Annotated in this window: 57 protein-coding genes and 3 tRNA genes (2 of these 60 running past the window's edge); 23 read left to right on the top strand and 37 right to left on the bottom strand. The window is 65.5% G+C overall.

The window, feature by feature from the left end; genetic code table 11:
* A protein-coding gene (gene acs / locus AO716_RS09210; RefSeq protein WP_055240604.1) for an acetate--CoA ligase crosses the window boundary here: on the top strand, positions 1–959 show its end. The gene continues 1,021 nt to the left of window position 1, outside the view; 959 of the gene's 1,980 nt are visible here — the last part of the coding sequence; the start codon falls outside the window, past its left edge; its stop codon occupies positions 957–959.
* Here the strand turns inward: acs and AO716_RS09205 are convergent.
* Entirely contained in the window at positions 956–1,273 is a 318-nt protein-coding gene (locus AO716_RS09205) for a hypothetical protein (protein WP_055240603.1), read from the bottom strand. The two genes, acs and AO716_RS09205, sit on opposite strands and share 4 nt — an antisense overlap.
* 64 nt (positions 1,274–1,337) lie before the next feature.
* Here AO716_RS09205 and AO716_RS09200 point away from each other — a divergent pair, with 64 nt between their 5' ends.
* Entirely contained in the window at positions 1,338–2,699 is a 1,362-nt protein-coding gene (locus AO716_RS09200) for an O-acetylhomoserine aminocarboxypropyltransferase/cysteine synthase family protein (protein ID WP_055240602.1), read from the top strand.
* Positions 2,692–3,183: a CoA-binding protein gene (locus tag AO716_RS09195; RefSeq protein WP_055240601.1), complete on the top strand. Its 492-nt coding sequence runs from the start codon at positions 2,692–2,694 to the stop codon at positions 3,181–3,183. The genes AO716_RS09200 and AO716_RS09195 overlap by 8 nt, the downstream gene beginning before the upstream one ends.
* A gap of 91 nt (positions 3,184–3,274) precedes the next feature.
* Here the strand turns inward: AO716_RS09195 and AO716_RS09190 are convergent, their stop codons facing one another.
* Positions 3,275–4,084 carry a hypothetical protein gene (locus tag AO716_RS09190; RefSeq protein ID WP_055240600.1) on the bottom strand — a complete coding sequence of 270 codons (810 nt, stop codon included), beginning with the start codon at positions 4,082–4,084 and terminating at the stop codon, positions 3,275–3,277.
* Entirely contained in the window at positions 4,056–4,631 is a 576-nt protein-coding gene (locus AO716_RS09185; protein WP_055240599.1) for an RNA polymerase sigma factor, read from the bottom strand. Before AO716_RS09185 ends, AO716_RS09190 begins: the two co-directional genes overlap by 29 nt.
* A 372-nt stretch (positions 4,632–5,003) precedes the next feature.
* Here AO716_RS09185 and AO716_RS09180 point away from each other — a divergent pair, with 372 nt between their 5' ends.
* A complete protein-coding gene (locus AO716_RS09180; protein ID WP_055240598.1) occupies positions 5,004–6,410 on the top strand; it encodes an amino acid permease in 1,407 nt (468 codons plus the stop codon).
* Positions 6,411–6,768: 358 nt separating this feature from the next.
* On the opposite strand, the gene AO716_RS09175 is transcribed toward AO716_RS09180, so the two are convergent.
* The 3 genes from AO716_RS09175 to AO716_RS09165 all read right to left on the bottom strand — a co-directional run bounded on the left by AO716_RS09175 (position 6,769) and on the right by AO716_RS09165 (position 9,288).
* The gene (locus tag AO716_RS09175) at positions 6,769–7,575 is read right to left on the bottom strand and encodes a carbon-nitrogen hydrolase family protein (RefSeq protein ID WP_055240597.1); all 807 of its coding nucleotides are present in this window, start codon (positions 7,573–7,575) and stop codon (positions 6,769–6,771) included.
* A gap of 42 nt (positions 7,576–7,617) precedes the next feature.
* Entirely contained in the window at positions 7,618–8,736 is a 1,119-nt protein-coding gene (locus AO716_RS09170; RefSeq protein ID WP_055240596.1) for an NAD(P)-dependent alcohol dehydrogenase, read from the bottom strand.
* Between the two features lie 102 nt (positions 8,737–8,838).
* Positions 8,839–9,288 (bottom strand): Hsp20/alpha crystallin family protein, encoded by a 450-nt coding sequence (locus tag AO716_RS09165; protein WP_055242081.1) that lies wholly within the window; start codon positions 9,286–9,288, stop codon positions 8,839–8,841.
* A 189-nt stretch (positions 9,289–9,477) separates the two neighbouring features.
* Between AO716_RS09165 and AO716_RS09160 the strand changes: the two genes are divergently transcribed.
* The 3 genes from AO716_RS09160 to AO716_RS09145 all read left to right on the top strand — a co-directional run bounded on the left by AO716_RS09160 (position 9,478) and on the right by AO716_RS09145 (position 11,893).
* Positions 9,478–10,086, top strand: a complete 609-nt coding sequence (locus tag AO716_RS09160; RefSeq protein ID WP_055240595.1) for a hypothetical protein — start codon at positions 9,478–9,480, stop codon at positions 10,084–10,086.
* A gap of 11 nt (positions 10,087–10,097) precedes the next feature.
* Positions 10,098–11,090 carry a DUF2804 domain-containing protein gene (locus AO716_RS09155; protein ID WP_055240594.1) on the top strand — a complete coding sequence of 331 codons (993 nt, stop codon included), beginning with the start codon at positions 10,098–10,100 and terminating at the stop codon, positions 11,088–11,090.
* Positions 11,091–11,530: 440 nt separating this feature from the next.
* On the top strand, positions 11,531–11,893 hold the full coding sequence (locus AO716_RS09145) for a VOC family protein (protein WP_055240592.1): 363 nt from the start codon (positions 11,531–11,533) through the stop codon (positions 11,891–11,893).
* 61 nt (positions 11,894–11,954) lie between these two features.
* On the opposite strand, the gene AO716_RS09140 is transcribed toward AO716_RS09145, so the two are convergent.
* Positions 11,955–13,244 carry an adenylosuccinate synthase gene (locus AO716_RS09140; protein WP_055240591.1) on the bottom strand — a complete coding sequence of 430 codons (1,290 nt, stop codon included), beginning with the start codon at positions 13,242–13,244 and terminating at the stop codon, positions 11,955–11,957.
* A 196-nt stretch (positions 13,245–13,440) separates the two neighbouring features.
* On the opposite strand from AO716_RS09140, the gene AO716_RS09135 reads away from it, so the two are divergent.
* Both AO716_RS09135 and AO716_RS09130 read left to right on the top strand, forming a co-directional pair.
* Positions 13,441–14,163 carry a hypothetical protein gene (locus tag AO716_RS09135; RefSeq protein WP_321164366.1) on the top strand — a complete coding sequence of 241 codons (723 nt, stop codon included), beginning with the start codon at positions 13,441–13,443 and terminating at the stop codon, positions 14,161–14,163.
* The gene (locus tag AO716_RS09130; protein ID WP_055240590.1) at positions 14,055–14,540 is read left to right on the top strand and encodes a DUF427 domain-containing protein; all 486 of its coding nucleotides are present in this window, start codon (positions 14,055–14,057) and stop codon (positions 14,538–14,540) included. Before AO716_RS09135 ends, AO716_RS09130 begins: the two co-directional genes overlap by 109 nt.
* A 68-nt stretch (positions 14,541–14,608) precedes the next feature.
* Here AO716_RS09130 and AO716_RS09125 read toward each other — a convergent pair whose 3' ends face one another.
* The 8 genes from AO716_RS09125 to AO716_RS09090 form a co-directional block, all read right to left on the bottom strand.
* The gene (locus AO716_RS09125; protein ID WP_055240589.1) at positions 14,609–15,028 is read right to left on the bottom strand and encodes a DUF3151 domain-containing protein; all 420 of its coding nucleotides are present in this window, start codon (positions 15,026–15,028) and stop codon (positions 14,609–14,611) included.
* Complete coding sequence (gene fbaA, locus AO716_RS09120) at positions 15,028–16,047, bottom strand: class II fructose-bisphosphate aldolase (RefSeq protein WP_055240588.1); 1,020 nt, start codon at positions 16,045–16,047, stop codon at positions 15,028–15,030. The genes AO716_RS09125 and fbaA overlap by 1 nt, the downstream gene beginning before the upstream one ends.
* A 167-nt stretch (positions 16,048–16,214) precedes the next feature.
* The gene (locus tag AO716_RS09115) at positions 16,215–17,372 is read right to left on the bottom strand and encodes an ABC transporter ATP-binding protein (protein ID WP_055240587.1); all 1,158 of its coding nucleotides are present in this window, start codon (positions 17,370–17,372) and stop codon (positions 16,215–16,217) included.
* 51 nt (positions 17,373–17,423) lie between these two features.
* Entirely contained in the window at positions 17,424–19,166 is a 1,743-nt protein-coding gene (locus AO716_RS09110) for an ABC transporter permease (protein WP_235472043.1), read from the bottom strand.
* 71 nt (positions 19,167–19,237) lie between these two features.
* Positions 19,238–20,293 (bottom strand): ABC transporter substrate-binding protein, encoded by a 1,056-nt coding sequence (locus AO716_RS09105; RefSeq protein ID WP_055240586.1) that lies wholly within the window; start codon positions 20,291–20,293, stop codon positions 19,238–19,240.
* A 159-nt stretch (positions 20,294–20,452) separates the two neighbouring features.
* Positions 20,453–21,136, bottom strand: coding sequence for a response regulator (locus AO716_RS09100; protein ID WP_055240585.1), 684 nt, complete (start codon positions 21,134–21,136; stop codon positions 20,453–20,455).
* Entirely contained in the window at positions 21,133–22,110 is a 978-nt protein-coding gene (locus AO716_RS09095) for a sensor histidine kinase (RefSeq protein WP_055240584.1), read from the bottom strand. The genes AO716_RS09100 and AO716_RS09095 overlap by 4 nt, the downstream gene beginning before the upstream one ends.
* A 30-nt stretch (positions 22,111–22,140) precedes the next feature.
* Positions 22,141–22,800 (bottom strand): TrmH family RNA methyltransferase, encoded by a 660-nt coding sequence (locus tag AO716_RS09090; RefSeq protein ID WP_055240583.1) that lies wholly within the window; start codon positions 22,798–22,800, stop codon positions 22,141–22,143.
* Between the two features lie 151 nt (positions 22,801–22,951).
* On the opposite strand from AO716_RS09090, the gene AO716_RS09085 reads away from it, so the two are divergent.
* Positions 22,952–23,704, top strand: coding sequence for an HAD-IIA family hydrolase (locus tag AO716_RS09085; RefSeq protein WP_082413451.1), 753 nt, complete (start codon positions 22,952–22,954; stop codon positions 23,702–23,704).
* Positions 23,705–23,718: 14 nt separating this feature from the next.
* On the opposite strand, the gene AO716_RS09080 is transcribed toward AO716_RS09085, so the two are convergent.
* Positions 23,719–24,726 (bottom strand): alpha/beta hydrolase, encoded by a 1,008-nt coding sequence (locus tag AO716_RS09080; RefSeq protein WP_055240581.1) that lies wholly within the window; start codon positions 24,724–24,726, stop codon positions 23,719–23,721.
* 26 nt (positions 24,727–24,752) lie between these two features.
* A complete protein-coding gene (gene pyrE / locus AO716_RS09075) occupies positions 24,753–25,322 on the bottom strand; it encodes an orotate phosphoribosyltransferase (protein ID WP_055240580.1) in 570 nt (189 codons plus the stop codon).
* 113 nt (positions 25,323–25,435) lie between these two features.
* On the opposite strand from pyrE, the gene nadE reads away from it, so the two are divergent.
* The 3 genes from nadE (at position 25,436) to AO716_RS09060 (ending at position 29,118) form a co-directional block, all read left to right on the top strand.
* The gene (nadE, locus tag AO716_RS09070) at positions 25,436–26,257 is read left to right on the top strand and encodes an ammonia-dependent NAD(+) synthetase (protein WP_055240579.1); all 822 of its coding nucleotides are present in this window, start codon (positions 25,436–25,438) and stop codon (positions 26,255–26,257) included.
* A gap of 1,200 nt (positions 26,258–27,457) precedes the next feature.
* Positions 27,458–28,261 carry an exodeoxyribonuclease III gene (locus AO716_RS09065; protein ID WP_055240578.1) on the top strand — a complete coding sequence of 268 codons (804 nt, stop codon included), beginning with the start codon at positions 27,458–27,460 and terminating at the stop codon, positions 28,259–28,261.
* Positions 28,262–28,263: 2 nt separating this feature from the next.
* The gene (locus tag AO716_RS09060) at positions 28,264–29,118 is read left to right on the top strand and encodes a hypothetical protein (RefSeq protein WP_055240577.1); all 855 of its coding nucleotides are present in this window, start codon (positions 28,264–28,266) and stop codon (positions 29,116–29,118) included.
* Positions 29,119–29,256: 138 nt separating this feature from the next.
* Here AO716_RS09060 and AO716_RS09055 read toward each other — a convergent pair whose 3' ends face one another.
* The 9 genes from AO716_RS09055 to AO716_RS09015 form a co-directional block, all read right to left on the bottom strand.
* Positions 29,257–29,868: a hypothetical protein gene (locus AO716_RS09055; protein ID WP_152969926.1), complete on the bottom strand. Its 612-nt coding sequence runs from the start codon at positions 29,866–29,868 to the stop codon at positions 29,257–29,259.
* Positions 29,865–30,467: a DUF6286 domain-containing protein gene (locus tag AO716_RS09050; RefSeq protein WP_055240575.1), complete on the bottom strand. Its 603-nt coding sequence runs from the start codon at positions 30,465–30,467 to the stop codon at positions 29,865–29,867. Before AO716_RS09050 ends, AO716_RS09055 begins: the two co-directional genes overlap by 4 nt.
* The gene (locus tag AO716_RS09045) at positions 30,464–30,853 is read right to left on the bottom strand and encodes a hypothetical protein (protein WP_055240574.1); all 390 of its coding nucleotides are present in this window, start codon (positions 30,851–30,853) and stop codon (positions 30,464–30,466) included. Before AO716_RS09045 ends, AO716_RS09050 begins: the two co-directional genes overlap by 4 nt.
* Entirely contained in the window at positions 30,850–31,041 is a 192-nt protein-coding gene (locus tag AO716_RS09040; protein WP_055242076.1) for a DUF2273 domain-containing protein, read from the bottom strand. The genes AO716_RS09045 and AO716_RS09040 overlap by 4 nt, the downstream gene beginning before the upstream one ends.
* A gap of 70 nt (positions 31,042–31,111) precedes the next feature.
* Positions 31,112–31,582, bottom strand: coding sequence for an Asp23/Gls24 family envelope stress response protein (locus AO716_RS09035; RefSeq protein ID WP_055242074.1), 471 nt, complete (start codon positions 31,580–31,582; stop codon positions 31,112–31,114).
* A gap of 205 nt (positions 31,583–31,787) precedes the next feature.
* Positions 31,788–32,231: a pyridoxamine 5'-phosphate oxidase family protein gene (locus AO716_RS09030; protein WP_055240573.1), complete on the bottom strand. Its 444-nt coding sequence runs from the start codon at positions 32,229–32,231 to the stop codon at positions 31,788–31,790.
* A 143-nt stretch (positions 32,232–32,374) separates the two neighbouring features.
* Positions 32,375–32,450 (bottom strand) — tRNA-Phe (locus AO716_RS09025).
* Between the two features lie 57 nt (positions 32,451–32,507).
* Positions 32,508–32,581: transfer RNA gene (locus tag AO716_RS09020), tRNA-Asp, on the bottom strand.
* Between the two features lie 61 nt (positions 32,582–32,642).
* A tRNA-Glu gene (locus tag AO716_RS09015) sits at positions 32,643–32,715 on the bottom strand.
* A 156-nt stretch (positions 32,716–32,871) separates the two neighbouring features.
* On the opposite strand from AO716_RS09015, the gene AO716_RS09010 reads away from it, so the two are divergent.
* Positions 32,872–33,231 (top strand): metallopeptidase family protein, encoded by a 360-nt coding sequence (locus AO716_RS09010; RefSeq protein WP_055240572.1) that lies wholly within the window; start codon positions 32,872–32,874, stop codon positions 33,229–33,231.
* 3 nt (positions 33,232–33,234) lie between these two features.
* Complete coding sequence (locus AO716_RS09005; protein ID WP_055240571.1) at positions 33,235–34,164, top strand: cation diffusion facilitator family transporter; 930 nt, start codon at positions 33,235–33,237, stop codon at positions 34,162–34,164.
* Positions 34,165–34,173: 9 nt separating this feature from the next.
* Here AO716_RS09005 and AO716_RS09000 read toward each other — a convergent pair whose 3' ends face one another.
* A complete protein-coding gene (locus AO716_RS09000) occupies positions 34,174–35,169 on the bottom strand; it encodes a universal stress protein (RefSeq protein ID WP_055240570.1) in 996 nt (331 codons plus the stop codon).
* Between the two features lie 194 nt (positions 35,170–35,363).
* Here AO716_RS09000 and AO716_RS08995 point away from each other — a divergent pair, with 194 nt between their 5' ends.
* The gene (locus AO716_RS08995; protein ID WP_055240569.1) at positions 35,364–36,794 is read left to right on the top strand and encodes an NCS2 family permease; all 1,431 of its coding nucleotides are present in this window, start codon (positions 35,364–35,366) and stop codon (positions 36,792–36,794) included.
* Between the two features lie 82 nt (positions 36,795–36,876).
* Here the strand turns inward: AO716_RS08995 and AO716_RS08990 are convergent, their stop codons facing one another.
* The 4 genes from AO716_RS08990 to AO716_RS08975 all read right to left on the bottom strand — a co-directional run bounded on the left by AO716_RS08990 (position 36,877) and on the right by AO716_RS08975 (position 40,550).
* A complete protein-coding gene (locus AO716_RS08990; RefSeq protein WP_055240568.1) occupies positions 36,877–37,755 on the bottom strand; it encodes a spermidine synthase in 879 nt (292 codons plus the stop codon).
* Between the two features lie 114 nt (positions 37,756–37,869).
* On the bottom strand, positions 37,870–38,526 hold the full coding sequence (locus AO716_RS08985) for an O-methyltransferase (protein ID WP_055242072.1): 657 nt from the start codon (positions 38,524–38,526) through the stop codon (positions 37,870–37,872).
* A gap of 61 nt (positions 38,527–38,587) precedes the next feature.
* Positions 38,588–38,938 (bottom strand): MTH1187 family thiamine-binding protein, encoded by a 351-nt coding sequence (locus tag AO716_RS08980; protein ID WP_055240567.1) that lies wholly within the window; start codon positions 38,936–38,938, stop codon positions 38,588–38,590.
* 67 nt (positions 38,939–39,005) lie between these two features.
* Entirely contained in the window at positions 39,006–40,550 is a 1,545-nt protein-coding gene (locus AO716_RS08975; protein ID WP_055240566.1) for an amino acid permease, read from the bottom strand.
* A gap of 153 nt (positions 40,551–40,703) precedes the next feature.
* Here AO716_RS08975 and pta point away from each other — a divergent pair, with 153 nt between their 5' ends.
* The 4 genes from pta to AO716_RS08955 all read left to right on the top strand — a co-directional run bounded on the left by pta (position 40,704) and on the right by AO716_RS08955 (position 45,871).
* Complete coding sequence (gene pta, locus AO716_RS08970) at positions 40,704–42,776, top strand: phosphate acetyltransferase (protein ID WP_055240565.1); 2,073 nt, start codon at positions 40,704–40,706, stop codon at positions 42,774–42,776.
* Positions 42,776–43,912: an acetate/propionate family kinase gene (locus AO716_RS08965; RefSeq protein ID WP_055240564.1), complete on the top strand. Its 1,137-nt coding sequence runs from the start codon at positions 42,776–42,778 to the stop codon at positions 43,910–43,912. Before pta ends, AO716_RS08965 begins: the two co-directional genes overlap by 1 nt.
* Before the next feature lie 155 nt (positions 43,913–44,067).
* Positions 44,068–44,457: a hypothetical protein gene (locus AO716_RS08960; protein ID WP_055240563.1), complete on the top strand. Its 390-nt coding sequence runs from the start codon at positions 44,068–44,070 to the stop codon at positions 44,455–44,457.
* A 220-nt stretch (positions 44,458–44,677) separates the two neighbouring features.
* The gene (locus AO716_RS08955; protein WP_055240562.1) at positions 44,678–45,871 is read left to right on the top strand and encodes a zinc-dependent alcohol dehydrogenase; all 1,194 of its coding nucleotides are present in this window, start codon (positions 44,678–44,680) and stop codon (positions 45,869–45,871) included.
* A 51-nt stretch (positions 45,872–45,922) separates the two neighbouring features.
* Here AO716_RS08955 and AO716_RS08950 read toward each other — a convergent pair whose 3' ends face one another.
* The 3 genes from AO716_RS08950 to AO716_RS08940 are packed head-to-tail and all read right to left on the bottom strand — an operon-like array spanning position 45,923 to position 49,079.
* A complete protein-coding gene (locus tag AO716_RS08950; protein ID WP_055240561.1) occupies positions 45,923–46,321 on the bottom strand; it encodes a hypothetical protein in 399 nt (132 codons plus the stop codon).
* A complete protein-coding gene (locus AO716_RS08945; protein WP_268753573.1) occupies positions 46,318–48,171 on the bottom strand; it encodes a glycoside hydrolase family 15 protein in 1,854 nt (617 codons plus the stop codon). The genes AO716_RS08950 and AO716_RS08945 overlap by 4 nt, the downstream gene beginning before the upstream one ends.
* Before the next feature lie 14 nt (positions 48,172–48,185).
* On the bottom strand, positions 48,186–49,079 hold the full coding sequence (locus tag AO716_RS08940; RefSeq protein ID WP_055240559.1) for a glycerophosphodiester phosphodiesterase: 894 nt from the start codon (positions 49,077–49,079) through the stop codon (positions 48,186–48,188).
* 237 nt (positions 49,080–49,316) lie between these two features.
* On the opposite strand from AO716_RS08940, the gene AO716_RS08935 reads away from it, so the two are divergent.
* Complete coding sequence (locus AO716_RS08935; protein WP_082413596.1) at positions 49,317–50,522, top strand: DUF445 domain-containing protein; 1,206 nt, start codon at positions 49,317–49,319, stop codon at positions 50,520–50,522.
* Here the strand turns inward: AO716_RS08935 and AO716_RS08930 are convergent.
* From AO716_RS08930 to AO716_RS08920, 3 genes are all read right to left on the bottom strand, one after another.
* On the bottom strand, positions 50,519–51,265 hold the full coding sequence (locus AO716_RS08930) for a hypothetical protein (RefSeq protein ID WP_055240557.1): 747 nt from the start codon (positions 51,263–51,265) through the stop codon (positions 50,519–50,521). The two genes, AO716_RS08935 and AO716_RS08930, sit on opposite strands and share 4 nt — an antisense overlap.
* A gap of 148 nt (positions 51,266–51,413) precedes the next feature.
* Positions 51,414–51,680: a GlsB/YeaQ/YmgE family stress response membrane protein gene (locus AO716_RS08925; protein ID WP_055240556.1), complete on the bottom strand. Its 267-nt coding sequence runs from the start codon at positions 51,678–51,680 to the stop codon at positions 51,414–51,416.
* Between the two features lie 139 nt (positions 51,681–51,819).
* Positions 51,820–52,479 (bottom strand): alpha/beta hydrolase, encoded by a 660-nt coding sequence (locus tag AO716_RS08920; protein ID WP_055240555.1) that lies wholly within the window; start codon positions 52,477–52,479, stop codon positions 51,820–51,822.
* A 147-nt stretch (positions 52,480–52,626) separates the two neighbouring features.
* On the opposite strand from AO716_RS08920, the gene AO716_RS08915 reads away from it, so the two are divergent.
* Together AO716_RS08915 and AO716_RS08910 are read left to right on the top strand one after the other, a co-directional pair.
* Positions 52,627–53,688: a 1-phosphofructokinase family hexose kinase gene (locus tag AO716_RS08915; protein WP_082413448.1), complete on the top strand. Its 1,062-nt coding sequence runs from the start codon at positions 52,627–52,629 to the stop codon at positions 53,686–53,688.
* Positions 53,688–54,975, top strand: the 5' portion of a protein-coding gene (locus tag AO716_RS08910) for a fructose-specific PTS transporter subunit EIIC (protein ID WP_055240554.1). The gene runs 896 nt beyond the window's last position; only the first 1,288 of its 2,184 coding nucleotides appear in the window; its start codon is at positions 53,688–53,690; the stop codon falls past the right edge of the window. Before AO716_RS08915 ends, AO716_RS08910 begins: the two co-directional genes overlap by 1 nt.

Below are 54,975 nucleotides of genomic sequence, written 5' to 3'. Positions count from 1 at the left end.
ACCCCGGCCGGCACTTCGAGATCATCGAGCGGTACAAGGTCACCAGCTACTACACCGCCCCCACCCTGGTCCGGTCCCTCATGGGCTGGTTCCCGGACGGCGTCCCGGACACCTGGGATCTCTCCTCCATCCGGCTGCTCGGGACCGTCGGCGAAGCCGTGAATCCTGAGGCTTGGCGCTGGATGCGGGAGAACATCGGCCGCGGTGAGGTTCCCGTGATCGACACCTGGTGGCAGTCCGAAACCGGCGCCACCATCCTTTCCCCGCGCCAGACCGACACAGCGTTCAAGCCCGGCTGCGCTTCCCGCGCACTGCCGGGCGTCTCCACCCGGATCGTCGACGAACACGGCGCCAACGTCCCGCCGAACGTGCAGGGTTTCATTGTGGTGGACCGGATCGGCCCGTCCATGGCGCGCACCTGCTGGGGCGACCCGCAGCGCTACCTCTCCTCCTACTGGCGGCAGTACGCGCAGCAGGGCTGGTTCCTGGCCGGCGACGGCGCCCGGTATGACGACGACGGAGACACCTGGATCCTGGGACGAGTGGACGATGTGCTGAACGTTTCCGGCCACCGGCTCTCCACCATCGAGATCGAATCTGCCCTGGTCTCCCACCCCTGGGTGGTTGAAGCCGGGGTTTGCCCGGTGGCCGACCCAAAGACCGGCCACGCCATCGCCGCGTTTGTGGTCCTGACCGACGCTGCGTCGAAGGACGCGGAGACGGTCACGGTAGAACTGCGCGCCCACGTGGCAAAGGAAATCGGGCCGATCGCCAAGCCCGCCGCCGTCGTCGTGGTTCCGGATGTTCCCAAGACCCGCTCGGGGAAGATCATGCGCCGGCTGCTGACCCAGCTCTTCGAAGGCACCACGCTCGGGGATACCACCAGCCTGCAGAATGAACCCTGCATTCCGGCGATCGATGCCGCCTGCCGGGCGCGGCGTGCGCGGAGCGCGGCCTAATGAACCCTGGCCAGCGTCACCCGATCCAGCTCCACCGCTCCGCCCATGGCGCGGTGCAGGCGCAGGAACTCCACGGGCGAGACCTCAAGGAACGAGGTGTCATTCTTCTCCGGGAGCAGTTCGGGATGCCCGCCGTCCATCATTTCGGTGAACATCCGCTCCGCGGCAAGGCGGGTCATCGGTTCGGTGGGGGTGATCTTGTGGTTCGCGGACGCAAGTTTGTACCCGGTTTCAACCACGATCACGTACTCGTCCATGCCCGCTCCCAGGATTGCCTCTGCGCAACTGTCCTCAACATTGTTGGTATCCAGCACCCAATAAAGCAACCATTGGCGAACCGCTTACCCGCGGTTCCCCCAAGGAAGGAGCACTCAGTCCATGAGTGACCGCCAGTTCGGATTCCGTACCCGCGCCCTGCACGCCGGCGGAACGCCCGACGCCATCCACGGTGCCCGTGCCGTTCCCATCTACCAGTCGACGTCGTTCGTTTTCAAGGACACCGCCGACGCCGCGAACCTGTTTTCGCTGCAGAAGTACGGCAACATCTACTCCCGGATCGGCAACCCCACAGTCGCCGCGTTCGAGGAGCGCATCGCCTCACTGGAGGGCGGCATCGGTGCGGTAGCGACGGCGTCGGGCATGTCCGCGGAGTTCGTCACCTTCGCGGCAATCTGCTCAGCCGGGGACCACATTGTGGCCGCTTCCCAGCTCTACGGCGGGACGGTCACGCAGCTGGATGTCACGCTGCGCCGCTTCGGCATCGAGACCACTTTTGTGCCGGGCACGGATCCGGCGGACTACGCCGCCGCAATCCAGGAAAACACCAAGGCCGTTTACGCGGAGGTCGTAGCGAACCCGAGCGGTGAAGTCACGGACATCGAGGGCCTGGCGAAGGTAGCGCACGACGCCGGTGTGCCGCTGATTCTCGACGCCACCCTGAGCACGCCTTACCTGGTGCAGCCGTTCAAGCACGGCGCGGATATTGTGATCCACTCCGCCACCAAGTTCATCGGCGGGCACGGCACCACGCTGGGCGGCGTCGTCGTTGAATCCGGCACGTTCAACTGGGGCAACGGCAAATTCCCGGCCATGACCGAACCGGTGCCCTCCTACGGGAACATCTCCTGGTGGGGGAACTTCGGCGAGTACGGTTTCCTGACCAAGCTGCGCTCCGAGCAGCTGCGCGACATTGGGCCCACACTCTCTGCCCAGTCCGCGTTCCAGCTGCTGCAGGGTGTTGAAACCCTCGCCCAGCGGGTGGACGAGCACCTGCGCAATGCCCAGGCCGTGGCCGAATGGCTGGAAGCGGATGAGCGCGTGGCCTGGGTGTCCTACGCCGGCCTCGAGTCCCACCCCCACCACGAACGAGCCAAAAAGTACCTGCCCAAGGGCCCGGGTTCCGTCTTCAGCTTCGGCGTCAAGGGCGGCCGTTCTGCCGGACAGACATTCATCGAATCGCTGCAGCTTGCCTCACATCTGGCCAACGTGGGCGACTCCCGCACCCTGGTGATCCACCCGGCGTCGACCACCCACCAGCAGCTCTCCCCCGAACAGCTGGCTGCCGGCGGCGTGCCGGAGGACCTGGTCCGTATTTCCGTGGGCCTGGAGGACCTGGAGGATATTCTCTGGGACCTGGATCAGGCACTGACCGCTGCTGCAGCAGGTGCGGCACCCGCCGCCGCCGAACCCGCTGCGGCCTGCAGCATTCCGCTTGAAACCGAGGAGTCAGCCAATGTCTGAGAACCGCACCTGGGCGGGGCCCAGCGCCCCCGAACGGCTGGCCCTGCTGCGGTCGGCAAAATCGATCGCGATTGTGGGTGCCTCGGACAAGCCTTCGCGGGCCTCCTACTTCGTGGCGACCTACCTGCTCTCCTCCTCGCCGTACAAGGTGTACTTCGTGAACCCTGTGGCGAAGGAGATCCTGGGCCAGCCGGTGTACGCCTCGCTGGCGGACCTGCCGGAAACCCCGGACATCGTGGACGTGTTCCGGCGGCACGATGACCTGCCGACTGTTCTGGAGGAAGCGAAGGCCGTGGGCGCCAAGACGCTCTGGCTGCAGCTGGGCTCCTGGCATGAGGACGTGGCCCGTGACGCTGAGGCGGCCGGCATGAACGTGGTGATGGACCGCTGCGTCAAGATTGAGCACGCCCGGTTCCACGGCGGACTGAACCTGGCAGGGTTCAACACCGGAGTGATTTCCTCCAAGCGGCAGCTCACCGCTTAGCCCGCACCTCCCGCCGAGAGGCCAGTTCCTGCTGATTCACGCTCCAGCAGGAACTGGCCTCTCGTTGTGTCTGGGGGTGTACTGGAACGGGTTAGTCAGAGCCGTGGCCGCGGCCGCCAGGCTGCCCCGAACCGCCGCGGTTGCCGTCCTTGCCGGCATCCTGCCCGCCACGGTCGTCCTTGCGGTCCCGGTTTCCGCCTTGGCCACGGTCCTTGTTTTCGGCAGCCTGGCCCGGCCAGTCCTGGGTTTTCTGCCACCCGTAAGTCTTCTCGCTGTGCTGGTCGTCTTTCCGGCCCGGATTGTTATCCGAATCCCGGCCGTTGTTCCAGCTCTGGCCTGGGTTCCCACTCTGGCCTGGCCCCTGGTGCTGCCATTTCCCGGGAGTATCGGGATCCTGCTCCAGGCCGGTCTGCATCTCCCCCTGGACAGGCTGGTCTCCTGCCGGGTCCGGCGTTTCATCAGCCGGTGGCGCATCCGGTTCGACCGGGACGGCGGACGGCACAGCGGCCGGGTCCGGTGCAGCTGGATTCTGAGCCTCGGGACTTGGCGACGGCGCGGGGACCTGCTCATAGTCGAACGGCGCGGGGACCTCGGGTGAATCTTCGGCCGTGACCCACAGGCCGCCGCTGGTGGCCGCAACGCCGGTTGTGCCGGCTGCCATGGCAGCGATGATGGCTCCGCCAAGCAGGTATCCGCGGCGGCGGGACGGCCTGCGCAGCGGCGTCACGCCTGCAGTAAAGAAGGCCTCGAGCTGCGGGCTGGCGGCCGGAACAGCTGTGTGTCCTTCCGCGCGGAGGCCCATAAGGGCTTCACCGAGCTCCGGAGTCTCAGGGACACCTGACTCCGCCAAGAGGCGCCGGACCGCTTCCCGGTCACTGGGGTTGCTGGACGTGCTGTTCATGTTTATCCGCTGCCTCCGTCCCTGCCATCCGTTCCTTGAGCGCCAGGAGCGCCCGCCTTTGAAGCTGTTTGACGGAGTTGACCGTCTTCCCCATGGTTGCTGCGGTCTCTTCGAGCGAGAGGTCGGCAACTACCCGCAGCAGCAGGACTTCGCGCTGGGGCTCACTGAGCCCGTCCAGCAGTTCTGCCGCCGCCAGCGGAGAGTGCACAACAGCGTCCTCTGCAGATTCCGTGGTCCGCTGATCCAGCTGCGGATCGTACGGGGCAGTTGCCGGCTGGCGCTCACGGCGGCGGTAGTCGTCCACCATCCGCGCGTGCGCCACGGAAAAAACGAAGGTACGCAGACCTGCGGGACCGCCGGAGACCGTGGAAATCCTGGAGAAAACCGCCAGAAATACATCCTGTGTCAGAGCCTCGGGGTCTTCACAACCCTTGGACTTCAGGTAGCCAAGAACTGAGGGGGCCAGAGACTCGTAGACAGCCCGCAATGCCGCGGGGGTGTTGGCACGCGCTTCAGAGACGATTGTCTCTGTAAGCGGATCAGCCAAGGCGGGGTCCTTCGGTCTGGGTCGTTGGGGCGAACCAAATCGTACCCCGCCCAAGCTGATCCTGCAGGAGATGGCCGCGCCGGTACTCGTTGGGGGGATGAGCACCGACGCGGCCATTCAAAGTGGTAATCGTGCCGGGTACGCAAAAGGTTACGCACCTGCCAAAGTTTTTTCCGCAGCGCCCCCCGCGGTGAACGCATCCTCCGCCCATCACGCAGCGGCGGCAGCAGGAGCACGGCGCCTGATGTGGAAGACTTGATTGGGTCCGTCCTTCAAGCGGCGGGCACAGCGCGGACGGCCCGAGGCGAATACTCCTGCCAGCCCGTACCGAACCAGCAACACCGCGGCCATCCGGCCCGGTCCAGGAAGACAATGCCGAGCACTACACCCCACCACACTGATTTGAAGCGCGGCCTCACCCTGCGGCACATCCGGTTCATCGCACTGGGTTCCGCCATTGGAACCGGACTGTTCTACGGCTCCTCGGAAACCATCCAGGCTGCCGGACCTGCAGTGCTGATCGCCTACATTATTGCCGGGTGCGCCGTGTTCCTGGTCATGCGGGCCTTGGGCGAAATGGCCGTCCGGCACCCGGTTGCAGGCTCTTTTGCCCAGTACGCCGGACGTTACCTGGGACCGCGGATGGGGTTCCTCACCGGCTGGACCTTCGCCTTCGAGATGATCATCGTTGCCATTGCGGACATGACAGCGGTCAGCATGTACATGGGGCTGTGGTTTCCGGACACACCCGGGTGGATCTGGATGATCGCGGCAATGCTGCTGATCGGGGGTCTCAATCTTCTGCGCGTGGGCGTCTTCGGCGAACTGGAGTTCTGGTTCACCCTCATTAAGGTATCCACCATTGTGGCGATGATTGCCGGCGGTCTCTACCTGATCGTCTTCGGCGTCAGCACCGGCGGATACCAGCCGGGGGTCAACAACCTGGTGGACCACGGCGGCTTCGCGCCCTTCGGTGTCTGGGGCATTGTGATGAGCCTCGGCATCGTCGTCTTTTCCTTCGGCGGCGTTGAAACGCTGGGTGTAACTGCAGGAGAAGCAGGCGACCCGCAGCGCGCAATCCCCAAGGCCGTGAACACTGTTCCGGTCAGGATCCTGCTTTTCTACGTTCTCTCACTGGGCGTCATGCTCTGCCTTCTGCCGTGGGACCGGATAGGTTCCGAGGGCAGCCCGTTTGTTCAGGTTTTCGCAGGACTGGGCATTCCGTTCGCTGAGCACCTGATTAACGCCGTGGTGCTCACGGCGGCACTCTCCGCCATGAACTCGATCTTCTACGCGGCCTCACGGACCATGTACGGGCTGGCCGAACAGGGACATGCGCCGCAGGCATTCACCTGGGTCTCGCGTTTTGGGATCCCGGTGTGGCCGGTGGCAATCATCATGGCCTGCCTCATCGCGGGCCTGGGTCTGTTCCTGTGGATTCCTGAGCAGCTGTTCCTGGTTGTCGCCTCCATCGCCACCTTCGCGACCCTCTTCACCTGGTCGTCGATCCTGCTCAGCCACCACCGGATGCGGCTGCAGATGCGGCGGGAGGCTACGCCGTCGGCCGGTTTTGCCTTCCCGGGCTGGCCGGTACTGAACTACATCACGCTGGGTTTCATGGCGCTGGTCACCGTCATCCTGGCGTTTACCGGTCCCGGACGCACGGCGTTGGCTGTGGGAGCGGTCTGGCTGCTGCTGATGCTTGCGGCCTACCAGTTCCTGGTCAAGGACGAGGGCCGGAAGCCGATCGAGCTGCCGGAGCCTGCGCGCGAAGCCTGACACCGGGGCGGGAGCCGATCGAGCTGCCGGAGCCTGGCCTCGTGGCGCAAACCTAGCTGCGTTCCGGATCGATGCATTCCGCCCAACCCGGTTTTCCTCCGTTTTGAGACATCCCTGCCGCAATGGGACAGGCTGCGGAGTGTTTTCCCTGCGGTTTGAGACATCCCTGCCAGTTGGGGACTTTCCTGCGCGGCTCCGCGGCAGGAAAGTCCCAAGGCGTACGGTTTGTCCCAAAACGGAGCGAAACGGCCGGGGGCGACCCTGAACAGGCTCCCGCGCCCGGCTGCTTAGCGGCCCCGGCGGGCGCCTGCGGCCAGCCGTCCCAGTCTGCGGGTAAGGCTCCGGCCGCATCCCGAAACTAGCTGGTCTCGACGACGACCTCGCCGGGCGCAAAGCGCCGGTTGGCCAGCACCGGAAGATACTCCCGGACCTCTTCGATCCGGTTCCTGTTCACGTCCGCAGTGGCAACCGCTTCCGGGTCATCACCAAGGAAGACCTGCGGAACACCCATCGGATCCAGGATGGCGGAGTGGCCGATCGTGTGGCCGCTCGAAGTTCCCGCGGCTGCCACCCAGACGGTGTTTTCGATGGCGCGGGCCTTGAGCAGGGTCTCCCAGTGGTCGATCTTGTGCTCGCCCTTGAACCAAGCGGCGGGAACCGCAAGCAGATCCGCTTCCTGCACAGCCAGGGCACGGGCGAGTTCGGGGAACCGCAGGTCGTAGCAGGTCATGAGGCCCACCCGCAGGCCGCCGAGCTCCACGACCTGGATTCCGCGGTCCCCTGCCTTGATCCGGGTGGATTCGGAGTAGCTGAAGGCGTCGTAAAGGTGCAGCTTCCGGTAAGTCGCTGCGATCCGCCCGCCGGCTTCGATCGCCACGAGTGTGTTGTAGGGCCGTTCCTCCCCCGAGGATTCGTACCCGCCGGCAACGACGGCGATGCCCAGCTCCGCGGCGGTCAGGGACAGCCGCTGCACAAAGGTGCTCCAGCCGGCATCGACCGCTGCGGTCAGCGGGCCTTCGACCTTGCCGATGCTGAACATCGACTCTTCCGGGAAGACAATCAGTTCCGATCCCTCGGCCCTGGCCTTTTCCGCCAGCGAGCGCATCACTGCAAGGTTCGCTTCGACGTCGCCGCTGGGGCTGAACTGACCTACGCTGACCAACATTTGGGGAACCGCCTTGCCTTCGGGACCAGGATTGTTCCCAGCCTAGTGCAGGTCCCCAAAGTGCAGCACGGGTTTCAGGACCGCTCCTGATTTCGCGGCGGCGGCCGCGTCATTGATGTTCTGGAAACCGTAGCGGGTAATGAGCTTCTCCAGCGGGAACCGGCCCTGCTGCACCAGTTCCACCAGTGCGGGCAGGAACAGCTGCGGGGTGGAGTCACCTTCGGTAATACCGATGACCTGGCGGCCGTTCAGCATGAAGTTCACGTCCAGTTCCACGGTGGAGCCGGGGGCGGGGGCACCGATGAGCCCCAGTTTGCCCAGCGGCGCCAATGCGTCCGCCGCGGTTGCGGCAACCCGGGTGCTGCCGGTGGTTTCCAGGGCATGGGTCACGCCGGCGCCGTCCGTCATTTCAAACAGGGCCTGCAGAGCATCGGTACTGCCGGAATTGACGACGTCGGTGGCTCCCAGTTCACGGGCCAGCTCCAGTCTCGAATCCACCAGGTCCATGACCACAATGCGGGTGGATCCGCTTAGCGCCGCCGCCATGACCGCGGAAAGCCCGACAGGACCTGCCCCGAACACGGCGAGAATGGAGCCCGGTTCGGGCCGGAGAACGTTCATGACCGCGCCGGCGCCGGTCTGGATGCCGCAGCCAAGCGGGGCGAGGAGCGAAAGATCGGCGTCGGGATCCACCTTGGTGACGCCGCGCTCATCCGCCAGCACCAGGTCGGAGAAGGAGGACTGCGCGAAGAAGTGCCCATGGACACCCTTCCCGTCCTTGCTGATGGTGGCGCTGCCGTCCATCCGCTGCCCGCCCACCAGGTTCAGTTCCAGGAAGTACGTGCAGTAGGCAGGGTGGCCGCTGCGGCAGTTCCGGCACACTCCGCAGCTGGTGAAGCTGAGCAGTACATGGTCACCCGGAACCACTGAGGTCACAGCGGAACCCACTTCTTCCACCACACCGGCGCCCTCGTGTCCCAGGACTCCGGGCAGCGGGAAGGGGATGTGGCCGGCCTGGACGCCCAGGTCCGTGCCGCAGACACCGGCGGCCTGCACCCGGACCAGGACCTCGTCCGGACGGGGGTCGTCCAGGACCACGTCGGTGATTTCGAAAGGTTCATTGATGCCGCGCAGGATCGCGGCGCGCGCCTGGGTAGTCATAGCGCCCACGCTACGCGGATGGGCGCCCGCGCGTCAGGGTCCGGACGCGGATCGGGGCGGCAGGCGGAAACTCCGCCGGCCGCCCCCTCAGCAATAGTGCCCTTATGCGCTGACTGCCTCAGTTTCCTGGTGGTCTTCTGCGGCACCAAGCGAAGCGCTGGAACCGGACTGCACCTCGATGCGGCGCGGCCGGGCCTTCTCGCTGACCGGGATAATCACGTTCAGCACGCCGTTTTCATAGTGTGCGGTGATGCCGTCGGTATCGATGCCCTGGCCCAGGCTGAGCTGGCGCAGGAAGGACCCGCCTTCGCGTTCACGGGTGAGCCACTGAACGCCGTCCGTGCCCCGCAGCGTTCGCTCGGCGCGGATGGTCAGCAGCTGGCCGTCGACGTCGATGTCCACGGACCCCGGGTCAATGCCGGGAAGGTCAACGCTCAGGACATACCGGTCATCCTGCCGGTACAGGTCCATGGGCATGCCGCGCAGGGACTCGCTGCGGACTGCCTGGGCAAAACGGTCGAGTTCGCGGAACGGATCAAAGCGTGTTGCGATCACAAATCAACTCCTTCACTCCGCTGCAAGCAGCGGGCTGATCTGCCATTTGAATCAAAGTTGAGTTGGTATCGCTCAACTTTGGGCAGTAGATTAGCACTTGCAACCCGAGAGTGCTAACCCGAGGTTGCAGCGGAGATTTCCGCACCGCCATCTTTCATTCGAACCATGTCTGGAAGGTAGGGAGCAGTGTCCCAACACCCTGGAACAGCCCACCGCGCCGAACGCGTTGAGAAACTCTTCACGCTTCCCAGCCGGATGTCCGGCTCGGCGCCCTCCCCCATACTCGATGCGGCCGCCTGGATCAGCGGACTGTGGGTAGTCGCCGCCGTGCTGGGCGTCGGCATTTTCTCCGGAGGAACAACTTCCCTGGTGCTGGCGCTCGTGCTGCTCTACGGCACCGGCGCCGCCCTGTCGGTACTGGGCTGGCTGACCTGGCGCGGCCTGCGCGTGCGCGCCGCCCGCCGTCTTGCCGCGGAACCCGGCGCATCCGCAGCCCGTGATTTCCTGGCTGCAACCGCTGCCGCCCAGGCCGAGTTCCGTGCAGCCGTTTTCCCCGAGGGCGCCACCGGAACACCCGAGGTCCGGCGCGCCCTCGCCTCCTCCCGAGCCGCCGCTGAGGGTGCACCCAGCAGCGTCCTGCCGGCCAGGCCCACAACGGGCAGCGCGGTGCGGACCGTCCCGCGTTCCGGCAAATCTCCTATCCGCAAGAACGCCGTCTGCAAGTCTGCCGCCCGCCGCCGCGGCACAAATCCGCCGGCACCGCCGGTGCAGGATGATTTCGCCCCCGCCGCCTAGACTGAGGCGCCATGGAAGAAATCAAGGAACCCGTCCAGCTGGCCCTGGGAGACGGGAAGCTGAACCCGGCTGCGGCGGGCTTTTCCCGCGCCCCGCTGCACGCATTCGCGGATCTTCTCCAGGGGCTTCGGCATGGCTGGCGGACCAAACGGTGGGAATACTGGGGCGTACTGACCCCGGACCTGGTGCTTGGCATGACCATTGCCCACCTGGACTATGCCGCCACCCTGCAGCTGTACGTGTACGAACGCACAACCGGCAAGGTAATCAGCCTGGCGCCGCTGGCCCTCCCGCCCGGCTCCAGTGCCGTCCTTCCGGACACGCTCCCGCCGCTCACCGCCGTCGGCACCACCGGCGGGCTGCATCTTCGTTTCCATGACGACGACGGCGGAACGCACCTGCGCGCTGAGTCGCCGCGTGTCGGCGTCGAGCTTTATGCACCAGCAGAAGGCGACGTCCTCGGCGTCGTGGTTCCGTGGTCGGATGCCCGTTACCAGTACACCCTCAAGGACGTCGCGCGGCGGGTCAGCGGCACCATCACGGTCGACGGGCGGGAGTATCCCGTGGGGGATGGCGCGTTTGCCGTCCTGGACCGCGGACGCGGACGCTGGCCCTATTCCCGGCGCTGGAACTGGGCGGCCGGCTACGGGACAACTGAAGGTACCCGGCTTGGACTGCAGCTTGGCGGCATGTGGACGGCCGGAACACCGGCAACGGAGAACGCGCTGATCGTGGACGGGGTACTCCACCATTACGACGGCGAGCTCGAGTTCAGCTACGACCTTACGGACCCGCAGGCGCCCTGGCATGTCCGCGGGGACTGGCTCGAGGCGACCCTCACCCCCTTCCACCGGCGGCTGGCTGCCACCAACGCCGTCCTCGTCGCATCGAAGACCTGGCAGGCTTTTGGTGCGTGGTCCGGCTGGGCCGCGGCTCCGGACGGTACGCGCTACGATCTGGAAGGCGTGCACGGCTGGATCGAAGAAGCCCGGAACCGCTGGTAGTTGGGGTTTGGCTGCCCCCGGCGTTGGCTTGCTGTCCGCGGCGCAGATTCCCACTCATCGTGACAGATGTGAACCAACGGGACCTCACCAGTCCCATCAGTAACGACGAGTGTGAAACTGTGCAACCCAAGCCCCCGACACGGCATCCCGGAGCGCACACTGGAACCATGAAGCCAGTGGCCTTCCTGGGGATTTTACTGATGTTCGCCGGATTGATCGGGTGCGGATTGTGCTTCGTGTTTTGGGCCGGGACACCGTCCTTGCAGCCACCGCCCGGGGTTGCTTTCCTCTACGTCGCGCTCTCCGTCCTTTCGGTCGCCTGCATAGCGGCGTCGCTCTTCATCCGGCGCCGCTACCAATCCGGTCCCCGCTAGGGGTTTTCCAACACTGAGCACGCTGCTAGGTTCGGAGCCACTAGCCCCGACCCGAAGGAGCCCCAAGTGGCCAACAGGTTTGCCTCCCTTGCCCTGGATGCCGTCAATGCGGAAAGCCAGGCCAACTTCTGGACCGAAGCACTGGGTTACCGGGTGGCCGAACTGTTCGACGGCGGCATCTCCCTGGCTCCGGCCGAGGGCGTGGCTGGACCTCCGATCGACATCATCCCCGTCCCGGATGCCAAGACTGCGAAGCTCCGGCTGCACATCGACCTGGTTCCCGACGGATGCACCCAGCAGGAGGAAGTGGACCGGCTGCTTGCCCTCGGCGCTGTCCGGGCCGATGTCGGGCAGGGCCCGGATGTCTCCTGGGTTGTGCTGGCCGATCCCGAAGGCAACGAGTTCTGCGTCCTGTCCGCACGGGATTAGCAGAGCACACAGCAATAAGCCCCGCAGCCAAAAACGGCTGCGGGGCTTATGTATAGGCGGATTATTCGCTGATCAGGTCGCGGATCACGATCGTCTGGTCGCGGTCCGGGCCGACGCCGATCGCGGAGAACCGGGTGCCGGACATCTTCTCCAGCGCCAGCACGTAGTTCCGGGCGTTCTCCGGCAGGTCCTCGAGGGTCTTGGCGCCGGTGATGTCCTCGGTCCAGCCGTCAAAGTACTCGAAGATCGGCTTGGCGTGGTGGAAGTCGGTCTGCGTCATGGGCATTTCATCGAAACGCACGCCGTCGACGTCGTAGGCCACGCACACCGGGATCTTCTCGATGCCGGTCAGCACATCCAGCTTGGTGACGAAGTAGTCCGTGAAACCGTTGACGCGGGAAGCGTGGCGCGCCAGCACGGCGTCGTACCAGCCGCAGCGGCGCGGGCGGCCGGTGTTTACGCCGAACTCGCCGCCGGTCTTCTGCAGGTACAGGCCCATGTCATCGAAGAGTTCGGTGGGGAACGGTCCGGCACCAACGCGGGTGGTGTAGGCCTTGATGATGCCCACGGCGCGGTTGATGCGGGTGGGGCCAATGCCTGAGCCCACCGAAGCGCCGCCGGCCGTCGGGTTGGAGGAGGTCACAAACGGGTAGGTGCCGTGGTCCACGTCCAGGAACGTAGCCTGGCCGCCTTCCATCAGGATCACCTTGCCCTCGTCCAGTGCACGGTTGAGCTCGAAGGTGGAATCGATGACCATCGGGCGCAGGCGGTCGGCGTAGGAGAGGAAGTACTCCACCATCTCTTCGGTGTCCACGTCGCGGCGGTTGTAGACCTTCAGCAGCAGCTGGTTCTTCTGCCGCAGCGAACCCTCAACCTTCTGGCGCAGGATCGACTCGTCGAAGATGTCCTGCACGCGGATGCCGAGCCGCGCCACCTTGTCCATGTAGGCCGGGCCGATTCCGCGGCCGGTGGTGCCGATGGCACGCTTGCCCAGGAAACGTTCGGTGACTTTGTCCATCACCTGGTGGAACGGGGCAACAAGGTGCGCATTGGCGGAGATCCGCAGCTTGGAGGTGTCCGCGCCGCGCGCTTCCAGCCCGTCGATTTCGGTGAAGAGGGCCTCGAGGTTCACCACGCAGCCGTTGCCGATCACCGGGATGGCGTTGGGGCTCAGGATGCCGGCGGGGAGCAGCTTCAGTTCGTACTTTTCACCGCCGACGACGACGGTGTGGCCTGCGTTGTTTCCCCCGTTGGGCTTGACGACGTAGTCGACGCGGCCGCCAAGCAGGTCGGTGGCCTTACCTTTACCTTCGTCGCCCCACTGGGCGCCGACGATGACAATTGCGGGCATGGGATCCTCCCCCATTAGTTACGTTAGGGAGCCGCGCCAGGCGCTGAACCGCTACCGTGCATGAGAACGCCCCTGCACCGTGAGACACAGGACACAGGTGTACAGGCTCAGGGCTGCGGGGCTCTTACCTGTCAAGTTTAGCCGATCCGCGGCCTGACCCGTTTGGATGCACAGGCGGGAGGCGTACGGTTTAGGCATGGAGCGCTTCCGCGGCTATATTGCCGGGCTGGGCACTGCCTCGGGAACCCGCCTGGTTGTAGGGCACTGGCCGGACTCACCGTTCGGTCCTTTCACCGATGTAATGGTTGAAAACCGGTTTGGTGCCCGGCTGCTGCTGGCCCCGAGTGAGGCCGTAGCCCGCTATGTCTCCTCCACGTATACATTCGACGCAATCGACGTGGTTCCCGTCAGCGCTTTCCTGTCCGGGGACAGGCTGACGGTCGACGGCGGTGCGCTGCGGCTAAGCGCCAGGCTGGGCCAGGTGACCCTGCTGGGCAGGCTGCTGGAATCCGTGCCGGCACCGCTGGCCGTCCACCCGCTGTGGCTGCAGGCGGTCAATCCGCTGGCCCGCCTGATTGTCCGCGGTGTCCGTACGGCAGGAACCACCGGGGACCGGCTGGAGTTCTACGGAGTACGCTCCATCCGCCGGCTGGTGTCAGCACAGTGCTCATGGCGCGGCGAGGATCTTGGCCCCCTGGCTCCGGTAAGTCCGCCGGTCCGCTTCGGTTTTTCATCCGTCCCGGCCCGCCCCCAGATTCTGGCTGTCACCACCACAATCACCGCCCGGGTCCAGGGAGAAGGAATCCGCTCATGGAAAACCGCTTTCACCCGCATGCCGAGTCCGTCTGGTCTTACCCCCGCCCGCCCCGCGTCGAGCCAAGCGGGGAACATGTCCAGGTCTGGCTCGCCGGAACGCTGATCGCGGACACAATCCACGCACTGCGTGTCCTGGAAACGAGCCATCCGCCCGTCTACTACCTGCCCTTGGATGTCTTCGCCCCCGGAGTCCTGCAGCCTGTTCCCGGAACCACGCACTGCGAATTCAAGGGCGCTGCCGCCTATTTCGACGTCGTGTCCGGGCCGCAGCGCGCGGCCCGCGCGGCATGGACCTATCCGCATCCGTTTCCCGGCTACGAGGAACTCGTCCACACGGCTGCCCTGTATCCGGGGCTGATGGACACGGTGCTGGTGGACGGCGAAGAAGTGCAGCCGCAGGAAGGGGACTTCTACGGCGGCTGGATCACCAGCCGGGTAACCGGCCCTTTTAAAGGCGCGCCGGGCACCTGGGGCTGGTAAGGCCGGAGCCCGGGCACAGCAAGGGCGCCTCCCGCACGGGAGGCGCCCTTGCTCAGGCTTGGGTGGTACTAGCCCTCGATGGCAGCCTTGGCCGACGGGTCGGAAGCGTCCAGGAACTTCTCGATCCGGTCCACTTCCTCACTCTCGCCGATCGCCGCTGCGGCACGACCCAGGGCGTACAGCGCACGGAGGAAGCCGCGGTTGGGTTCGTGCTCCCACGGGATGGGGCCGGTGCCGCGCCAGCCGGCCCGCCGCAGCGCGTCCAGGCCGCGGTGGTAACCCACCCGGGCGTAGGCGTAGGACTCCACCGGGCGGCCGTCGTTGAACGCCTCGTCGGCGAGGATGGCCCAGACCTGCGAGGAGGTGGGGAACTTGGCTGCCAGGTCCACTGCCTCGTCACCTGCGGCGAGGCGCGCGACGACGTCGGTCTCCTCGGGCAGGTACGTGGGCTCGGGGCCGAGCAGGTTCTTGCGGAATTCGTCTGACATTAGAGGTGCTTTCCTGCCGATCCGAGGGACTGGGCGGCCTCGACCACGCGGGCGGCCATGCCCTTTTCAGCCGAGGCGCCCCAGACGCGGGGGTCGTACTGCTTCTTGTTGCCGACTTCGCCGTCCACCTTGAGCACGCCGTCGTAGTAGCGGAACATGTGGTCTGCCACCGGACGGGTGTAGGCGTACTGGGTGTCGGTGTCGATGTTCATCTTCACCACGCCGTAGGACACGGCGTCGGCGATTTCCTGGGCAGAGGAGCCGGAACCGCCGTGGAAGACCAGGTCGAACGGGCGCTCCTTGCCGATTGAACCGCCAACGGCGGCCTGGATCTCGTCAAGGATTTCCGGGCGCAGCTTCACGCCGCCGGGCTTGTACACGCCGTGCACGTTGCCGAAGGTCAGCGCGGTGAGGTAGCGGCCCTTGCTGCCGTCGCCCAGCGCCTCAATGGTTGCCATGCCGTCGGCAACGGTGGTGTAGAGCTTCTCGTTGATCTCGTTCTCGACGCCGTCTTCCTCGCCGCCCACGGTGCCGATTTCGACTTCGAGGATGATCTTGGCAGCTGCCGTGCGGGCCAGCAGGTCCTGGGCGATCTTCAGGTTTTCCTCGAGGGTCTCGGCGGAGCCGTCCCACATGTGGGAGTTGAAGATGGGATCCTCGCCGCGCTTGACGCGCTCTTCGGAGGCGGCCAGGAGGGGCAGGACAAAGTCGTCCAGCTTGTCCTTGGGGCAGTGGTCGGTGTGCAGGGCAATGTTCACGTCATAGCTCTTGGCCACTTCGCGGGCGTACGCGGCGAAGGCCAGGGAACCGGTAACCATGTTCTTGACGGAGGCACCGGACCAGTACGCGGCACCGCCGGTGGAGACCTGGACAATGCCGTCCGAGCCGGCCTCAGCAAAACCGGCGAGGGCCGCGTTGAGGGTCTGGGAGGAGGTGACGTTGACGGCCGGGTATGCGAATCCCCCTGCTTTGGCCCGGTCGATCATCTCTGCATAGATCTCGGGGGTTGCAATAGGCATGCTGACTCCTTAGCGACGTTAAAAATGCGGCAGGGCCGGGCCCTCTTTGGCTCCCCCCATCCTAGCCACAAGTGCCCTGTGATCATCAGGCGCACACGGCATTACGCGGCCAAAAGGGCTCAGGCCCGGCACAGCGGTGCTGCGCCGGGCCTGGGCGAAGGCCGGGGCTAGTCCTGGGCCGGCATCAGCCAGCAGCGTTCCTGCCGGATCCGGACCTCAACGCAGGTACCGGAGTCCATGATGTCTTCGGGGGCCGGGTCGCTCACAACTGAAGTGATGTTTCCGTCCTGCGTCTCTACCTCGTACTCAATCCAGGAACCGTAGAACACGGAGTTCAGGATCCGGCCAACGTTGCCGGCAATCTGGACTTCGGCGTGGTTTACCGCGTCGATCCGTGTCACGGAGACGGATTCCGGACGGACCAGCAGCGTAGCCGGCTGGGCGTCGCTGACGCCGTCGTGCGCGGGCACCTGGTGCATCCCGCCCAGGACCGAGACGGTGGCCTGGCGGGCTTCTCCGTCCCCGGTGACCCGGTGGTTCTGCACTTCAAGGAAGTTGGCCCGGCCAATGAAGTCGGCAACAAACACGGATGCCGGACGGCGGTAGACCTCAGTGGGCGGTGCGACCTGTTCGATCCGGCCCTGCCGCATCACGACGATCCGGTCGGAGAGGGTCATTGCCTCGTCCTGGTCATGCGTGACGTAGACGCTGGTGATGCCCAGTTTGTGCTGGAGGCTGCGGATTTCCGTACGCATCTGCACGCGCAGCTTCGCGTCCAGGTTGGAGAGCGGCTCGTCGAAGAGCAGGACCTTCGGCTTCATGACCATGGCGCGTGCCAGTGCCACACGCTGCTGCTGGCCGCCGGAGAGCTGGTTGGGAGCCCGGTCCGCGTACTGGGTCAGGCTCATGGAAGCCAGCGCAAAGTTGACCTCCTGTTCCAGGGTCTTCGCCGGCGTCTTCTTCAGGCGCAGGCCGTAGGCCACGTTGTCGAAGACGCTCATGTGGGGGAACAGTGCGTAGGACTGGAAGACCATGGACATGGGCCGCTTGTCCGGCGTCAGCCCCAGGATGTCTTCCCCGTCCAGGGTCAGCTTTCCGTCACTGGGCTGCTCAAAGCCGGCGATCATGCGCAGCGTGGTGGTCTTGCCGCAGCCGGAGGGACCCAGCAGGGTGATGAACTCGCCCGGGCGGATGGCGAGGTTGATGCCGTCGACGGCGGCCGGAGCGTCCGGTGCGCCGAAGTGCTTGTACAAATGGTCCAGGTGGAGCTCGCCGGTCTCTGAGGCAAGGCTCTGGGCGGGGGCCTGGGCTGCTGTTTGTGCCATGGTTTCCTCTTGGTGGTAAGTCAGAAAGTTGATGGGGTCAGGCCGGTGCGGCTAGCGCGAGCGGGTCTTGACCTTGGGGTCGCGGATCAGGAGGTTCATCAGGCCGATGACCGCCAGCACAATCACGATCAGGATGGTGCAGTAGGCAAACGCATTGCCGAACCGTCCGGCGTCCACTTCGGAGAGGATCTGCGAGGTCATGATCTTGGTCTTCGGCGTGGTGATGAAGATGATCGGCGAAAGCGTTGTCATGGCCCGGGCGAACGCGTAGGTAAGCCCGGAGAGCAGCGCGGGCCGGATCAGCGGAAGGGTGATGGTCCGGAACGTTGTCAGCGAGGAGGCGCCCAGGGAGGTGGAGGCCTCGTCGATCGCCGGATCGATCTGCTGCAGTGCCGCAACGCCGGAACGCTGGCCCGACGGCATGGAGCGGATCACGTAGACCATCACGATCGCCAGGGCTCCGCCAAAGATGCCGGCGCCGCCGGCGAGGGCCGGAAGCAGCTGGATGTTGCCGATGATGAACGGCTTGTTGAAGGCGACGGCGTAGCCGATGCCCAGCACGGTGCCGGGAACGGCAAGGCCAAGCATGCCGAAGAAGTCCAGGAGCCCTCGGCCGCGCCGGACCTTCCGGACGATCAGCCAGGCCATGATCATGCCCAGGACGCCGGCGATCGGCGTTGCAATAAGCGCCAGGATGGTGGTGGTGAACATGGCGTCGGATCCGATGCCGGACAGGACGTAGCGGTAGTTCGCCAGCGTGAAGGTGTTGTTCACGCCGAGGATCTTGGTGAAGGCACCGATGATTACCGTCGCGTAGATGGTCACGATCAGCGCGGCGATCAGTCCGACGACCGTCAGCAGCGGGATGCGGCCTGCGGCGGAGCGAATCAGGCGTACGCTGCCGGCGGGCTTGCCGGAGACCGAGACGACGCTGCGGCGCTCGGCCCAGTAGCGCTGCACCAGGAAGACGAGCAGGCCCGGAAGCAGCAGCACCAGGGAGTAGGCGGCGCCGGCCGCGACGTCGTACTCGCCGGTAATGGCGATGTAGGCCCGGGAGGAAAGCACCGTGAAGTCGCCGCCGATCACCAGCGGGTTGGCGAGGTCGGCGATTGCTTCAACAAAGAGGAGCAGGAAGCAGCTGGCGAAGCCCGGGATCAGCATGGGCAGGGTGACGCTGCGGAAGATCTTCCACTTGTTTGCGCCCAGGATGGAAGCGGCTTCGTCCATGGCCGGGTCCAGGCTGCGCAGCATGCCCAGCAGGTTCATGTAGGCGACCGGGAAGAAGGAAAGGGACAGCACGAGAGTGAGGCCCGTCAGCCCGTAGATGTTGTATTCCAGGCCCAGGAGCTTGTTGGTGATGAGCCCGCCGCGGCCGAAGAGCGTGATGACTGCCGTGGCCACTGCGAAGGGCGGCGAGACAATGGGCAGCAGCGCAATCAGGTGCAGCAGCTTCTTGCCCTTGAACTCCAGCCGTGCCTGCGCGTAGGCGAAGGCGAAGCCAATCAGTGTTCCAAACGCACCAACCAGCAGGCCCAGCACCACGGTGTTCGTGATGATGGTGCGGTTGGTGGACGAGGTGAACATTTCAGCCAGGGTTTCCCGGCCGCTCTCGCTGAAGGACTGCGTGAGGATCCGGACCAGCGGGTAGGCGATCAGAAGCACCAGGATTGCCATGACAATCCCAATGACGATCTTGGTCAGCGGGTCCAGGCGGCGACCGGCCGCCTTCTTCCCGGTCTTCTTCGCGGGCGGCGGCGCGGGGGCCGCTACCGGCTGCAGGGTTTCGAGGCTCAACAAAGGCTCCTGGTGTGCACGGCCCGCCGCAGCGGGCCGTGCACGTAGTACTGGATGGTGGAGAAGGGACGCTACTCGCGCGGCTGGGCGGCGATTTCAGCGTCGAAACGCTGGGTCAGGCCCTTCTTCGCGCTGGCTGCTTCGCTGAAGTCGTAGTCGACCAGCTGGACGTCGTCCAGCTTGACCATGCGCTCGTCGATGGCGGCTTCCGGGTTGGTGGGCACCTGGTAGGAACCGACACCGGCGCCCAGTTCCTGCGCCTCCGCGGTGAGTGCAAAGTCGATGTAGGCCTGGGCTGCAGTGAGGTTCCTGGTGCCCTTGACGGCGCCTACGCCGCCGATTTCGTAGCCGGTTCCCTCCTTGGGGAAGGAGACCACAAGGTCATCCATGCCGGCTTCCTTGTACTTCACGCAGTCGTGCGAGAACACGAGGCCGACGGCGACTTCGCCGCGTCCTGCGGTCTGGCCCGGAGCAGTGCCGCTCTTGGAGTACTGCAGGATGTTGTTGTGCAGGCTGCGCGCGTAGCCCAGTGCGGCGTCCTGGTCTCCGTCGTTTAGGACAACCTGGGTCCAGAGCGTGGTGAAGGCGGTACCGGAAGTGGAGGGGTGCGCTGCGGAGACCTGGCCCTTGAGCTTCGGATCCAGCAGGTCTTCCCAGGACTCGGGGACGTCGACGCCGAGCTTGTCCAGCACGGCCTGGTTGGAGCAGAAGCCCAGGGTGCCGACGTAGACGCCGGTCCAGTATCCGTCTGCGTCCTTGTACTTGTCCGGGATGTCCGCTGCGTTGGGGGAGGAGTAGGACTCCAGGAGACCGGCTGCGCTGGCCGTGCCGTAGCCGTCGGCCGGGCCGCCGTGCCAGACATCGAATTCAGGGGATTCCTTGGCGGATTCGAGGCGGGCGACTGTTTCACCCGAGGAGAGCCGGACGAAGCTCGTCTGTACGCCGGTCTTTTCCTGGAACGCAGAGGTCATGGCCTGGCACCAGTCCTCCATGGCACCGCAGGCTACGGTGAGGCTTCCGCCAAGTTCACCGTCCTGGGCGGCGGTCGAATCGTCCACCACACAACCACTCAGGCCCAGCATTGCTGTGGCTCCAATGGCGAATGCGAGCGCGGCTTTGCGCTTCATCAGCGTCCCTTTCGTTGAAGGGGCCACACTGCCCCTTGCCATGTATCCGGTGTCGTCCTCGAACCGGCCCATTCAAATCTAGGGAGGGGGAACCATGCCGCTGCGGCGTTTGCGGTCACAGATGGTCACAGTCCTGTGACCGTTGCGGCCGCTGTTTCCTCATTTGATGCCCAGCCGGTATCCGGTCCCCCGGACGGCCTCGACGGCGTGGGGGTAGCCGTGTTCGGAGAGCTGCCTGCGCAGCCGGTACAGGGCCGTCTTGAGCATCTGCCGGCCGCCCGGGCCTTCATCCACCTGCCATCCGGCGAGCAGCAGGTCCCGGAAACTCACCGGTTTGCCTTCTTCCGCCGCCAGCCGAGTCAGCAGCCGCAGCTCCGTGGGGGTCAGCGTCAGGATGTGCCCGGCGAGGACGGCGGATCCTTCCGCAATCTTCAGCGGCCCGCACACCACTTCGGCCCGGAGGCCGGCGGCGCCCCTGGTCCGCCGCACGATCGCTTCGGCACGCAGCGCCAGCTCGCGGGGGTGGAACGGCTTCGTCACGTAGTCATCTGCACCGGCTTCCAGACCGGCGACGCGGTCCTTGGCTTCGCCGCGAGCGGTGAGCAGCAGGATGGGGACCGTGCTGGTCTGCCGGATCCTGCGGCACAGGCTCAGGCCGGAGGACTGCGGCAGCATTACGTCCAGCACCAGCAGGTCCAGCTCCCTTGATTTAAAGATCTGCCAGGCCTTCTCTGCGTCCCGGGCAGAGAGTGTGGTGAAGCCCTGGGTTTCCAGGGCGAAGCTGACGATGTCGATCATCTGCGGTTCATCATCGACTACCAGGGCCAGCGGCTTGGTGCTCATCGGAGCAGTCCCTGTTCGGCTTCGACGCTGTGTGAGCTGTCTTTGGGAAGGGTGAAGAGCATGGTTGTTCCTCTGTTGGGAGTGCTGTCTACGAACACGTCGCCGCCGTGCATCTGAATGATGGCCCGCGTGATGACCAGCCCCAGGCCTGTGCCGTCGCGGAGCGGCTTGCCGCTCTGGAAGCGCTCGAAGAGCCGGCGGCGCTCGTCGTCCCGGATCCCCTCGCCGTCATCGGAAACAGACACCAGGATCTGGGCGTCGGCGTTGACCACCCGCACGGTGATCAGTTCCGCGTTCCGGGCATGGGCCACTGCATTGTTGATCAGGTTCGTCAGGGCCTGCCGCATCAGCATCGGATCCGCCCACAGCCGCGGCGGCGCCCCGGGGCAGTCCAGGGCGATCGGCAGGGGGTGCAGGTGCCGCAGTTCAGAGATGACGGACATGGTCAGTGCCCTCAGGTTGACCCGCTGCGGGTGCAGCTCAAACATGCCGGCGTCGATCCTGGCCTGCGTCAGCAGGTCTTCGGAAAGAGTGATGACACTGTGGCAGTTGGAGCTGATGGTCTGCACGAACCGGGTCTGGCTGTCAGTCAGCGGCCCGGGCGAGCCTTCGGCGAGCAGGTCCGCGGCGCCTTTCATCAGGGACAGCGGAGTCCGGATTTCATGGCTCACCACGGAGATCTGGTCCGCATTTCGCTGCGCGATTCCGCGCAGCCGGTGGGCCTCCGCCCGGTCCGACGCCCAGCGCCGCAGCACCAGGAGCAGGACAGCGAGCATTCCTGCCAGAAGGGCGACCAGGAGCCCTTCAACCGTCAGCGGGGAATCCACGAACCGCCCGATTGCGAGCACCACTGCGGAGGCGGCCAGGATCAGTCCGGCAAGCCACGCCCGGGCCACCCGAGGCAGGCTTGAGTGCCGCAGCGGCAGGAAACCAGCCAAAGGGGCCAGTGCCAGGAGATACCAGAGCCAGTTCATGCTGCTCCAGCCGGGACCAGCGGCTTCGTCTCAGCTCACCTTCTGTCCGAACACGTGCCGGCGGACCCAGCCGTGCATGGCGATCGCGGCAGCGGCCGAGGCGTTCATTGAACGGGTGGAACCAAACTGCGCGATCGACAGGGTCGCTTCGGCAGCTTGGTGGACTTCCGGGGTGAGGCCCGGGCCTTCCTGTCCGAAGACCAGCACGCAGTTGCGCGGAAGGTCGTAGGTTTCAAGCGGAACCGAGTCCGGGAAGTTGTCGATTCCGATGATGACCAGGCCTTCCGACCTTGCCCAGGCGGTGAATTCTTCCACCGTGGGGTGGTGGCGGACGTGCTGGTAGCGGTCGGTGACCATGGCACCGCGGCGGTTCCAGCGGCGTCGCCCGATGATGTGCACTTCCTTGGCGAGGAACGCATTGGCGGTGCGCACCACGGAGCCGATGTTGAGGTCGTGCTGCCAGTTTTCGATAGCGACATGGAATTCGTGCCGCTTGGAATCCAGGTCCGCAACAATCGCTTCGTGCTTCCAGTAGCGGTATTCATCCACCACATTGCGCCGGTCGCCGGCGGCCAGGAGTTCGGGGTCCCACTGCTCGCCCTCGGGCCAGGGCCCTTCCCAGGGTCCGACGCCGACCTCGGGGACCGCAGACGGCTCGGCAGCGGGATTTGTTTCAGGGCTCTCTATCACCCTTCCAGCGTAAGGTGAAAGACTGAACCATCCCGCATCCGCACCGGGAGCCGCTGGCCTGTGCCAGCTTCCCCGGGGCGGTTTCGGACCCGTTGCCGTGGAGAGGGAAACCGTGGGCGAAAACGAGAACATCGAGTGCTGGCTGACAGACATGGACGGTGTGCTGGTCCATGAAAACCAGGCGATCCCGGGAGCCGCCGAACTGATCAACCGCTGGGTAGATACCTCCAAGCGTTTTCTGGTGCTCACGAACAACTCGATCTACACGCCGCGGGACCTCGCTGCCCGGCTGCATGCCTCCGGGCTGGACGTCCCGGAAGAGAACCTCTGGACTTCCGCGCTGGCCACAGCCGAATTCCTGAAGGACCAGCTCAAGGGTTCCCCCTCCCCGGGGCGTGCTTTCGTGATCGGCGAAGCAGGGCTGACGACGGCGCTGCATGAGGCTGGGCTGATCCTCACGGACACGAACCCCGACTATGTGGTCCTGGGTGAAACCCGCACCTATTCATTCGGCACCATCACCAAAGCGATCCGGCTGATCCTGGACGGCGCCCGTTTCATCGCCACGAACCCGGACGTGACGGGCCCGTCGGCGGAGGGCCCCATTCCGGCCACCGGCGCCATCGCCGCACTGATCACGGCAGCCACGGACCGGGAACCGTACATTGTGGGCAAGCCGAATCCCATGATGTTCCGCTCAGCCATGAACAAGATCGATGCGCATTCGGAGACCACCGGCATGATCGGGGACCGGATGGACACGGACATCATTGCCGGCATTGAGGCGGGCCTGACCACCGTCCTGGTGCTGACCGGCATTACCCAGCGCGAAGATATTGCCAGGTACTCCTTCCGGCCCACCCAGGTGATCGGCTCCGTTGCAGACCTGATCGGAACTATCTAGCCGGTTATCCGGGACTAGAACGGGATCTTTCTGCCACCGCCGCCAACAGCCGGCAGCGGTGCATAGGTGTCCAGCACCTGCTCCACCACCCGCTGGTAGATCACCGGGTTCCACTGCGGGCTCGCATGGGCCGGCCGGGCGCCCTCGGTGATGAGGGAGTTGGAGACCATGTTGTCCGGGAACACCTCGGTCCAGCGGGAGCGGGCGGTGTAGTAGTTCACGGTCTCGTCGTCGGGGTTGCCAATGAACGCCAGCTCGGCGTCACCGATGGCACCGGCGTAGGCAGCGGCGTCGTAATGGTAGATGTAGGAGGACTCCGACTGGATCAGGGTGCTCGACGGCGCCAGCGGGGAGAGCTGCTCCAGCGTCTGGTCCACCACCGTGCTCCAGCTGCGTTCGTCCTTGTGCAGGATCCGCTCCCCCAGTTCGTAGCCGCCGCGCAGCGCACTGGGAATCCGGTAACCGGCCTCGTAAAGCAGCACCACGCCGCGGATCATGTTCTGGTCCAGGACGTTGAACCGGCCCGCCGGGCTGGAGTCCAGAATGATCAGCTCAACCTGCACTCCGCGGGCCAGCAGCCGTGCCGCCAGTTCCACGGCCACCATGCCGCCGAAGCTGTGTCCGTAAAAGTACACACGGTTGATCCGACGGGTACGGATGTACCTGAACACCTCGGCCTCGATGGTGTCTATGTCCAGGCCCTTGTTTGAATAGCCGACGGCTGCCATCTGTCCCCGGCTTGCCAGCGCAGGACGCAGGGAATTGACGATCCAGACGGCTTCTTCCCAGCTGGTCTTGTAGCCGGGGAACAGGAACCACATGGCCCGCGGGAAGCGCGAGGCGGCGGCGTCGTCCCGCACCGGGAGGATTTCCAGCTGTTCGCGCTGCTCCTGGATCAGGCGGGTGACAAAGAGGTCAGCAGCCAGCGTCAGTCCGGCGGCGGCTCCCACGAGGAACCGTCGCCGGGAAAAGCGGCCCAGGCTCTCCGCATAGCGGAGGACCTTTGCTGGGTCATCGCTCATGGGCTCGGTGCAACCGGTGAGGGGCTTTAGTCGAGCCCGAGCTCATCCTTGCCAAAAGCGAACAGGTACGGGACGCCCGCCTCGGCTTCGATGCGCTCCTTCGCGCCGGTGTCACGGTCAACGATCACGGCGACGGCGACGACGTTGCCCCCGGCGTTGCGCACACCCTCGACGGCAGTGAGTGCCGAACCTCCGGTGGTGGAGGTGTCCTCCAGGACTACGACGTCGCGGCCGGCGACGTCGGGGCCTTCCACCTGGCGTCCCATGCCGTAGGACTTCTGCGCTTTGCGGACCACGAACGCATCAACGGTTCCCCCGCTGCGGGCCGAGGCGTTCATGACTGCGGTCGCTACGGGATCCGCACCCATGGTCAGCCCGCCCGCGCTTGCGAACTGGATGCCCGCGGAATCGATCATGTCCAGCATGACTTCGCCCACCAGCTGTGACGCCTCGTGGTGCAGCGTGATGCGGCGCAGGTCAATGTAGTAATCGGCTTCCTTGCCGGAGGAAAGAGTGACCTTTCCGCGGACCACGGCAAGCTCCTTGATCAGTTCCAGGAGACGGGCACGGGACGCGGTGATCTGCGGGGAAGTCATGACCTCAATCCTATCCGAGCACCGCATCCGGCCCCTGTTCCGGCCGGCTGAACTGCGTCACAGAACGCGCGGCACCTGCCCTCCGCAACAGCGCGTTGTATAGGCTGAACGCCATGCGCGAACTTCAAGCCGAAATCATTGCCGAAATGGGTGTGCACCCCGCCATTGATCCGGAAGCGGAGATCCGGCGCCGGGTGGACTTCCTCAAGGACTACCTGCACGCATCCCACACCAAGGGGTTTGTGCTGGGCATCAGCGGCGGCGTGGACTCCACGCTGGCAGGCCGCCTGGCGCAGCTTGCCGTCGAAGAGCTGAACGCCGAGGGCACGGACGCCAACTTCGTGGCCCTTCGCCTGCCCTACCGCGTCCAGCACGACGAAGACGACGCCCAGGCGGCGCTGTCCTTCATCCAGCCCAAGACCTGCTGGACCTACAACATTGGCGACGCCGTGGACGGTTTCGAAAAGGCGTACGCGGCCATGGACGCCGGACCGCTCAGCGACTTCAACAAGGGCAACATCAAGGCCCGGGTCCGGATGACCGCCCACTACGCAGTCGGCGGCGAACACAACCTGCTGGTCATCGGCACGGACCACGGCGCGGAATCCGTGACCGGGTTCTTCACGAAATACGGCGACGGCGGCGCGGACATCCTGCCCCTGTTCGGCCTCAACAAGCGCCAGGTCCGGTCCCTGCTTACTGCCCTCGGTGCACCCGAGAAGCTCGTGGGCAAGGCCCCGACCGCGGACCTGCTCGACGGCGTGCCCGGCCAGACCGACGAGACCGAACTCGGCATCACGTACGACGAGATCGATGACTACCTTGAAGGCCGCGAGGTTTCGGAAGAGGCAGCCGAGAAGATCGAGAAGCGGTTCCTGATGACCCGGCACAAGCGGACGACGCCGGTGTCGATTCTTGATTCCTGGTGGAAATAGGTTCTTTCGGTTGAGTTGGGCCCAGGCAGGCCTCCCGGGCGGGCCGGAACGGCGGCAACGAAACTCCTTCGCTCGCAGAGCTCGCTTGGAGTATTGAAGCCGCCTAACCCGGCCCGTCCGTGAGCGTGTTCCCTCCCCCGTCGGCGGTTGGTTTGTGGCGGCTAACCCGGCCCGTCCGTGAGCGTGTTCCCTCCCCCGTCGGCGGTTGGTTTGGAGCGGCGGCTAACCGGCCCGTCCCGTGACTGTGTTCCCTCCCCCGTCGGCGGTTGGTTTGGAGCGTCGGCTAACCCGGCCCGTCTGTGAGGGGTGAGCTGGGCGTGGAGCTGCCCAAGCTGGCCCCTGCCCGCCAGTGGTTGAGGGGGCGTGGGAGTCGGTCTTTCGGATTTCCCTCGTTCAGGGTGCCAATACGCGGGGCCGGACCGTGGCGGACCACCCTTCCCACGTTCAGGTGCTCCTGTTACCGGTGTGACCCCGGGAGTCACCATCTGCAACAGAACGTGGGAACGGCGGGCGGATGAGGCGGTGACAACGGATTGAGTCCCTCCTGACTGGTAAACCCTCCAATTTGGGCCGCCATCGGGTCAGTTTCCCTGCCATTCCGGGACATTCCTCCAGTTAGGGACCGCCAACGGGTCGGTTTCCCTGCCACTCCGGGACAACCCTGCCCCTTCGGGACTTCCCTGCGCGGCGCCACGGCAGGATTGTCCCGCCACGGAAGGGATGTCCCATTTCGGCTGAAATGTCCCAAGTGGCACAGCCCGCACAGAAGCGAACCGTGCGCAGGCAGACAGCCCAGGTTCAACCGAACGGCCGGGCGGACGGCCAAGGATCGGGCGAACAATCAACGAGCCTGGAGAGCGGTCCGGATTAGGCGGACGGCCAACGAGCTTGGAAAACGTGCCGGGCCGAGGTCAGGCGGACAGCCAAGGACCAACAGACGGTCCGGGGCAGTACAGACACTTAACGAGCCCGGAGGACGGTCCGGGTTAGGCGGCTTTAATACTTCCTGCGAGCCCTGCGAGCACGGAAGTTTCGTTGCCGCCGTTCCGGACCGTCCTCCCAGCGCCCGGCGGGCCCGGCAGGCAGGACCGGCAGGCGGACGCCCAGGCGGGACCACCCGGCGGGCCCCGCCTAAGCCGCCGGAAACGGCGCGTCCAGGAACGTAGGCCCCTCTTGCGCGGATTGGGTAACGTAGCAAGGGTGAAGATTGCTACCTGGAACGTGAACTCCATCCGTGCCCGCGCCGACCGCGTTGAAGCGTGGCTGCAGCGCTCCGACGTCGATGTCCTGGCCATCCAGGAAACCAAGGCCAAGGATGACAACTTCCCCTGGGAGATGTTCGAATTCAACGGCTACGAAGTGGCGCACTTTGGCCTCAGCCAGTGGAACGGCGTCGCCATTGCGTCCAGGGTAGGGCTCGACGACGTCGAGCGCACCTTCCCGGACCAGCCGCACTTCGGCAAGACGGCGGAAACTACTGCCGCCGAGGCCCGGGCGATTGGTGCAACCTGCAACGGCGTGCGGATCTGGAGCCTCTACGTTCCCAACGGCCGTGCCGTGGACGATCCCCACATGCCGTACAAGCTTGAGTGGCTGAAGGTCCTGAAGGACCAGGCTGCGTCGTGGGTCGAAGCCGATCCGAACCTGAACCTGGCACTGATGGGCGACTGGAACATTGCCCCGCGCGACGAAGACGTCTGGGACATCGACTGGTTCCGCGCCCAGAACGCCACACACATCACCGAACCCGAGCGGGCAGCTTTCCAGGCCTTCCTCGACGCCGGTTTCCAGGATCTGGCCCGTCCGTACACCGAAGGCCCGGGCGTCTACACGTACTGGGACTACACGCAGCTGCGTTTCCCGAAGAAGCAGGGCATGCGCATCGACTTCGCGCTGGGCTCCCCTGCGCTGGCCGCACGTGTCACCGGCGCCAGCATCGACCGGGAGGAACGCAAGGGCAAGGGTGCCTCGGACCACGCACCCGTGATCGTGGAACTGGACTGAGCATGGCCGGGACACCGGAGGCTACCGTGTGGCGGACTTTCCCCTACGTGTCCTACCTCCGCGCCTACGAGCCGCTGGATGCGTTCGACGACGACCAGCAGCTGCGCATCCTGGACCAGCGCTCCCGTGCCCGCCACGAAACGGAAGTGCTGGAACGCAGCGACGCCGTTCGGCGGCTGGTGCGCGCCGTTTCCGATCCGTTCCCGCACAATTCAACGGACCTTGTCCGGGTGCTGCACCATCCGGGCCCGGACGGCACGACCACACGTTTGTACTGCCCGAACCAGCTGGCCGTGCGGACTTCCCTCGCCGCGGAATCCCTCGGCGAAACCGTGCACGGACCGCTGGTGGATGTGCTGCTGCCGGAGGTGGCTCGGGAGGCCCATGCCGCACGGATCGACCCTGATTCATTCGCCGATTCCCTCGCGAAGCTGCACACCCGCTCGGCAACCTGGGGTGTGCCGTTCGGCTGGTTTGTCCTGATGCATGAGGACGACCAGACCGAGGTGGTCGAGGAAGACGGCCGCGTCCTGACCGTCCGGCTCTCGGCACCAATTCTGCAGTGCATTGAACGTGCCCGGCACGCCGCTGCCGCTCTGGCTCTGGCCGCCCCGGACCTGGACCTGCTGGACGAGCTGACGGACCTGGTGGCGTGGATGGAAGTCTTCTCCCCCGCCGCGGTGCTGGAACTGGACTACGGACTGGTCGCAGACCTGGTCTATCCGGACGATTCCCCTTCCGACGTGCGGCTGGGCATCGAATCGCTGGCCGACGGCGACATGACCGGCGCCGCTGCAGCGTACCGGCGGCTTGCGGGACGGTGGATTCCCATCCGCCAGCTGGCCCGCGCCTCCTAGAGGGCGAAGCAGACTGCACCCTGTGCCCGGCGGACCAGGCACTGGCCGAGTCCGGCCACTAGCCAAAGCCGCCAGCCGAACGGGTCCCCGGGTCCAGGTCCGGGAAGGTGAGAGCCCGCTTGGCGCCCGGCGACAGCCCTAGCGGACCCGTTCCTCCCGGCCGATCCGGTAGCGCCTGCCTGCTTCCAGGCTGATCAGCACGGTTGAACTGCGTCCCAGCGCAGCGTCCAGGGCGTCAACCAGGTTGGTGGCATCCGCAGCAACCAGATGCGGCGCGGCACCCTGGCGCGGCACGATCCGCACCCGCAGCCCGTTGCCGTTCCGGAGCGCCCAGGTGCTGACTCCAACAGAGGTCACGTCCGGGTCTTTCAGCAGTGCTTCCCGCAGCGCCTGCTCCGGCACAGCGCCGCTGATGGCGATGCGGCCCGAGGCGCCCTCGTCGTCGTACTCCGCTATCAGCGTGTCCACCCGGCCGCGGCCCTGCGCGGCGATCCAGAGAACCAGCAGCACCGCGATGACAATCATCGCCAGGGCCAGGGCGGGCCAGAGCCAGCTTTGGGTCTGGCCGGGAATGGCGGTGCTGCCCAGGATTCGGCCGCCTTCGGCCATGACGGCCGGGCCGGTCTCCTGCCACCAGCTGGCAGCAGCGGGATCAACGCTGAGCAGGACCAGACCGGCACCCAGTGCCAGGAGCAGCAGCCCGGCGAGTCCGAGGAGCACACGGTTCAGGGATCGAGGGGTGCGGTTCACTGGCCGATCGCCCCCACGGTAGAGACCAGCACGGTGACTTCGGGCTGCGGCTGCAGGCCGGTCAACGCCAGCTCGTCCTCCACACCGGCCCGGACGGCGTCCGAGTCAACAGGGATGCCGGAGGTGGGACGGATCCTGACTTCAACGCGGCTCCGGCCTACGGTCACCAGGACCTGGCTGGACGTGACGCCGGCGGTGAGGCGGGCGCGGCGGGCCAGGGAAGAGGCCAGAACTTCGGCATCCACTACGACGGCGGCGCGCGGGTTGGGTATGGCATAGCGTGCGCGGCGGCCCGGCAGGACCGCCATCAGGAAGAACCAGAGACCGGCCAGGAAGATCAGGGCTCCGGCCAGGCCCAGGAACAGGGGGTCAGCGTCGCGGGGCAGGCCGGCCAGCCAGTGCGCAAAGGTGGGCGGATCAATCAGCCACTCCTCCTGGCCCAGTGACTGCAGCACGGACTCCAGAAGAACGTACAGGCAAAGGAGAATGCCGAGTACGGCGGCTATGACCGCCGGGACGGTTCGCGCGGCGTGGGTCTCCCGCCGCACGATCCTGCCGGTGGCCGACTCGGTGGGCGGGGCAGCCGTGGTCTCGCTCATTTGACCCGGGCCCCTTCCTGCACGCGGATGCCGGTCACGCGGATGTCCACCAGGGAAAGGATGGAGCCGGTCAGGTAGGTGATGCGCTCCAGCAGTGCAGGTTTGGAGGCGTGGACCCGGTCCCAGACTGACCCGCCGGTGCGTTCAACCAGTCCGGGGTCTTTGACGACGGCGCTCAGCGGCGGCATGGTGACCGGCAGTGCAAGGGACAGTGCCAGCAGTCCCTGGTCGTCGCTCCACGTCACGCGCACGGCAGAGGCTGGAATCCCAAAGTGTTCAGCGGACACAGCCTGCGCCGTGCTGGTCAGGGCCTGGGTGCTGATCCGGTTGTGCCCCGCCAGTGATGTTCCGGTGCGGGGCTGTGCAGGTACGACGGCAGTGCTCATGAGGAGGAACGGCGCCCGGTGAGTGCGTCCCGCACGCTGCGGAAGTCCACCTTGCCTTCCGCGGCCCGGCCCAGGAAAGCTCCTACTGCGATGAACAGTGCCATCAGCAGGAAACCCCAGAAATCAAAAAGAAGTGCCGTGAATGCCAGCACGGCACCCACTGCCATGCCCACCACTGTCGGTTTCATTGTTCCTGCCTTACTTTCGGTCCCCTGCAGGACCGGATACGCATTGGATGATCCTTCGATGCCCGGACGGCTACGCATGCTGGTCCTGGCCCGTGCCGGGCTGGCGTTTAACTGCCCGGGTGTCCAGTGCGTCCGGAACGTGGACGTCCGCAATTGAAACGTTGACCTCCACCACGTTCAGCCCCACAAGGTCTTCGACGGCGGTGTATACGGCGGCCCGCACTGCGTCTGCGATGCCCGTCAGCGGAACTCCGTAGTCCGCCACGAGCGTGATGTCCACGGCAGCTTCGGTCTCCCCGACTTCAACGTTCACGCCGGCTGTGGCGCTGCTGTCCGAACCGGCGACGGCGTCGCGCACCGCTCCCAGGGTCCGGCCGGCGCCCGTGCCAAGGGTGAAGACACCAGGGACGGCCCGCGCGGCAATGGCGGCTACCTTCGCCACGGCCTGTTCGGCAATGGAGGTGCGGCCGCCGGGTTCCCCGTCCGGTCCGGGTGCAGACGGCGGGGGAACCGGAGCTCCTGCGGCGGCCGGGCCCGGGATACCCGGGCTGGCCTGATGGGCGGCCCCGGCGGGCTTTGGTCCGGGACCGGGCGGCGGCTGAGAGACTGCGCCTGGACCGGGCTGAGCCGGCGTCGGATTCACTGGCTGTGCGGCGGGAGCGGCAGGACCGTTTCCCGGCGTGATCTGGGCATCTTCCATAAGAGCCAAGCCTAGCCCCTCACCTGCTCCGTTGGGCAGGGAAGGGTCAGCCCATTCGTACGCGCCGGCCGGTCACCTGGGTGGGATCGATGCCCACGAACAGGTTCCGCTGCCCGCCGCCATAGGGTGCAGCGGTACGCATCCCCCACAGTGTTGTCAGCAGCGACTCGTCCTTCACGGAGTTGGCACGGCCGCTGACCAGGACGGACCAGCCGGCCATTGCCTCGCCGTCGTGCGCGTCCACCTGGAATGAAGTGTTCAGATCCCCCGGCAGGAGCGCCAGTCCACTGTCTTCACTGGTCCGGAAATACACGGATTTGTCGTGCACCAGGTAGTTCACGGGAAAGACCAGCAGCCGTCCGTCCTGCAGGAACGCAATCCTGCCGGTTTCCTGGCCGCCCAGCAGGGACCAGCACTGGGCTTCGCTCAGCTCCTCATTCGCATGCGGGCTGACTGAGTCCCATTGGAACGCTTCACTGTTCGGAATCATCTTTGACCTCCAAGGTTCGAAGCTCCCAGTGAACCGGGCGGACCTGAGGAAGAAAAGGCCTGCCGCGGCTGAGCCGGGCAGACACGGCCAAATCGGGTCCGGACAAAAAGAAACCCCGCACTCACTGAGTGCGGGGTTCTAGCTGGTGGCTCCGACCGGCGTCGATCCGGTGACCTTTCGATTTTCAGTCGAACGCTCTACCAACTGAGCTACAGAGCCGGGCATCATCGAAAAGATGATCACCGAGATCTTCCAAAACGCTTCAGAAAATCTGAGCGACCCTGACGGGACTTGAACCCGCGACCTCCGCCGTGACAGGGCGGCGCGCTAACCAACTGCGCTACAGGGCCTTGCTTTTCACGAGTGTAAACTCTACCAGCTTTTCAGCGGTGTAATTACCACTCTCGTGAGTACCCCCAACGGGATTCGAACCCGTGCCGCCGCCGTGAAAGGGCGGTGTCCTAGGCCGCTAGACGATGGGGGCTTAAGACACGCAGCGTTGAACTTGGCTGACTCCGAGGTTACTCGGTTCCAGTCGTGTTTCCCGGCTGCGGACTTATAAAACTATAGGGCCTATTCGCGCGATCTTCAAAATCGGGTTCCGGGCACCCACGGCTAGAGTAGAAATGTGCCAATCGAGATGAGCCCCGATGACTTCGAAGCCGCCGTCGACGACGCCCTGAACTCCATCCCGGAGGACCTGGCCAAGGCGATGAACAACGTGGCTGTCTTCATCGAGGACGAATACATCCCTGCCCCGCATGAGGACCCGGAAACAGAACTGCTGGGCCTGTATGACGGCACGCCTCTCACCGAACGGGATTCCTGGTGGGGTGCCGGTTCCCTGCCTGACAGGATCGTGGTTTTCAGCGGACCGCTAACCCGGATGTGCGACTCCCGCGACGAACTCGTCGACGAAATCCGGATCACCGTCATCCACGAGGTAGCCCACCACTTCGGAATCGATGATGCCCGGCTGCACGAACTGGGTTGGGGCTGACTCATGGGCGATCATTCCGGCCACAGCCACGGGCTGCCGTCAGGCACAGCCACCGGAAGGCACCGCCGCAAACTGCTGGCGGTCTTCCTCATCACCATCTCGGTGGTTGTTATACAGGCAATCGGAGCGCTGCTCTCCGGCTCCCTGGCGCTTCTCGCCGACTCCGGACACATGCTTTCCGACGCCGCGGGTGTTTCCATCGCACTGCTCGCCGCATGGATTGCCGGGCGGCCCGCGACGTCCAAGCGGACCTACGGCTACCAGCGCGCAGAAGTCCTCGCTGCCCTGGCCAACGCGGTGCTGCTGATCGTGATCGCCGTCGTCATCTTTACGGAAGCTGTCCGCCGAATCGGGGACGCCCCCGAGGTGCAGACGGGGATTATGCTCTTCGCCGCCATCCTCGGCGGCCTGGCGAACCTGGTTTCCCTGCTCATCCTGCGTTCCGGGCGCAAGGAAAGCCTGAACGTGCGCGGAGCCTACCTGGAAGTCCTTGGGGACCTGCTGGGCTCAGCCGCCGTGGTGATTTCCGCCGTCGTAATTATCCTGACCGGCTACCAGCAGGCGGACGTCTGGGCGTCGTTCCTGATCGCTGCCATGATCCTGCCGCGTGCCTGGTCGCTGCTGCGGGAAGTGATCGACGTACTTCTCGAAGCGACGCCGCAGGGTGTGGATGTGGAAATGATCCGCGAACACATCGGCCGGGTTGAGGGAGTGCAGGATGCCCACGACATCCACATCTGGACCATCACTTCGGGAGTGCCGGTTTTCTCGGCCCATGTGGTGGTTGATGAGGAATACCTGACGCCGCAGGGCATGGACACCATCCTGGACCGGCTCTCAGGCTGCCTGTCCAGCCACTTCGACACCGAGCACTGCACCTTCCAGCTGGAGCCCGAGCGGCATGCCGTCCACGAAGGCGAACGGCACGCCTAGGCCCTGCGCCTACTCTTCGGCCATGGGGCCAAACTTGGCCCGGTCTTCGAGCCGGGGATCGTCATAGTCCGGAACCACCATGACCGGCCCCTTGGCATGGTGCAGCACGCTCTGGCTGGTGGAGCCCAGCAGCATGCCGGCGAAGCCGCCGCGTCCGCGGGTTCCCAGCACCACCAGCTCAACATTGGCAGTGCGTCCCACCATGATTTCCGCGGGCGGGCCGTCAACCAGCTCCACGGACATTTCAACGTCCGGGAAGTGGCTCTGCAGCCAGTTGCGTCCGGCACTGAGCTGTTCCATCAACTCCGCGTGCAGCGCGTCGATGTCCAGCGGAGCAGGCACCCAGGCCAGGGAGCCGCTGAACGGCGGCAGGGCGCACACAATGCGCAGCGGCAGGCCGGTGCTTCGCGCCTGCTCGGCCGCCACGAGCGAAGCGGCGCGGCCCTGCTCGGAGCCGTCGACGCCCACGACGACCGCCTGATGGACATCCTCAGGCACCGGAGATCCTGACGGGGCGGAAACACCGGATTCGGGCAGCCGTCCGGCAGTCCGCAGCGGAACAATGACGGTGGGGCACTTGGCATGGGCCGGGAGGGCACTTGAAACAGAACCGAGCAGCCGCCCAACGAACCCGCCCCGCCCGCGGGAACCGACCACCATGAGGTCCGCGTCCTCGGAAAGTTCAAGCAGGACGGCGGAGGCGTCCCCGCTCTCAACCCGGGCAACGACTTCCAGACCGTCGTGGGAAACACGGGCGAGCGCTTTTTCCTGCACGGAGCGGGCGCCGTCTCGGATAACCGCGTCATCAACAGCGGTGTAGCCGGCGTCCATCGACGACGCCGCGAATATGGGAACGGTGTAGGCAGTCACGACGTGAAGCGGGACCCCGCGCCGGCGGGCTTCCCTGGCGGCCCAGGTGAGCGCGCAGATGCTCTGGTCCGATCCGTCCACACCGACCACGATCCCGGAACGGACTTGCCCCGCCTCAAACTCAGAATCGAACAAAACCGGCTCCCTTCGGGGTGCACGCAGCCCCCGTCGGCTGCGCTCCTGGTGCCAGCCTACCCGTCCGCTTCCCTATAAGGAGGCGGATGTCACGCAAGCCGACCTGAGTTAAAGCCCCCGGGCACGTCAGGACTAATATCGAATGGGGCATTCGTCTGGCCCGGACCACAACACTCACTCAGAGGGAAACCGTCATGCTCAAGCAAGGTTCAAAACTGGACCGCTATTTCGAAATTTCCAAACGGGGCTCCACGGTTGGAACGGAAGTCCGCGGAGGCCTGGCGACGTTCTTCGCCATGAGCTACATAGTGGTCCTGAATCCCCTGATTCTCGGCGGAGCAGACGGTGCCGGCAACGTTCTGGGCGGTCCCGCGATCGCGGCAGCCACAGCATTGGTTGCCGGCGTGCTAACCATCATCATGGGCGCGTGGGCCAAGCACCCCTTCGCAATGGCCACGGGCCTTGGCGTCAACGCCTTCGTGGCAGTCACGGTTGCCACTACTGACGACCTCACCTGGCCCGATGTCATGGGCCTGGTGGTTCTGGCCGGCATCACCATGTTCATCCTCGTCCTCACCGGTTTCCGGACAGCAGTATTCAGGGCCGTCCCCGCAAGCCTGAAAACCGCAATCGTGGTTGGCATCGGCCTGTTCATTGCCCTGCTGGGCTTCGTAAACGCCGGGTTTGTCCGCCGCGTCCCCGACGCCGCCGGCACCACGGTTCCGGTCGAACTGGGGTCCGGCGGAGACCTGCTCGGCTGGCCCACGCTCGTGTTCGTCTTCGGGCTGATCCTCACCATCGTGCTGATGGCCCGCAAGGTTCGCGGCGCCATCCTGATCGGCATCCTGTCCTCGACCGTCCTGGCAGTGGTTGTCGAGAACGTTGCCTCGCCGGGCAGCCAGGGCGCGGGCGTGCCAACAGGCTGGTCCCTGGTCACACCGAGCATGCCGCAGTGGGGCGCCCCGGACCTGTCACTGATCGGCAGCTTCAACCTCTTCGGTTCCTTTGAGAAGCTGGGCATCATCGGTGCCTCGCTCCTGGCTTTCGTAATCCTCCTGAGCATCTTCTTTGACGCCATGGGAACCATGGTTGGGCTTGCCACCGGGGCCGGAAGCATCGACAAGAACGGCAACATCCCCAACGTTGACCGTGTGCTGCTCGTTGACGCAGCCGGCGCGATCGCCGGCGGCGGAGCCAGCGTCTCCTCCAACCAGCTGTTCGTTGAATCCGGTGCCGGCATCGGCGAAGGTGCCCGTACCGGCCTGGCGTCCATCGTCACAGGCCTGCTCTTCATCGCAGCCATGTTCCTGACACCGCTGATCTACCTGGTGCCGTTCGAAGCAGTGGCGCCTGCTCTCGTCGTCGTGGGTTACCTGATGGTCACCCAGGTGGCGAAGATCGATTGGTCGGACATCGGGCTGGCCCTGCCGTCCTTCCTGACCATTGTGCTGATGCCCTTCACCTACTCGATCGCCAACGGCCTGGGTGCCGGTTTCGTCTCCTACGTGCTGATCCGCACGGTGCAGGGACGGGCCCGGGAAGTCCACCCGGTGATGTGGATTGTTGCCACGGCGTTCGCCGTCTTCTTCTGCGTCGGCCCGATCGAGGCTGCACTGGGTGTGTAACCGCGCACGGCAGTAAGTGCAGCCGCAGGCCGCAAAGGAAAGTGCCCCCGCCGTCCGGCGGGGGCACTTTCCTTTTAGGGCTTTAGGCGGGCCGGGCTTCCCCGTCCGCCTCGGCGTCGTGTATCACCTGGGATCCGCGCCCGAAGGCACGCACTTTGGCGTCGTCCCAGAGCTGGGCCGGCAGTGCACCTCCGAGCAGCGTCCGGGGCAGGGCTGCGTCCTCGGCAAAGGGGACGTCGGAGCCCGCAATGATGATGTTCCCGTAGCGCCGGCCCTTGAGCATGGCCGGGTCCGCCACAATCGCGGTGTGCCGGAAGGAAGCGGCGATGGTGGCCGCTTCGCGGCGGGCCATCCGCAGGTCCGGGGCGTCGCCGCAGTTGACCACGTAGAGCCCGTCCGCTGCCAGCACACGCTTGGCATGGACCAGGAATTCAGCCGAGGTGAGCGGCAGCGGGGTCTTGTCTCCGGCGAAGACGTCGCGGATGAGCAGGTCGCGGCTGTCCTCGCTGAGGGACTCAGTCACCTCGCGCGCTTCGCCTACCCGCAGCCGCATCAGCGGTGCCCGCGGAAGGTCGAACCAGCCCCGCACCAGTTCGGCAAGCTTTCCATCCAGTTCGACGACGACCTGGCGCGCTCCGGGGTAAACGTCGGCGAAGTAGCGGGCCATGGAGCAGCCGCCGCCGCCCAGGTGCAGTGCGCGGAGACGGGCGTCTTCCGGGAACCGGGACTGAACCAGCGCAGCGATCCAGCGCATGTATTCGAAGTCCAGTTCCCGCGGATTCGCCAAATCGATGTGCGATGAATGCACGCCGTTGATTTTCAGCAGCCACCCGGTGGGGGAGAACTGGTCCGGAAGCAGTTCGCAGGTTCCGGTATCAATCTCGTAGCGGCCCTCCACGGGTCCGCGGCCACCGCCTGGCAGCTCTTCAGGGGCGGTCTTGCCGGGGCGTTTCCTGCCCATCAGTATTCTGCCGGGAAATCGGACACGGGGACGTGCACAAAGCTCATGCTTCCAGCTTAGGCTTCACAGCCGTCCGCCCGGTGCCGCTCCGGGTACCGGCTCGTGCTCTCGGCTTCACTTCACGACGGCGATTGCGAATCCATCCCAGCCCTTGGCACCAACGGTCTGCAGGGCGGAGGCCTCCAGCCTCGGATGGGAACCGAGCAGCTCAAGCGCGGCGCGGGTCCCCTGTACTGTCTCGTCGCCCCCGGAGTCCAGGACGCCGCCGTAGCGCACCACGTTATCCAGGATCAGGACGGCCCCCGGCCGGGACAGCCGCACCGCCCACTCCAGGTAGGCGGGGTTGTTTACTTTGTCCGCATCGATGAACACCAGGTCAAACGGTTCCTGCCCTTCAAGCCCGGGAAGGGTCTCGAGTGCAGGGCCCACCCGGACCTCTACCTGATGCCCGACGCCGGCGCGGTCAAGGTTTTCGCGGGCCACCGAGGCGTGGAGGGGTTCGTACTCGCAGGTGACCAAGGTCCCGCCGTCGGCCAGTCCCCGGGCGAGCCAGATAGTGCTGTATCCGCCCAGCGTTCCGATTTCCAGGATGCGGCGTGCACCGTGGATCCGGGCCAGCAGCATCAGGAACTTGCCCTGGCCGGGGCTGACCTCAATTGGCGGCAGGCCGGCTGCTGCCGAGTCTTCGACGGCGGCCTCCAGGGCCGGGTCCGGATGGACCACTGTGGCCGTGAGGTAGGAATCGACGTCGGCCCAGCCCTGGGTTCCCAATTCGGGGCTGACGGTTGAGTGCTGGCGTGCCCCCGGCGTTCCCTGCTCCGCCGTGCCGCGGCTAGGAGTGCCCACGGTATTCGTCCTCGGCTGCCAGGATCTCCTCCAGTCGCTCAACCTTGCCGGTGAGTTCGCCGGTGTGGCCGGGGCGGATGTCCGCCTTCAGCACCAGGGACACCCGGCTTCCGTACCGCCCAACTGCTTCGGTGGCACGGCGGATGACGTCCATGACCTCATCCCATTCACCTTCAATGGTGGTGAACATGGCGTCAGTCCGGTTCGGCAGCCCGGACTGGCGGACAATCTTGACGGCGGCGGCCACGGCGTCGTGCACGGAAGCGTCAGCGGACGGACCGCCGGGGCCGGTTTCCGGACCCACGCCGGACGGGGCAACTGAGAAGGCTACAAGCATGCGCCCAGTCTGCCACCGGAGGCGGCAAACCAGAACCGTTCCGTAGCGGAGCGCAATACAACCGCTCCTAGGTTCCCGGGGTGGCCTCCGGCGCTGCCGAATCAGCTGCGGTATCGGCGGCGATATTGCCGGCGGTGGCCTCATTCCTTGGGTTCAGCCGGGACTTCCGCTGCCCGTACATGAAGTACAGCGCGAAGCCGAGCGCCAGCCAGAACATGAAATAGATCCAGGTTTCCACGGATAGGTTTGTCATCAGGTACAGGCACAGCAGGGTGGACAGGACCGGCAGCACGGGCCCGAACGGCACCCGGAATGCCGGCTTGAGGTCCGGGCGCTTGCGGCGCAGCACCAGCACCCCGGCACTCACGACGACGAAGGCGGAGAGGGTGCCGATGTTGATCATTTCCTCCAGCAGGTCCACCTGGGTGAAGCCTGCCACCAGGGCAACCAGCACGCCGCAGAGGATCTGCAGGCGGGCCGGGGTGGCGTGCTTGGAGCTGGTGCGGGACAGTGCGCGGGGCAGCAGCCCGTCACGCGACATTGCCAGCACCACGCGCGCCAGGCCCATCAGCAGCACCATGATCACGGTGGTCAGGCCAATCAGGGAACCGATGGCGATGACCTGCGCCGCACCGGTGTTGCCTACCAGGCTGAAGGCGGTGGCCAGGTTGGGAGCTTCCACGGATGCCAGCTCCGTGTAGGAAACCATGCCGGTTAGGGCCAGTGAAACACCGATGTACAGGGCGGTCACCACGGCCAGGCCGGCGAAGATGCCGCGGGGAAGAGTGCGTCCGGGGTTCTTGACCTCTTCAGCGGAGGTGGCAACGACGTCGAACCCGATGAAGGCAAAGAACACCACTGCCGCACCGGCGAGGACGCCCAGCATGCCGTACTGGGCCGGTGCCGCACCGGTGAGGAAGGAGAACAGCGACTGCGCCATGACGCCTTCAGTTCCGGTCGCTTCGGTGGAAACTGCCTCCGGGATAAACGGTGTGTAGTTCTCGAAGTCGATGTAGAAGAACCCGGCCACGATCACGAACAGCACAACACCGATCTTGATCAGGGTGAACACATTGCCAACGCGTGCGGAGAGCTTGGTGCCCATGACCAGCAGCACGGTGAAGAGCGCGACGATGAAGAACGGACCCCAGGTCATGTCCACCGGGCCAAGGGAGATGGTGGCCGGAATGTCCCAGCCGATGAGGGCGAAGACCTCGCTGAGGTAGATCCCCCAGTACTTGGCGATCACAGCTGCCGCGGTAAATAGTTCCAGGATGAGGTTCCAGCCGATGATCCAGGCGATCAGCTCGCCCATGGTGGCGTAGGTAAAGACGTAGGCGGAGCCGGCCACGGGGATCGCTGTCGCAAATTCCGCGTAGCACATGATCGCGAGCGCACAGGTGATGGCAGCGAGGATAAAGGAGAGCGTGACCGCAGGTCCTGAGAACTCAGCGGCAGCTTTGGCGCCCACGGAGAAGATGCCGGCACCAACAGCGACTGCCACGCCCATGATCATGAGGTCCCACGTTGTCAGGGACCGCTTCAGGCGGCGCCCTTCCTCGTCGGCATCAGCCAGTGATTGCTCTATGGGTTTGGTGCGGAACAGGCTCACTGCGTGGGTCCTTGCTGTGGGGGCGGCTAGGAACGGTCATAAGAGGCCGTGATTCAAGTGTAGGCACAGCGTGCTGGCTAAGTGCAGTTGCCTTTGCGACTATGGGAGAGGCCCGTGTGCAGCGGGCGCCTTTCCTAGAGAACGGACATTGCCATGGCCCGTGGAATCTATGTAAGTGCCATGACTCCGGGTTCCGGCAAGTCCCTGATCAGCCTGGGCCTGGCAGACATGCTCCAGCGGCATGCGGACCGGATTGGGTTCTTCCGCCCGATTGTCGAGGGCAATGACCGCGACAACGACCCGATGGTCCGGCTGATGCAGCGCCGCTTCGACCTGAGCACTTCCAACTGCCGGGGCGGACTCACCAGGCCGGAACTGAGGGCACTGCTGGTCGCGGGTGAACGCGGGGAAGTCGATGCCCGTTGCCTGGCGGTCTACAGCGAGATTGCCGCGAACTGCGACGTGGTGATTGTTGAAGGGACCGACCTTTCCGGCCACGACGTCGCGCTGGAGTTCGATCTGAACGCCCGCCTTGCGAACAACCTGGGCGCCATGGTCATGGCGGTGGTCAACGCCCGGGACATGGGTGTGGAAGAAGCCGCCGACGCCGTTGATGTTGCCCGCGGCCAGCTTGCCGCCGCCAAGTGCGACCTGCTGGCGGTGATGGTCAACCGGGCCGAGGAGTCAGCAGTGGATGAGCTGCGCGCCCACGTCCGCCCAGGTGCCTCCCACCGGCCCGTTTACGTACTGCCTGAGCTGAACGAGATTTCCCAGCCTTCCGTCTCCGAAGTCGCCAAGGCTCTGGACGCCCGGCAGATAGCCGGCAGCCGGTCGCTTGAACGCGATGTCACCGGCGTAAAGGTTGCGGCCATGACGGTCGGCAACTTCATCGGCCAGCTGGAAGACGGGTCACTGGTGATCGCGCCCGGGGACCGGGCCGACGTTATGGTGGCAGCCCTGGCCTCTTCCTTCTCGGCGGAGTTCCCCGTGCCCAGCGGCATGATCCTGACCGGAGGCCTGCCCCTGGAAGCAGGGATCCTTGCACTGCTCGCCCAGGCCCCCTTCCCGGTGTTCGCCGTGGATTCCGACACCTATGCCGCGGCACGCGACGTCAGCAACGTCAGGGGTGAGATCGCCACCGGACAGAGCCGGAAAGTGGCGGCGGCACTCGGCGTCTGGTCGCGTTATGTGGACGAGAACGAGCTGCTGGAACGGCTGGAACTGCCCCGTCCGGAAAAGACGACGCCGCTGCGTTTCCTGAACGAACTAATCGTCCGGGCCCGGACCAACCGCCGGCATATCGTCCTGCCTGAAGGCCTGGACGTGCGGATCCTGCGGGCAGCGGAGATCCTCCGGCGGCGGGACGTCTGTGCCCTGACCCTCCTGGGGCCAGCCGACCAGGTCCGCGAGCTGGCTGCCAGTGAAGGCATTGATCTCAGCGGCATTACGGTCATCAACCCGGCCACCAGCGGAATGCGGGACGACTTTGCCCGGGAGTACCAGCAGCTACGGGCCAAAAAGGGCGTGACGCTGGAGGAAGCCGGCGAACGTATGCTTCAAGGGGCATATTTCGGCACCATGATGGTGAAGCTGGGCCGCGTGGACGGCATGGTGTCCGGAGCCGCCCACACCACGGCCAACACCATCCGCCCTGCACTTGAATTCATCCGCACCAGGGACGGGGTGCAGATTGTCTCGTCCGTTTTCCTGATGCTGCTCCAGGACCGGGTGCTGGTCTACGGTGACTGCGCCGTGAATCCCGATCCCGATGCCGGTCAGCTGGCAGACATTGCGCTGGCGTCCGCGGCCACCGCCGAGCAGTTCGGCATTCCCCCGCGGGTGGCCATGCTTTCCTATTCGACCGGCGCGTCCGGCAAGGGGGACGCCGTCGAGAAGGTCCGCCAGGCCACTGAGCTGGTCCGGAAGGCGCGGCCGGACCTCCCGGTGGAAGGGCCCATCCAGTACGACGCCGCGGTCGACGCGTCCGTGGCTGCCTCCAAGGCGCCCGGGTCCTCGGTGGCCGGCCAGGCGACCGTCTTCATCTTCCCGGACCTCAACACCGGCAACAACACTTACAAAGCCGTCCAGCAGTCCGCCGGGGCCGTGGCTGTCGGCCCCATCCTGCAGGGCCTGCGCAAGCCGGTCAACGACCTTTCCCGCGGCTGCACGGTGGATGACATCGTCAATACCGTGGCCATCACCGCCGTTCAGGCGCAGGAGGACTAATGCTGGTTCTAGTGGTTAATTCCGGTTCCTCATCGCTGAAGTACCAGGTGCGGGACACAGACACGCGTGAGGTCGTAGCGAAGGGACTGATCGACCGGATTGGCGGGCCGGACGTTCCGGACCATCACGAGGCACTGGTACTGCTGAGGAAACAGGTCGCCGAGGCCCTGGACGGCAGGCGGATCGACGCCGTCGGGCACCGCGTAGTCCACGGCGGCGAGCGCTTCAGCCAGCCGGTGCTGGTGAATAACGAAATTACCCGCGCCATTGAACGGCTCAGTCCGCTGGCTCCGCTGCACAACCCGGCCAGCGCCATGGGAATCCGGGCGGTGACGGACCTCTACCCGGACGTCCCGCAGGTTGCCGTCTTTGACACCGCGTTCCACCGGTCCCTCCCCCAGCGCGCCTGGCGGTATGCCATCCCCCAGTCCCTTTACCGCCGCTACGGCATCCGCCGTTACGGATTCCACGGCACCAGCTGCGCCTACGTCAGCGGGCTGGCTGCGGATTTCCTGGGCGTACCGGCGAACCAGTTCGACGCCGTCGTGGCCCACCTCGGCAACGGAGCCTCCGTTACGGCATTGAAGAACGGCCGCAGCATCGACACCTCCATGGGCTTCACCCCGTTGGCCGGGCTGGTCATGGGCACCCGGTCCGGGGACATCGATCCTTCCATCCTGGTGTTCCTGGGACGGGAAGGCTACGGCCCCGACGAACTGGACGACCTGCTGAACCGGGAGTCCGGGCTCCTCGCCCTGGGCGGGGCTGCGGACATGCGCGAGGTGGAGGAAGCAGCAGAGGCCGGCAATGAGGAGGCGAAGCTGGCACTCGAAATCGCAGCCTACCGGCTGGCTAAATACATCGGGGGCTATCACGTTGCCGTAGGGGGCGCGCAGGCCATCGTGTTCACAGCCGGCGTTGGCGAGAATGCGAGCGACTTCCGGGCGCAGGTGGCCGGACACCTTAGCGCCCTGAATGTCCGCCTTGACCCGGAAGCAAATGCGGTGCGTTCAAAGGAGACTCGCCGGATCAGCTCACCGGAATCAGCGATCGAGGTGCTGGTGGTTCCCACCGATGAGGAGGAAGCCATCGCCGAGGCGACGGTGGATACCATCCTGGCCGCAGGCAGGGAGTAGAAACCACGCTTCGACGTGCGCCGCAACCCTACTGGCCGGTACCCGAACAATGATGTCCAACGGCCCGCCCCAGGGCGACAGCACCGGCTGGGCATTGCTATATTGCAGGTCAGGTTAAGCAGAAGCCGCGGATTTTTCTCGTGCGTGGAGTTGGCATGGAGCACACCCTGCGGGTACTGGTCAGAATCGATACAAAAACGTCCTCGGCGTGCATAGAAGTGCGCGGATGCCTGGTTCCGGAGAACTGCCCGGATCTGGTGGGGATCCTTCGGCATACCGCCCTGCTCGGCGCACACGTCGTCGTGAACCTCTCCCGGGCCCACCACCTGGACGCCCTGGCCATGGACGAACTCCTGGCCCGCGCCGAGGAAATCCCGCCGCAGCCCATGACCGAAGGATTCACGACGGTCTCAGTGCAAATGCCGCCCCGGATGCCGCTGTGCCCGCCGGCGGCGCCCGGGCCGCAGGCGCCCCTGGATAATCAGCAGGCCTTTGAGATGGCGTTCCTGCAGCGCACACCAGCCGTTTTCCGCCTTCCCGGATAACCGCGCCGGCCAGGATCCCGCGCAGCCCAATCACGGCGCTGCCCCGCACCGCCGGACACCGGCACCGAACGGCCTCTTACTCCTCCTCCCCGATGACGCCCGCAGCGGCCGCGCCTGCGGCGGCAATCCAGCGCGCCACGCCGCCCAATTGTCAGCAGGCTTATAAATTTGGCAGGATGGTGGCAACTTATCCCGCACTATCAAGCAGGAGGTCAGCAGCATGAAGGCAGTTACGTGGCAGGGCAAGCGGAAGGTCAGCGTCGAAGAGGTTCCCGATCCGGTGATCCAGGAGCCTACGGACGCAATCATCCGGATCACCTCCACCGCACTGTGCGGCTCGGACCTGCACCTCTATGAGGTCCTGGGCCCGTACATGAACGCCGGGGACATCGTGGGACACGAGCCGATGGGCATCGTGGAAGAGGTCGGCAGTGCCGTCACTAACCTCAAGCGCGGCGACCGGGTGGTGATTCCGTTCCAGATTGCCTGCGGTGAGTGCTTTATGTGCCGGCAGGGGCTGCAGACCCAGTGTGAAGTCACCCAGGTCAGGGAAAAGGGTTCCGGGGCAGCATTGTTCGGCTACTCGGAGCTCTACGGCTCTGTTCCGGGCGGCCAGGCCGAGTACCTGCGCGTTCCGCACGCAGACTATGGTCCCATCAAGGTCAGCTCCGAAGGCCCGGATGACAAGTACCTCTTCCTCTCAGACATTCTCCCCACCGCCTGGCAGGGTGTGCAGTACGCCAATGTGCCCGACGGCGGGACCCTCGCCGTTTACGGGCTCGGCCCCGTAGGCCAGTTCGCTGCGCGGATCGGCACCCACCTCGGCTACCGCGTGATTGGCATCGAGCCGCAGGCAGAGCGGCGCGAACTCGCAGCACGGCACGGCGCGGAAGTGCTGGACTTCTCCAAGGACATGGGGGACGAGCTGCGTGAGATGACCCAGGGCCGCGGTCCGGACTCCGTAGTGGACGCCGTAGGCATGGAAGCCCACGGCTCCCATGTGGGGTCTTTCGCCCAGGCTGCTGTGGGCCTGCTCCCTGATGCCCTGGCGCAGAAGGCCATGGAGACCGCCGGAACGGACCGGCTGTCCGTGCTGCACAGCGCTATTGATGCCGTGCGGCGCGGCGGCACGGTCTCCCTGAGCGGCGTCTACGGCGGCACCGCCAGCCCCATGCCGCTGATGACCATGTTCGACAAGCAGCTGAACTTCCGCATGGGCCAGGCCAACGTGAAGCGGTGGATCGATGACCTGCTTCCGCTGGTCGAGGACTCCTCTGATCCGCTGGGCGTTATGGATCTGGTGACGCACCGCGCCGGGCTGGAAGCAGCCCCCGAGCTGTACGAGAAGTTCCAGAAGAAGGAAGACGGGTGCATCAAGGTGGTCTTCCAGCCGGGCCTGAACCAGGCATCCTGAAGTAACTGAAACAGCTGTTCCCGCCCGGTAGCCCGGGCGGGAACAGCTGTTTCATGCCCTCCGAAGGCTCCAGGCCCAGCGAATAAGCGGGAGCTGCAGGGGCAGGCGCAGGGTGTGGATCACCTTGTCCCGCTCCGAACCCCGTTCCCCGAAGGCCCGCTCCAGGGCACTGAGGTGTCCGGCAATAAAGGCCACGTACATCAGCGCTGTTCCGGTTGCCGCTGCCCGCCGGGTAGCCGGCACCAGAAGCGCCCCGGCAGCGGCAGCCTCAATGACACCGCTGGCACTGATCCACTGGCTGCGCGTCAGCACGCCTAAGCGGCCGCCTTTGTCCCGGCAGAGGCTGCGGGGAACGACGGCGGCGTAAAAGCCCGGATTGCGGAAATGGTTTACTGCACTCGCAGCGAGCAGGGCAGCCATCGCGGCGGCAGAGGCGTTCTGTTTGTTCATGAGCTGCTTTCCAGGGTTTCGGCAGGCTGGGCGCTGCGGCTGCGCTGCCTGGCTTCAACGGCATGGATGGCATCCGCCGCCCGCACCAGCGCCAGGTGGGAGAACGCCTGGGGGTAGTTCCCTGCCATGCGCCCGTTCACTGTGTCATATTCCTCGCTCAGCAGGCCAACCTCATTGGCGTAGCCCACCAGCTGGTCCATGAGCCGGATGGCATCATCCAGCCGGCCCGTATGGGCATACTGCTCCACCAGCCAAAAGCTGCAGGCCAGAAAGGGATTCTCCCCCGGCTCAAGACCATCAACTCCCGTCCCGCTGCGGTACCTCAGCAGCAGCCCCTGGCTGTCGAGGAGCTCCCGCTCCAGGAAAGCCACTGTCCCCAGCATCCGCGGATCGTCATAGTCCACGAATCCGACGTGGGTGAGCTGCAGCAGGGACGCGTCCGCCTCGACAGCGCCGTAGGACTGCACAAACGTGTTCCGTCCGGCATCAAATCCACGGTCCAGGATTTCCCTACGCAGTCCGTCCCTGATCGCTTCCCACAGCTCCACCGGCCCTTCCATGCCGCCCTGGCGTGCCGCGCGGGCAGCACGGTCGAACGCCGCCCACATCATGACCCGGGACTGCGTGAAGAACCGCGGCTCTCCCCGCACTTCCCAGATTCCATGGTCAGGTTCTTCAATGTGGCGTTCCAGGAATCCCAGCAGTGCCCGCTGCAGCGGCCACGAGAAGCTGTCTTCAGCGACTCCGCGGTCCCGCAGCCTGGCCAGTGCCACCATCACTGTGCCGACGACGTCCGCCTGGTACTGCTCGACTGCACCGTTGCCGAGCCGGACCGGGATCGAGCCGGCATGGCCGGGGAACTGGGGAAGGATCTTTTCGGGCAGTTCCCGTCCGCCGTCCACGGCATACATGATCTGCAGATCGTCCGGGTCCCCGGCTACTGCCCGCAGCAGCCAGTTCCGCCAGTGCGCGGCTTCTTCGTCGTACCCGTGGGTCATCATTGCCTCGAGCGTCAGCGCCGCGTCCCGCAGCCAGCAGTACCGGTAGTCCCAGTTCCGGGAACCGCCGAATTCCTCCGGCAAAGAGGTGGTGGGTGCCGCCACAATCCCGCCGGTATCTTCATGCGTCAGTGCACGCAGCACCAGCAGCGAGCGCCGCACCGGCAGCAGATAGCGTTCCCCGTCTATGCAGAGCCCGGCCCAGTCCTGCCAGTATCTGGTGGTGCGGGCCAGGGCGGCGTCAATGTCCGCTTGCCCGGGCGTTTCACGGTGTGACGGGTACCAGAGCAGCTCGAGGTCCACGGTTTCCCCGGCACCCACCAGAAACTCCCCGGTGTGCCGGTGGTCGCTGCCGTGCGGGATGTTTCCGCCGGTCAGCACCATGGCGCTGGGACCGGCGATGGCCAGCAGCCGTTCGACGCCGCCCACGGTTTCCCGGCGCATCCAGGGCACAGTGGTGCCGTAGTTGAAACGGCACTGCAGTTCCTGGCGCATCCGCACCGTGCCGGACAGCCCCTTCACCCGCCGCACCACCGAGGCCCGCCGGTCCTTGACCGGCATGAAGTCCGTTACCAGCACCTCTCCGCTGACGGTGTGCCAGTGGGTCTGCAGGATGAAGGTGGACTCGAGGTATTCGCGCCGCAGCACCCTCGCTCCGTGCTGATCCGGTTCCAGCAGCCACCGGCCGTGACCCTCGGTGCCCAGCAGCGCCCCGAAGACGGACGGCGAGTCGAACCTGGGAAGGCACAGCCAGTCGATGCTTCCGGTTCGGGAAACCAGCGCACCGGTATGGAGGTCCGAAATCAGGGCATAATCCTCGATTGGAGTGGCCATTGCACCACTCAACCACAAGCCGCTGCAGGCGCCTACGACTGGTGCCGGGCCCGTGGCTCCTTCGCTGCCGTGATTTCCGAAAGGATGCCGCGCATCCCGGCGGGGTAATTGGTGGTGAATTCCCGGACACCCAGGCTGTAGGCGTATTCGGCGTCCCGGGGATCATCCACGGTCCAGGCGCGCACGGTGCGCCCAAGACGGACCCACTCCGAGATTCGTTCCGGGTGGGCATGCATGTACTCAACTCCCGGGCCGGCTATGCCCGCGGTCCCCGCGGCGATCAGCCCTTCCGCGTCTGCAAGGCCCGCCTCAAGCAGTGCCCTCGCGTCGCTTTCGGGGGGAAGGACGGCCTCCGCTTCGGCAACCGCGGCGGCGTCGACGTCGGACACCAGCTGGCAGAGAAATTCGGCGCCCACAGTGCGCCCCAGGTGCCTGACGGACTCGGGGCTGAAGCTCATGAAACTGACCTGGATGCTGCCAAGGCGCGAGGTGCCCGCATCCCAGCCCCGGGAGGCGAGCAGGTCCAGGACGGCATCCTCCAGCTGAAGCCCGAAGGGACCGGGCTGCTTGAACTCCACTGCCAGCCCAATCTCGCGGCCGGCCCCGGCCAAAAGGTCCAGAAGTTCCGCAAGGGTCAGGAACTGCTCGCCGGCGCTGCCGCGGTCTGCAGGAATATCCACACCTTTCCAGCCCGTGAAGTCGAGTTCGCGCAGCTCTGCCAGCGTGAAGCCGGACACCGGCCCGGAACCGCTGGAAGTGCGGTCCACTACCGAATCGTGCAGGAGGACGGGCTGGAGGTCGGCGCTGAGGTGGACGTCGCATTCAACGCCGTCAGCTCCTTCTGCGAGTGCCTGCAGGTAGGCAGCCCTGGTGTGCTCTGCATACTGTCCGCTGGCTCCGCGGTGGGCATAGATCTGGGGCTGCACGTGGGACCTTTCGCTGGGATTTGCCTTCTCCACGGTACGCGAGCCCGGTGCCGCCCGGAGGGAGGGCGGCCGGTGCCGAGCGTGGCGCCGCGGCCCTGCGGCTGATTAGATGGCAGTGCGTGCAGATGCGGGCCCGCACGGGAAAACCACTGCCGCAACTGAGCTGGGACTGGAGGAGCGCCGGTGAGCACACCGCTGCTGGAGAAGGATGCTGTAAAGGCCGCGGCCCTGCGGCGGATGAAGTTCATTGCCACCGGGCTGCTGGCGGTGCTGGGCATCATTTTTGTTTTCGCCTTTGCGTTCCAGGACCGCTATCCGTGGCTGCAGTACGTCCGGGCAGCCGCCGAGGGCGGCATGGTGGGCGCTTTGGCCGACTGGTTTGCCGTAACGGCGCTGTTCAAGCACCCGCTGGGCCTGAAGATCCCGCACACAGCGATCATCCCGCGCAATAAGGACCAGATCGGGGCCACGCTGGGCGATTTTGTGGAGGATAACTTCCTCTCAGACGAAGTGGTGAAGACCAAGCTCGATTCAATCGGCATCGCCCAGCGCGCCGGAGCCTGGCTGTCCCGCCCGGAGGGCGCAGAACGGGTGGCCACTGAGGGCGCCGCCGCGATCCGCGGCATCCTGCGCGTCCTGGACGACGAGGCCGTCCGTGACGTCCTGGAATCCATGTTCCGGAGGCACGTCGTCGACGTCCCCTGGGGCCCGCCGGTGGGGCGTATGGCTGAACGGGTGTTTGAGGAAGGCCACCACCACCAGCTGGTGGACCTCCTGGTGGACAGCCTCAACGACTGGGTGCACCAGAATCCCGAGGTGGTCGCCCGGCTGGTAGCCGAGAGGTCGCCGTCGTGGGTTCCAAGCTTCCTTGATGACCTGGTGGGAGACCGGGTGCAGGTTGAACTGGGCCGCTTCCTGGACGCGGTGCAGGACGATCCAAACCACCAGGTCCGCCGCTCGCTGGACGAATACCTGCGCGGCCTGGCTTCCGACCTGCAGCATGACCCCGGGGCAATGGCCAAGGCGGAGCGGATCAAGGAGCAGGTGCTCGATGATCCGCGGGTGAAGGAATTAATGGCGCAGACCTGGGCAACCATCAAGGGCGCCCTGGCCAACGCCGTGGATGACCCCGACAGCGAGCTCACCGCCAACTTCAAGTCCGCCGTGCAGGACTTCGGCACCAGGCTGGTAACCGAACCCGAGCTGGCCGCGAAGGTCAACGCCTACGTGGGCGACGCCGCGGGGTACCTGGTGCGGACGTACCGGAAGGACATTGCCGGCGTCATCACCGAGACGGTGGAGCGGTGGGACGCGGAAGAGACCTCAGAGAAAATCGAACTGCAGGTCGGCAAGGACCTGCAGTTCATCCGGATCAACGGCACCGTGGTGGGTTCCCTGGCCGGGTTGGCCATCTTCTCAGTGGCCCACGCAATCTTCGGCTAGGCGCGCGGGTTCTCCGGCAGTGCCTGAATTTCCGCCGCCAGTTCGCCCGGAATTGTGTCCGGAGCTTCTCCAAAGGCACGGTGGGCTGCCTTGATGACCGAGCGGCCCATCGTATAGTTGCCGGCTCCGCCGATGACGGCACCGACGCCCAGCGGCAGGGCGCGGCCAATGATTACGGACCCCTGGCGGGCCAGCATCCTCTTCATGAACTGCTTGCGGATGGTCGTTCCAACAGTGCCCAGCACTCCGGAGGACGCTCCGCCAATCGCACTTCCCCACGGCTGGCCCTTGCTTAGCTGCTGCATCATGGCTGTGCCCTCTTCGCCCAGCATGATGGCCATGACCACGGTGCGTGAACGGTCAGGATCCTGCAGCCGGATGCCGTGGAGCTCAGCCACTGACTGCGCGTACAGGGCGGTGGCTTCGAGGAAGCCGACGGTCGCTGCAACGGAGAGTCCGAGCGCTGCGGCCGTGCCCACGGCGGGTACGACGGCGGTGGCACCGACGGCGGCGCCGCCGCCGGCCACGGCCGCGAGGTAATGGTGCTCGAGGATCTTCACCAGCTCGGCGGCGGAAGCTTCGGGATGCCTGCGCTGCAGCCGGCGGATATTCGCCAGCACCAGCGGCCGCTGGACCTCCACTGCCCGCTCAATGCCCCTGGCAATGTGGGACTTGGGGCGGCCGTCACGGTCAAAAACGGCGCCGCCGGCGAGCCGGAGCGCACTGTTCGTTTTGAAGCCCATGGATGCTCCTTTGTAGTTTCCGGACACACACTGGCACCGGTATCGCTGATTAAGCCTACGTGAGGGGACTTAAACCTGAACGGGCCCACGGAATCAGATTCCGTGGACCCGTTGGTCGGAAGCGGGCCGTGCCCGCCGCCTGCACTGGTTAGGCGCGAGCACCGCGCTTGGTGATCATGCCGTAAACCAGCAGAACGATCAGCGAACCGAGGATGGCAACGATCCAGGTCTGGATCGAGAAGAACTCCTCGAGGCCGATACCGAAAATCGCGTTGCCGATGAAGCCGCCCAGCAGGGCGCCAACGACACCGAGCACGAGGGTGATAACCCATCCGCCGCCCTGGCGTCCCGGAAGCAGGGCCTTCGCAATGGCGCCTGCAATAAGTCCCAGAATAAGGAAAGCAATGATACCCATGTGAATACTCCTTGCTGTGTGTGAGTGACTAGTGAAAGCCTGCGTGGCCTGTGGGCCGCGCTTTCCATAAGCCTACTTCATAAGCATGCTTATGCGAAGTCATACCGGCCCAAAAAACAGGCCATCAAGAACATAATGCCTAGTCAGAGCCATAATCAGTGACCTTATTTTTTTCTGCAGACACAGCAAATCTGCGCAGGAAAACGCCCAAATCGCGCAGTTCATCCGGGCCAATCCGATGCCCCATACCGGGATAGGTCCGGGCGGTGAGCATTGTGTTTTCTTCCAGCCAGGCCGACGCCGCGGCAACGGCATCCGGATGGATTACCCAGTCGGCCCGGTCCCTGCCCCAGAAAAACGGCGGACGCACTTCCAGCGGTTCCGCCATGGCCAGGAGCTGGCTTTCCACGATGAACCCGGAGAGCCCCGCTGCACAGCTGAATCCACCCGGCCGCAGGCGCAGCGCGCACACCGCCATGGCCATGCCCTGCGAGAAACCCAGAAGGGAAACCCCGGTGAAGTTCCCCTTCTTCCTCAGCTCGTCAATCGTGGCAAGGAGACTGGTGCCCGCGGCGAGGACTTCCGCCTCATCCGAGGCCAGCAGGGGATCCAGCAGGAACCATCCGTACCGCCCGCCGACATCGAACGTGCCGCGCAGCGCAGCGCCGGTCACACCTGGGGGAAGGTGGTCAAAGAGCGGGGCCAGCGCCGTCTCATCCGAGCCGTAGCCATGGAGCATAACGAGCAGATGAGTGCCCGCGCGTGCGTTTTCGGGGACGGACCAGGAGACGTGGTGCATGGCTCCAGCCTAGGCCGAACGGGCCCGGCGGACGTTTGCGCCGGGACGATCCCGCCCGGCGTCCAGACCATTGCAATGAACTGGTGGGGAACCTACCGTTGCAGAAAGCGCATGGACGTGCGCCGCAGCCACTGAATGCGGGGGCACATGTACGCAGGAAAGAATGCTGGCTCCGTAGTTACGCTCACCGCCAACCCGAGCCTTGACCGGACAGTAGAGCTCGCCGGAGTCCTGGTCCGCGGTGCGGTGCAACGGGCTGCGGGGGTCCATGAGGAACCGGGCGGCAAAGGTGTAAACGTCTGCCGCGCCCTCAGCGCCTCGGGTGTGCCGAGCGTCGCCGTGCTTCCGGGAGACAATTCGGATCCCGTCATGCAGGCACTTCGAACCACGGGCATAGCGCACCGGAACCTTCCCATTGGCGCACCGCTGCGGGCCAACCTCACTTTGACTGAGCCGGACGGCACCACCACAAAGGTCAACCTTCCGGGCCCGGAGCTGGGCCTGCCGGTGCAGGAAAGCCTGCTGGCGCTGACCGTCGATACGTGCGGCGGCCCGGACGGAACCCTGCCTGCCAGCTGGCTAGTCCTGGCAGGCTCCCTTCCGCCGGGCGTACCGCCGGACTATTACGCCGTCGTCGCACATGCTCTCCGAAACCGCTTCGGTGCCGCCTCGCCGCGGCTGGCGATCGATTCTTCAGGGCCTCCCCTGCTCGGCGCACTGCTGCATGAGGCTATGCCTGACCTGCTTAAGCCAAACGGGGAAGAGCTGGCCGAAGTGACCGGAATAGCCACGGGGGACGAGCTGGAAGCCAACCCCGGCCTGGCAGCGGCAGCAGCCCAGACCCTGATCGAACGCGGAGTCGGTGCGGTACTGGCCACTCTCGGCGCCAGGGGCGCGCTGCTGGTGACTGCCGACGGCGCCTGGCTTGCCACCCGCCCGCCGGTCACCCCGAGGTCGACGGTTGGCGCCGGAGATTCCTCACTGGCCGGCTACCTCCTGGCAGAAACGGCAGGCAAGGCGCCGCCTGACTGTCTGCGGCAGGCCGTCGCGCACGGAGCTGCGGCGGCAGCACTGCCCGGAACCACCGTGCCGTCCTTCGCAGAAACCGAGCCTGAAGCCGTGACGGTGGAACGGCTGGAGCTTCATCCCGTGCCCGCTTCCGGAACCAGGCGTGGACCGGCACCAAACACGCCGAAGGAGAACAGCTGATGTCAGACCTGATCACCCCGGACCTGGTAACCCTGGACCAGGACCTCGGCACCTCCAAAGACGCTGTCATCCGCCATCTGGCAGAAAAAGTGGTGGCAGCGGGGCGGGCAACCGGCTTCGACGGGCTGTACGCGGACGCGATGGCCCGCGAGCAGAAGACTGCCACCGGGGTTCCCGGCGGCATCGCAATTCCCCACTGCCGTTCCGCTTCCGTCACCACCCCCAGCCTGGCCATGGCCCGGCTGAAACCGCCCGTGGACTGGGGAGCCAAGGATGGTCCGGCGGACATTGTGTTCTTCATTGCGGCACCTGAGGGCGCTGACCAGGAGCACCTGCAGCTGCTGGCCAAGCTCGCCCGGTCCCTGATCAAGAAGGACTTCACGGGGGCGCTAAGGACGGCTTCAACGCCCCAGGAGATTGTGGCCCTCGTCAACGGGGCACTGGGGCTCGGTCCTGCACCGGAGACATCACAGGCATCCGGGACAGCGGGCGGGGAATCCGAAAGCCCGGCCGGGGGCAGGCACGTGGGTGGGGCTGAAGCCACCGGCGCCACTGCGGCCGGAACTGCTGCCGGTGCGGCAGCCGGCGCGTCCGCAGCCCATGCGGGCAACGCCTCCGGGGAGGTCCACGGAGGTTCGGGGACCGCTACTTCCGGTGAGCCCCCGGCGTCAGCCACAGGTCCGAGGCCGGAAAAGCTCGTGGCCGTAACGGCCTGCCCCACGGGAATTGCCCACACCTACATGGCTGCGGATTCGCTGGCTGCGGCAGCCGCTGAGCGGGGCATTGACCTCCAGGTAGAAACGCAGGGGTCCGCGGGTTCCACCCCGCTGGATCCGGACGTGATCAAGAATGCCGACGCCGTGATCTTCGCCGTCGACGTTGATGTCCGGGACAAAGGCAGGTTTGCCGGAAAACCGGTAATCAGCGGCCCGGTGAAGCGCGGCATTGACGAGCCCGGCGTGATGATCGACGAGGCCCTGGCTGCGGCCAAGGATCCCAATGCCCGGACAGTGTCCGGCGGCGGAGGCGGGGGCGAGGAGCGCGCTTCTGCCGGCGGCGAGAACTTTGGCGGACAGCTGAAGCGGGCGCTGCTGACCGGCGTCAGTTACATGATTCCGTTCGTGGCCGGCGGCGGCCTGCTGATCGCTCTGGGCTTCCTGCTCGGCGGCTACGAACTCTCTCTTTCAAATGATGAGGGCGTAGCCAACGGTGACATCATCCTGGACGGGACCAGCATCTTCTCCCTTCCCCCTGATGGGCTGCTGGCTTACCTGGGGGCGGTGTTCT

Source organism: Arthrobacter sp. Edens01 (assembly GCF_001307035.1).
Classification (GTDB): Bacteria; Actinomycetota; Actinomycetes; order Actinomycetales; family Micrococcaceae; genus Arthrobacter_B.
This window is presented reverse-complemented; position numbering and strand designations above follow the sequence as displayed.

What these genes read in the sequence shown, in the direction of transcription:
- AO716_RS09195 (WP_055240601.1), top strand. Translation starts at nt 2,692, where the DNA reads ATGTCTGAGAACCGCACCTGGGCGGGGCCCAGCGCCCCCGAACGGCTG.
- AO716_RS08915 (WP_082413448.1), top strand. Translation starts at nt 52,627, where the DNA reads ATGTACGCAGGAAAGAATGCTGGCTCCGTAGTTACGCTCACCGCCAAC.
- AO716_RS09040 (WP_055242076.1), bottom strand. Translation starts at nt 31,041, where the DNA reads ATGAAACCGACAGTGGTGGGCATGGCAGTGGGTGCCGTGCTGGCATTC.
- AO716_RS09130 (WP_055240590.1), top strand. Translation starts at nt 14,055, where the DNA reads ATGGAAAACCGCTTTCACCCGCATGCCGAGTCCGTCTGGTCTTACCCC.
- AO716_RS08950 (WP_055240561.1), bottom strand. Translation starts at nt 46,321, where the DNA reads ATGAACAAACAGAACGCCTCTGCCGCCGCGATGGCTGCCCTGCTCGCT.
- AO716_RS09060 (WP_055240577.1), top strand. Translation starts at nt 28,264, where the DNA reads ATGGCCGGGACACCGGAGGCTACCGTGTGGCGGACTTTCCCCTACGTG.
- AO716_RS09175 (WP_055240597.1), bottom strand. Translation starts at nt 7,575, where the DNA reads ATGTTGGTCAGCGTAGGTCAGTTCAGCCCCAGCGGCGACGTCGAAGCG.
- AO716_RS09140 (WP_055240591.1), bottom strand. Translation starts at nt 13,244, where the DNA reads ATGCCCGCAATTGTCATCGTCGGCGCCCAGTGGGGCGACGAAGGTAAA.
- AO716_RS08955 (WP_055240562.1), top strand. Translation starts at nt 44,678, where the DNA reads ATGAAGGCAGTTACGTGGCAGGGCAAGCGGAAGGTCAGCGTCGAAGAG.
- AO716_RS09050 (WP_055240575.1), bottom strand. Translation starts at nt 30,467, where the DNA reads ATGAGCGAGACCACGGCTGCCCCGCCCACCGAGTCGGCCACCGGCAGG.
- AO716_RS09095 (WP_055240584.1), bottom strand. Translation starts at nt 22,110, where the DNA reads ATGAACTGGCTCTGGTATCTCCTGGCACTGGCCCCTTTGGCTGGTTTC.
- AO716_RS08965 (WP_055240564.1), top strand. Translation starts at nt 42,776, where the DNA reads ATGCTGGTTCTAGTGGTTAATTCCGGTTCCTCATCGCTGAAGTACCAG.
- pyrE (WP_055240580.1), bottom strand. Translation starts at nt 25,322, where the DNA reads ATGACTTCCCCGCAGATCACCGCGTCCCGTGCCCGTCTCCTGGAACTG.
- AO716_RS09105 (WP_055240586.1), bottom strand. Translation starts at nt 20,293, where the DNA reads ATGAAGCGCAAAGCCGCGCTCGCATTCGCCATTGGAGCCACAGCAATG.
- AO716_RS09005 (WP_055240571.1), top strand. Translation starts at nt 33,235, where the DNA reads ATGGGCGATCATTCCGGCCACAGCCACGGGCTGCCGTCAGGCACAGCC.
- AO716_RS09125 (WP_055240589.1), bottom strand. Translation starts at nt 15,028, where the DNA reads ATGTCAGACGAATTCCGCAAGAACCTGCTCGGCCCCGAGCCCACGTAC.
- AO716_RS09190 (WP_055240600.1), bottom strand. Translation starts at nt 4,084, where the DNA reads ATGAACAGCACGTCCAGCAACCCCAGTGACCGGGAAGCGGTCCGGCGC.
- AO716_RS09045 (WP_055240574.1), bottom strand. Translation starts at nt 30,853, where the DNA reads ATGAGCACTGCCGTCGTACCTGCACAGCCCCGCACCGGAACATCACTG.
- nadE (WP_055240579.1), top strand. Translation starts at nt 25,436, where the DNA reads ATGCGCGAACTTCAAGCCGAAATCATTGCCGAAATGGGTGTGCACCCC.
- AO716_RS08990 (WP_055240568.1), bottom strand. Translation starts at nt 37,755, where the DNA reads ATGGGCAGGAAACGCCCCGGCAAGACCGCCCCTGAAGAGCTGCCAGGC.
- AO716_RS08980 (WP_055240567.1), bottom strand. Translation starts at nt 38,938, where the DNA reads ATGCTTGTAGCCTTCTCAGTTGCCCCGTCCGGCGTGGGTCCGGAAACC.
- AO716_RS09100 (WP_055240585.1), bottom strand. Translation starts at nt 21,136, where the DNA reads ATGAGCACCAAGCCGCTGGCCCTGGTAGTCGATGATGAACCGCAGATG.
- AO716_RS09010 (WP_055240572.1), top strand. Translation starts at nt 32,872, where the DNA reads ATGAGCCCCGATGACTTCGAAGCCGCCGTCGACGACGCCCTGAACTCC.
- AO716_RS09115 (WP_055240587.1), bottom strand. Translation starts at nt 17,372, where the DNA reads ATGGCACAAACAGCAGCCCAGGCCCCCGCCCAGAGCCTTGCCTCAGAG.
- AO716_RS09080 (WP_055240581.1), bottom strand. Translation starts at nt 24,726, where the DNA reads ATGAGCGATGACCCAGCAAAGGTCCTCCGCTATGCGGAGAGCCTGGGC.
- AO716_RS09200 (WP_055240602.1), top strand. Translation starts at nt 1,338, where the DNA reads ATGAGTGACCGCCAGTTCGGATTCCGTACCCGCGCCCTGCACGCCGGC.
- AO716_RS09085 (WP_082413451.1), top strand. Translation starts at nt 22,952, where the DNA reads ATGGACGGTGTGCTGGTCCATGAAAACCAGGCGATCCCGGGAGCCGCC.
- AO716_RS09170 (WP_055240596.1), bottom strand. Translation starts at nt 8,736, where the DNA reads ATGACTACCCAGGCGCGCGCCGCGATCCTGCGCGGCATCAATGAACCT.
- AO716_RS08930 (WP_055240557.1), bottom strand. Translation starts at nt 51,265, where the DNA reads ATGGGCTTCAAAACGAACAGTGCGCTCCGGCTCGCCGGCGGCGCCGTT.
- fbaA (WP_055240588.1), bottom strand. Translation starts at nt 16,047, where the DNA reads ATGCCTATTGCAACCCCCGAGATCTATGCAGAGATGATCGACCGGGCC.
- AO716_RS08995 (WP_055240569.1), top strand. Translation starts at nt 35,364, where the DNA reads ATGCTCAAGCAAGGTTCAAAACTGGACCGCTATTTCGAAATTTCCAAA.
- AO716_RS08935 (WP_082413596.1), top strand. Translation starts at nt 49,317, where the DNA reads ATGAAGTTCATTGCCACCGGGCTGCTGGCGGTGCTGGGCATCATTTTT.
- AO716_RS09030 (WP_055240573.1), bottom strand. Translation starts at nt 32,231, where the DNA reads ATGATTCCGAACAGTGAAGCGTTCCAATGGGACTCAGTCAGCCCGCAT.
- AO716_RS08920 (WP_055240555.1), bottom strand. Translation starts at nt 52,479, where the DNA reads ATGCACCACGTCTCCTGGTCCGTCCCCGAAAACGCACGCGCGGGCACT.
- AO716_RS08960 (WP_055240563.1), top strand. Translation starts at nt 44,068, where the DNA reads ATGGAGCACACCCTGCGGGTACTGGTCAGAATCGATACAAAAACGTCC.
- AO716_RS09155 (WP_055240594.1), top strand. Translation starts at nt 10,098, where the DNA reads ATGGAAGAAATCAAGGAACCCGTCCAGCTGGCCCTGGGAGACGGGAAG.
- AO716_RS09180 (WP_055240598.1), top strand. Translation starts at nt 5,004, where the DNA reads ATGCCGAGCACTACACCCCACCACACTGATTTGAAGCGCGGCCTCACC.
- pta (WP_055240565.1), top strand. Translation starts at nt 40,704, where the DNA reads ATGGCCCGTGGAATCTATGTAAGTGCCATGACTCCGGGTTCCGGCAAG.
- AO716_RS09135 (WP_321164366.1), top strand. Translation starts at nt 13,441, where the DNA reads ATGGAGCGCTTCCGCGGCTATATTGCCGGGCTGGGCACTGCCTCGGGA.
- AO716_RS08925 (WP_055240556.1), bottom strand. Translation starts at nt 51,680, where the DNA reads ATGGGTATCATTGCTTTCCTTATTCTGGGACTTATTGCAGGCGCCATT.